Origin of the sequence: Herbidospora yilanensis, from assembly GCF_001570565.1 — a bacterium.
Taxonomy (GTDB): domain Bacteria; phylum Actinomycetota; class Actinomycetes; order Streptosporangiales; family Streptosporangiaceae; genus Herbidospora; species Herbidospora yilanensis.
Genome location: NZ_BBXE01000051.1, coordinates 1 through 56,842, shown reverse-complemented (window position 1 = coordinate 56,842; position 56,842 = coordinate 1). Strand labels below are relative to the sequence as shown.

53 protein-coding genes (1 of these 53 cut by a window edge) are annotated in these 56,842 nt (G+C 71.2%); 30 read left to right on the top strand and 23 right to left on the bottom strand.

Features of this window, described 5'->3' with window-relative positions; all coding sequences use genetic code 11:
- Positions 1–76, top strand: partial view of an alcohol dehydrogenase catalytic domain-containing protein gene (locus tag AW273_RS34730; RefSeq protein WP_062357778.1) — the final stretch only. It extends 986 nt beyond the left edge of the window; the window shows 76 of its 1,062 coding nt (coding positions 987–1,062); its start codon lies beyond the left edge, outside the window; the stop codon is at positions 74–76.
- Here the strand turns inward: AW273_RS34730 and AW273_RS34725 are convergent.
- Positions 30–872, bottom strand: a complete 843-nt coding sequence (locus AW273_RS34725) for a helix-turn-helix domain-containing protein (RefSeq protein ID WP_083950285.1) — start codon at positions 870–872, stop codon at positions 30–32. The two genes, AW273_RS34730 and AW273_RS34725, sit on opposite strands and share 47 nt — an antisense overlap.
- Positions 873–959: 87 nt before the next feature.
- On the opposite strand from AW273_RS34725, the gene AW273_RS34720 reads away from it, so the two are divergent.
- The 5 genes from AW273_RS34720 to AW273_RS34705 all read left to right on the top strand — a co-directional run bounded on the left by AW273_RS34720 (position 960) and on the right by AW273_RS34705 (position 4,031).
- Positions 960–1,358 (top strand): nuclear transport factor 2 family protein, encoded by a 399-nt coding sequence (locus AW273_RS34720; protein ID WP_232327740.1) that lies wholly within the window; start codon positions 960–962, stop codon positions 1,356–1,358.
- Positions 1,359–1,404: 46 nt separating this feature from the next.
- Positions 1,405–1,740, top strand: coding sequence for a hypothetical protein (locus AW273_RS34715; RefSeq protein WP_062357775.1), 336 nt, complete (start codon positions 1,405–1,407; stop codon positions 1,738–1,740).
- The gene (locus tag AW273_RS34710) at positions 1,737–2,183 is read left to right on the top strand and encodes a MerR family transcriptional regulator (RefSeq protein WP_062357772.1); all 447 of its coding nucleotides are present in this window, start codon (positions 1,737–1,739) and stop codon (positions 2,181–2,183) included. Before AW273_RS34715 ends, AW273_RS34710 begins: the two co-directional genes overlap by 4 nt.
- A complete protein-coding gene (locus AW273_RS37675; RefSeq protein WP_157556460.1) occupies positions 2,180–2,434 on the top strand; it encodes a hypothetical protein in 255 nt (84 codons plus the stop codon). Before AW273_RS34710 ends, AW273_RS37675 begins: the two co-directional genes overlap by 4 nt.
- A 247-nt stretch (positions 2,435–2,681) precedes the next feature.
- The gene (locus AW273_RS34705) at positions 2,682–4,031 is read left to right on the top strand and encodes an extracellular catalytic domain type 1 short-chain-length polyhydroxyalkanoate depolymerase (RefSeq protein WP_062357770.1); all 1,350 of its coding nucleotides are present in this window, start codon (positions 2,682–2,684) and stop codon (positions 4,029–4,031) included.
- A gap of 6 nt (positions 4,032–4,037) precedes the next feature.
- On the opposite strand, the gene AW273_RS34700 is transcribed toward AW273_RS34705, so the two are convergent.
- Complete coding sequence (locus AW273_RS34700) at positions 4,038–4,958, bottom strand: SDR family NAD(P)-dependent oxidoreductase (RefSeq protein WP_062357767.1); 921 nt, start codon at positions 4,956–4,958, stop codon at positions 4,038–4,040.
- 104 nt (positions 4,959–5,062) lie between these two features.
- On the opposite strand from AW273_RS34700, the gene AW273_RS34695 reads away from it, so the two are divergent.
- Positions 5,063–5,728, top strand: coding sequence for a TetR/AcrR family transcriptional regulator (locus AW273_RS34695; RefSeq protein WP_062357765.1), 666 nt, complete (start codon positions 5,063–5,065; stop codon positions 5,726–5,728).
- On the opposite strand, the gene AW273_RS34690 is transcribed toward AW273_RS34695, so the two are convergent.
- The 5 genes from AW273_RS34690 to AW273_RS34675 all read right to left on the bottom strand — a co-directional run bounded on the left by AW273_RS34690 (position 5,714) and on the right by AW273_RS34675 (position 11,127).
- Positions 5,714–6,808, bottom strand: a complete 1,095-nt coding sequence (locus tag AW273_RS34690) for a thiopeptide maturation pyridine synthase (RefSeq protein WP_062357762.1) — start codon at positions 6,806–6,808, stop codon at positions 5,714–5,716. The genes AW273_RS34695 and AW273_RS34690 overlap by 15 nt on opposite strands.
- Positions 6,805–7,629, bottom strand: coding sequence for a lantibiotic dehydratase C-terminal domain-containing protein (locus AW273_RS34685; RefSeq protein ID WP_062357760.1), 825 nt, complete (start codon positions 7,627–7,629; stop codon positions 6,805–6,807). The genes AW273_RS34690 and AW273_RS34685 overlap by 4 nt, the downstream gene beginning before the upstream one ends.
- Positions 7,622–10,015, bottom strand: a complete 2,394-nt coding sequence (locus AW273_RS34680) for a lantibiotic dehydratase family protein (RefSeq protein ID WP_062357752.1) — start codon at positions 10,013–10,015, stop codon at positions 7,622–7,624. The genes AW273_RS34685 and AW273_RS34680 overlap by 8 nt, the downstream gene beginning before the upstream one ends.
- A gap of 11 nt (positions 10,016–10,026) precedes the next feature.
- Positions 10,027–10,224 (bottom strand): hypothetical protein, encoded by a 198-nt coding sequence (locus tag AW273_RS37670; RefSeq protein WP_157556456.1) that lies wholly within the window; start codon positions 10,222–10,224, stop codon positions 10,027–10,029.
- Positions 10,225–10,431: 207 nt separating this feature from the next.
- On the bottom strand, positions 10,432–11,127 hold the full coding sequence (locus tag AW273_RS34675) for a hypothetical protein (protein ID WP_062357750.1): 696 nt from the start codon (positions 11,125–11,127) through the stop codon (positions 10,432–10,434).
- A 212-nt stretch (positions 11,128–11,339) separates the two neighbouring features.
- Between AW273_RS34675 and AW273_RS34670 the strand changes: the two genes are divergently transcribed.
- On the top strand, positions 11,340–11,675 hold the full coding sequence (locus tag AW273_RS34670; protein ID WP_062357748.1) for a helix-turn-helix domain-containing protein: 336 nt from the start codon (positions 11,340–11,342) through the stop codon (positions 11,673–11,675).
- 54 nt (positions 11,676–11,729) lie between these two features.
- Here AW273_RS34670 and AW273_RS34665 read toward each other — a convergent pair whose 3' ends face one another.
- On the bottom strand, positions 11,730–12,335 hold the full coding sequence (locus tag AW273_RS34665; protein WP_062357746.1) for a ClpP family protease: 606 nt from the start codon (positions 12,333–12,335) through the stop codon (positions 11,730–11,732).
- The gene (locus AW273_RS34660; protein WP_062357743.1) at positions 12,332–12,958 is read right to left on the bottom strand and encodes a ClpP family protease; all 627 of its coding nucleotides are present in this window, start codon (positions 12,956–12,958) and stop codon (positions 12,332–12,334) included. The genes AW273_RS34665 and AW273_RS34660 overlap by 4 nt, the downstream gene beginning before the upstream one ends.
- A gap of 148 nt (positions 12,959–13,106) precedes the next feature.
- Here AW273_RS34660 and AW273_RS34655 point away from each other — a divergent pair, with 148 nt between their 5' ends.
- The gene (locus tag AW273_RS34655; protein ID WP_062357741.1) at positions 13,107–17,138 is read left to right on the top strand and encodes an SGNH/GDSL hydrolase family protein; all 4,032 of its coding nucleotides are present in this window, start codon (positions 13,107–13,109) and stop codon (positions 17,136–17,138) included.
- Between the two features lie 88 nt (positions 17,139–17,226).
- Here AW273_RS34655 and AW273_RS34650 read toward each other — a convergent pair whose 3' ends face one another.
- Positions 17,227–18,588, bottom strand: coding sequence for a ricin-type beta-trefoil lectin domain protein (locus tag AW273_RS34650; protein ID WP_157556454.1), 1,362 nt, complete (start codon positions 18,586–18,588; stop codon positions 17,227–17,229).
- 270 nt (positions 18,589–18,858) lie between these two features.
- Complete coding sequence (locus AW273_RS34645; protein ID WP_062357739.1) at positions 18,859–19,788, bottom strand: AraC family transcriptional regulator; 930 nt, start codon at positions 19,786–19,788, stop codon at positions 18,859–18,861.
- A gap of 114 nt (positions 19,789–19,902) precedes the next feature.
- Here AW273_RS34645 and AW273_RS34640 point away from each other — a divergent pair, with 114 nt between their 5' ends.
- The 4 genes from AW273_RS34640 (at position 19,903) to AW273_RS34625 (ending at position 23,678) form a co-directional block, all read left to right on the top strand.
- Positions 19,903–20,475 carry an NADPH-dependent FMN reductase gene (locus AW273_RS34640; RefSeq protein WP_062357737.1) on the top strand — a complete coding sequence of 191 codons (573 nt, stop codon included), beginning with the start codon at positions 19,903–19,905 and terminating at the stop codon, positions 20,473–20,475.
- 37 nt (positions 20,476–20,512) lie between these two features.
- Positions 20,513–20,881 (top strand): TetR family transcriptional regulator C-terminal domain-containing protein, encoded by a 369-nt coding sequence (locus AW273_RS34635; RefSeq protein ID WP_062357735.1) that lies wholly within the window; start codon positions 20,513–20,515, stop codon positions 20,879–20,881.
- Between the two features lie 86 nt (positions 20,882–20,967).
- Positions 20,968–22,962: a WD40 repeat domain-containing serine/threonine protein kinase gene (locus AW273_RS34630; protein WP_062357733.1), complete on the top strand. Its 1,995-nt coding sequence runs from the start codon at positions 20,968–20,970 to the stop codon at positions 22,960–22,962.
- A 74-nt stretch (positions 22,963–23,036) separates the two neighbouring features.
- Positions 23,037–23,678, top strand: coding sequence for a dihydrofolate reductase family protein (locus tag AW273_RS34625; RefSeq protein ID WP_062357731.1), 642 nt, complete (start codon positions 23,037–23,039; stop codon positions 23,676–23,678).
- Here the strand turns inward: AW273_RS34625 and AW273_RS34620 are convergent.
- Genes AW273_RS34620 through AW273_RS34605 form a run of 4 tightly spaced genes read right to left on the bottom strand, consistent with a single transcriptional unit; the run spans position 23,675 to position 28,181 of the window.
- Positions 23,675–24,052: a Zn-ribbon domain-containing OB-fold protein gene (locus AW273_RS34620; protein WP_062357728.1), complete on the bottom strand. Its 378-nt coding sequence runs from the start codon at positions 24,050–24,052 to the stop codon at positions 23,675–23,677. The two genes, AW273_RS34625 and AW273_RS34620, sit on opposite strands and share 4 nt — an antisense overlap.
- 10 nt (positions 24,053–24,062) lie before the next feature.
- Positions 24,063–25,196 (bottom strand): thiolase family protein, encoded by a 1,134-nt coding sequence (locus tag AW273_RS34615; protein ID WP_062357726.1) that lies wholly within the window; start codon positions 25,194–25,196, stop codon positions 24,063–24,065.
- The gene (locus AW273_RS34610; protein WP_062357724.1) at positions 25,193–25,975 is read right to left on the bottom strand and encodes a crotonase/enoyl-CoA hydratase family protein; all 783 of its coding nucleotides are present in this window, start codon (positions 25,973–25,975) and stop codon (positions 25,193–25,195) included. Before AW273_RS34610 ends, AW273_RS34615 begins: the two co-directional genes overlap by 4 nt.
- Positions 25,968–28,181: a CaiB/BaiF CoA transferase family protein gene (locus tag AW273_RS34605; protein ID WP_062357721.1), complete on the bottom strand. Its 2,214-nt coding sequence runs from the start codon at positions 28,179–28,181 to the stop codon at positions 25,968–25,970. The genes AW273_RS34610 and AW273_RS34605 overlap by 8 nt, the downstream gene beginning before the upstream one ends.
- A gap of 148 nt (positions 28,182–28,329) precedes the next feature.
- On the opposite strand from AW273_RS34605, the gene AW273_RS34600 reads away from it, so the two are divergent.
- Together AW273_RS34600 and AW273_RS34595 are read left to right on the top strand one after the other, a co-directional pair.
- The gene (locus AW273_RS34600) at positions 28,330–29,244 is read left to right on the top strand and encodes a LysR family transcriptional regulator (RefSeq protein ID WP_062357720.1); all 915 of its coding nucleotides are present in this window, start codon (positions 28,330–28,332) and stop codon (positions 29,242–29,244) included.
- Between the two features lie 114 nt (positions 29,245–29,358).
- A complete protein-coding gene (locus AW273_RS34595) occupies positions 29,359–30,723 on the top strand; it encodes an MFS transporter (RefSeq protein WP_062357719.1) in 1,365 nt (454 codons plus the stop codon).
- 36 nt (positions 30,724–30,759) lie between these two features.
- On the opposite strand, the gene AW273_RS34590 is transcribed toward AW273_RS34595, so the two are convergent.
- The gene (locus AW273_RS34590) at positions 30,760–31,677 is read right to left on the bottom strand and encodes an NADP-dependent oxidoreductase (RefSeq protein WP_062357718.1); all 918 of its coding nucleotides are present in this window, start codon (positions 31,675–31,677) and stop codon (positions 30,760–30,762) included.
- A gap of 105 nt (positions 31,678–31,782) precedes the next feature.
- Here AW273_RS34590 and AW273_RS34585 point away from each other — a divergent pair, with 105 nt between their 5' ends.
- Complete coding sequence (locus AW273_RS34585; RefSeq protein WP_062357716.1) at positions 31,783–32,460, top strand: TetR/AcrR family transcriptional regulator; 678 nt, start codon at positions 31,783–31,785, stop codon at positions 32,458–32,460.
- Here the strand turns inward: AW273_RS34585 and AW273_RS34580 are convergent, their stop codons facing one another.
- On the bottom strand, positions 32,461–33,669 hold the full coding sequence (locus AW273_RS34580; RefSeq protein WP_062357714.1) for a cysteine desulfurase-like protein: 1,209 nt from the start codon (positions 33,667–33,669) through the stop codon (positions 32,461–32,463).
- 100 nt (positions 33,670–33,769) lie between these two features.
- On the opposite strand from AW273_RS34580, the gene AW273_RS34575 reads away from it, so the two are divergent.
- The 5 genes from AW273_RS34575 to AW273_RS34555 all read left to right on the top strand — a co-directional run bounded on the left by AW273_RS34575 (position 33,770) and on the right by AW273_RS34555 (position 38,278).
- The gene (locus AW273_RS34575) at positions 33,770–34,642 is read left to right on the top strand and encodes a BtpA/SgcQ family protein (RefSeq protein ID WP_063910209.1); all 873 of its coding nucleotides are present in this window, start codon (positions 33,770–33,772) and stop codon (positions 34,640–34,642) included.
- A gap of 432 nt (positions 34,643–35,074) precedes the next feature.
- On the top strand, positions 35,075–36,322 hold the full coding sequence (locus AW273_RS34570) for a cytochrome P450 (protein WP_062357711.1): 1,248 nt from the start codon (positions 35,075–35,077) through the stop codon (positions 36,320–36,322).
- A gap of 16 nt (positions 36,323–36,338) precedes the next feature.
- Entirely contained in the window at positions 36,339–37,325 is a 987-nt protein-coding gene (locus AW273_RS34565; protein ID WP_062357709.1) for an aminotransferase class IV, read from the top strand.
- Positions 37,322–37,909: a GTP cyclohydrolase II gene (locus AW273_RS34560; protein WP_083950281.1), complete on the top strand. Its 588-nt coding sequence runs from the start codon at positions 37,322–37,324 to the stop codon at positions 37,907–37,909. The genes AW273_RS34565 and AW273_RS34560 overlap by 4 nt, the downstream gene beginning before the upstream one ends.
- 9 nt (positions 37,910–37,918) lie before the next feature.
- Complete coding sequence (locus AW273_RS34555) at positions 37,919–38,278, top strand: non-heme iron oxygenase ferredoxin subunit (RefSeq protein ID WP_030457102.1); 360 nt, start codon at positions 37,919–37,921, stop codon at positions 38,276–38,278.
- Here the strand turns inward: AW273_RS34555 and AW273_RS34550 are convergent.
- Positions 38,262–39,443, bottom strand: coding sequence for a benzoate/H(+) symporter BenE family transporter (locus AW273_RS34550; RefSeq protein ID WP_232327739.1), 1,182 nt, complete (start codon positions 39,441–39,443; stop codon positions 38,262–38,264). The genes AW273_RS34555 and AW273_RS34550 overlap by 17 nt on opposite strands.
- Before the next feature lie 167 nt (positions 39,444–39,610).
- Between AW273_RS34550 and AW273_RS34545 the strand changes: the two genes are divergently transcribed.
- The 6 genes from AW273_RS34545 to AW273_RS34520 all read left to right on the top strand — a co-directional run bounded on the left by AW273_RS34545 (position 39,611) and on the right by AW273_RS34520 (position 45,901).
- The gene (locus tag AW273_RS34545) at positions 39,611–41,077 is read left to right on the top strand and encodes a sugar ABC transporter ATP-binding protein (RefSeq protein ID WP_198168515.1); all 1,467 of its coding nucleotides are present in this window, start codon (positions 39,611–39,613) and stop codon (positions 41,075–41,077) included.
- Positions 41,074–42,024: an ABC transporter permease gene (locus tag AW273_RS34540; protein ID WP_062357704.1), complete on the top strand. Its 951-nt coding sequence runs from the start codon at positions 41,074–41,076 to the stop codon at positions 42,022–42,024. Before AW273_RS34545 ends, AW273_RS34540 begins: the two co-directional genes overlap by 4 nt.
- Positions 42,021–43,457, top strand: coding sequence for an FGGY family carbohydrate kinase (locus AW273_RS34535; protein ID WP_062357702.1), 1,437 nt, complete (start codon positions 42,021–42,023; stop codon positions 43,455–43,457). The genes AW273_RS34540 and AW273_RS34535 overlap by 4 nt, the downstream gene beginning before the upstream one ends.
- On the top strand, positions 43,454–44,356 hold the full coding sequence (locus tag AW273_RS34530; protein WP_062357699.1) for a sugar ABC transporter substrate-binding protein: 903 nt from the start codon (positions 43,454–43,456) through the stop codon (positions 44,354–44,356). The genes AW273_RS34535 and AW273_RS34530 overlap by 4 nt, the downstream gene beginning before the upstream one ends.
- 61 nt (positions 44,357–44,417) lie before the next feature.
- A complete protein-coding gene (locus AW273_RS34525; RefSeq protein WP_062357697.1) occupies positions 44,418–45,239 on the top strand; it encodes a helix-turn-helix domain-containing protein in 822 nt (273 codons plus the stop codon).
- A gap of 65 nt (positions 45,240–45,304) precedes the next feature.
- The gene (locus tag AW273_RS34520; protein WP_062357694.1) at positions 45,305–45,901 is read left to right on the top strand and encodes a dihydrofolate reductase family protein; all 597 of its coding nucleotides are present in this window, start codon (positions 45,305–45,307) and stop codon (positions 45,899–45,901) included.
- Here AW273_RS34520 and AW273_RS34515 read toward each other — a convergent pair.
- Genes AW273_RS34515 through AW273_RS34495 form a run of 5 tightly spaced genes read right to left on the bottom strand, consistent with a single transcriptional unit; the run spans position 45,891 to position 51,618 of the window.
- Positions 45,891–46,733, bottom strand: a complete 843-nt coding sequence (locus AW273_RS34515) for a carbohydrate ABC transporter permease (RefSeq protein WP_062357692.1) — start codon at positions 46,731–46,733, stop codon at positions 45,891–45,893. The genes AW273_RS34520 and AW273_RS34515 overlap by 11 nt on opposite strands.
- Complete coding sequence (locus tag AW273_RS34510) at positions 46,723–47,628, bottom strand: carbohydrate ABC transporter permease (protein WP_062357690.1); 906 nt, start codon at positions 47,626–47,628, stop codon at positions 46,723–46,725. The genes AW273_RS34515 and AW273_RS34510 overlap by 11 nt, the downstream gene beginning before the upstream one ends.
- A 1-nt stretch (position 47,629) precedes the next feature.
- Entirely contained in the window at positions 47,630–48,913 is a 1,284-nt protein-coding gene (locus AW273_RS34505; protein ID WP_062357688.1) for an ABC transporter substrate-binding protein, read from the bottom strand.
- Positions 48,914–48,950: 37 nt separating this feature from the next.
- Positions 48,951–50,591, bottom strand: coding sequence for an FAD-dependent oxidoreductase (locus AW273_RS34500; protein ID WP_232327738.1), 1,641 nt, complete (start codon positions 50,589–50,591; stop codon positions 48,951–48,953).
- 7 nt (positions 50,592–50,598) lie between these two features.
- Positions 50,599–51,618, bottom strand: coding sequence for a LacI family DNA-binding transcriptional regulator (locus tag AW273_RS34495; RefSeq protein WP_198168514.1), 1,020 nt, complete (start codon positions 51,616–51,618; stop codon positions 50,599–50,601).
- A 232-nt stretch (positions 51,619–51,850) separates the two neighbouring features.
- Between AW273_RS34495 and AW273_RS34490 the strand changes: the two genes are divergently transcribed.
- The 3 genes from AW273_RS34490 to AW273_RS34480 form a co-directional block, all read left to right on the top strand.
- On the top strand, positions 51,851–52,843 hold the full coding sequence (locus AW273_RS34490; protein ID WP_062357685.1) for a glycoside hydrolase family protein: 993 nt from the start codon (positions 51,851–51,853) through the stop codon (positions 52,841–52,843).
- Between the two features lie 130 nt (positions 52,844–52,973).
- A complete protein-coding gene (locus tag AW273_RS34485; protein WP_062357683.1) occupies positions 52,974–55,943 on the top strand; it encodes an AfsR/SARP family transcriptional regulator in 2,970 nt (989 codons plus the stop codon).
- Positions 55,944–56,045: 102 nt separating this feature from the next.
- The coding region (locus AW273_RS34480) for a hypothetical protein (protein WP_198168513.1) at positions 56,046–56,842 on the top strand (797 nt) is incomplete at its 3' end.

Sequence of the window (56,842 nt, the reverse complement as noted above, 5' to 3'; positions counted from 1 at the left end):
GTTCACCGACGCCGCGTCCACCGGAGCTCTCAAGATCGCCGCGTTCCGTGACGGCGGAGTGCCGAGCTTCCGGTGACGGGTGTGAACGGCCGGTGTTCGGCGAAGCCGACGTCGGGAGTGGTGAAGTAGGCCGCGCTCTCGGCGTCCGTCGGGTAGTACGACTCGATCGCGATCTCGTCCAGGGTGATGTCCATCGGAGTGCCGAACGTGGTCGTCGTCGAGAACAGCCGCAGCTCCCGGCCGCCGAAGCGGAAGATCATCGGGACGGCGACCTCGGACTCGGCCGGTTGACTCGCGTCCTCCGAATGAGGGGCCAGGAGTTCCTCGTAGAGCGCGGCGAGCCCGGGGTCGGGAGCCGTGGCGAGCTGCCGTGCGATCCGGATGCGCAGCAGCGCACGCACCTGCGCCAGGTTGACGATGCGCGGAGCCAGCCCGCGCGGGTCCAGCCCCAGCCGCACCATGTTGATCGGCGGGACCAGCAGGTCGGGGGCGACGCCGACGAGGAACGGGTCGAGGGCGCGATTGCTCATCACGATGTCCCACCGGCGATCGACGGCCAGCGCCGGATACGGCTCGTGCGCGCGCAGCACCCGTTCGATCGCGTCCCGGGCCGCCGACAGCGCCTCCTGACCGAGCGTCCGCTCGGCATAGCGGGGCGCGAAGCCGGCAGCCAGCAGCAGCCGGTTGCGCTCTCGCAACGGCACGTCGAGCTGCTCGGCCAGTCGCAGGATCATCCCGGCGCTCGGGTGGGACTTGCCGGTCTCCACCAGGCTGACGTGGCGAGCCGACACATCGGCGGCGATCGCGAGATCCAGCTGGCTGAGCCGGCGGCGGTGCCGCCACTGCCGCAGCAGTTCGCCGACCGTGTACATGGACGACGATGCTACTCATCGAGCAGCCGGACGCCATGACATGCGATTTCATCGACAACATCCCGGACGCTGGAAACACTGCTGCCCGTGACCACGCAGAACATGACCCACGACAACAAGAGCATCGTCCAGCGGGCGCTGACCGCACTGGTCGCGACCGGCGACGTCGACGCGCTCGCACCATTGCTGAGCGACGACTTCCGCCACCACCGTCCGGACGCGAGCTCCAAGACGAAGTCGGAATGGCTGGCCGCCGTGGGCGCCGCGCTCGTCCCGCTCGCCGGCATGCAGGTCGAGATCCAGCACGTGCTGGCCGACGGCGATCGCGTCGTGATGCATTCGCGGCGCCGGCTGCCCGGTGCCGGGCCGGAGATCGTGGTCGTCGACATCTGGCGGCTCGACGACGGTCTGATCGCCGAGGCATGGGAGATCATCGAGCCGGTGTCCCAGGCGGCCGCCAACCTGACGTGGTGGGAGACCCGCTGATCGCCGCCTTGCATCCGGTACCGGGGTACAGGTTTACCGTCGACGTATGAGCGACCAAATCGTGTGGGCGCCGTCGGCGTGCACGTTGCCGACCGCTGAGCGGCCGCTGCGGGTGGCCGAGTTCGACGCCCTCTTCGCCGAGACCCTCCAGGCCGTGCGGCGTAAGAGCGCCACCCGGCTGCGGCTGGAGCTCGTCTCCGCCCCCGAGCACGCGGCGCGGGCGGCCGAGCTGGCGGCGCGGGAGACCGGCTGCTGCTCGTTCTTCACCTTCACGGTGACCGTCGCCGGGGGCGGCCTGGCGCTGGAGGTGGCGGTCCCGGCCGAGCACACCTCAGTGTTGGAGGCGCTGCGGGCGCGCGCCGAGGCCGCGATCACGTCATGAGGCAGGACGTGCACGTCTCCGACCGGCACGGGCCGTATCTGCGCAGCGGGCAGGTGGCCGAACGCGCCGGGGTCAACCCGCAGACGTTGCGTTACTACGAACGGCGCGGCCTGATCGCCGAACCGGTTCGCAGCCCCGGCGGCCACCGGGCCTATCCGCCCGAGACGGTGACGCTGCTGACGGTGATCAAGGCGGCGCAGCGGCTCGGGTTCACCCTCCAGGAGGTCGCCGAGCTCATCGACCCCGGCCGTCGCGGGCACCCGACGCCGGACCTGCGCGCCCGCGCCCAGGCGAAGATCGCCGAGGTGGAGGCGAAGATCGCCGACCTGACCACCGTCCACGCGGCGCTGACCGCCGTGGTGGCGGCCGGGTGCGACAGCCTGACCGGGTGCAACTGCCCCGACTGCCCGCTGCCGTCCCCCTCAGGAGAACCGGCCAGATGAGCCGATGCGGACCACCCCGGCGGAGCCGGGTCGCCGCGACGTTGGCCGTGGTGGCGTGCGGGGCCTGCTGCGCGCTGCCGGTGATGATCGGGGCCGGGCTCCTCACCGGGGCGGGCGCCGCATTCGCCGAGCAGACGCTCCTGACGGTCGCGGGCACGTGGTGGCGGCACCGTCGCAGGAGCACGGCGCACACCTGTGGCGGGTCGGGTGGCGGGTCGGGCCGCGGCTGCTCCCGTCCCGGCACCGCGTGAAATTTTCACCTCCGCGCGCGTGCGCCGTTCCCGTCGGCGGCGCCTCGCCGCGAGAGCCGTACCGGAAAGCCCTCCCGGTCTGCCTGTCGAAACGCCGGAGCCGCCGCCGCCCTCCCCGGCACGGGCCGCGGCAAGCACGAAAACCGGCTCCTTGACAGCCGGAAAGCGGCTCTTAACCTGAGGTCCGCACGGGATCGAATCGATACGACAGGAGACCGCGTTGCTCCCCGCCGAACACGTGAAACGTATGAGCAGGGCGGTGCTGGCGGCTCTCGTCCTGTGCCTGACCTGGGCCGGAACCCTCGTCGGATTGCCGTCGGCCGCCGCCGCGGCCCTGACCCAGGTGACGAACTTCGGCGCCAACCCGACGAACCTCAAGATGTACATATACGTGCCGGACAACGTCGCGGCCCAGCCCGCGCTCCTGGTGCTCACCCACTACTGCGGCGGGTCGGCCGGGGCCATCTTCAACGGCAACGGGCGCGACTACGTGACCGCGGCCGACAGGTACGGGTATGTCATCGTCATCCCGGAGGTCACCCGTACCGAGAAGTGCTTCGACGTGTCCACCTCCGCCGCGCTGCGGCGCGACGGCGGCGGCGACTCCACCGGTGTCATGGCGATGGTCGCGTGGGCGCGCCAGCGCCACAACGTCGATCCGGCGCGGATCGTGGTCAGCGGGTTCTCCTCGGGGGCGATGATGACCAACGTGCTGGCCGCCCAGTATCCCGACGTGTTCGCAGCGGGTTCGGCGTTCTCCGGAGTTCCCGCGGGGTGTTTCGCGACCACGAACGGGTCGTTGTGGAACAGCCAGTGCTCCGGCGGGCAACTGATCAAGACGGCGCAGCAGTGGGGCGACCAGGCCCGGGCGATGTATCCCGGATACACCGGCCGCCGGCCCCGCATGCAGCTCTGGCACGGCACCACGGACACGACGCTCCACTACAACAACTTCGGCGAAGAGATCAAGCAGTGGACCAACCTGCACGGGTTGAGCCAGACTCCCTCGTTCACCGACCAGCCGCAGTCGAACTGGACCCGGACCAGGTACGGCACCACCTCGGCGCAGGCCACGGTCGAGGGCATCAGCATCAGCGGGGTCGGCCACCAGCTCCCCATGAGCGGCCAGCTCGCCTATGCCATCACCTTCCTCGGCCTCGACGGCGGCGGCACCCCCTCTCCGTCCCCGTCCCCGTCGCCGTCCACCGGCACGGGCGGCGCCCTGAAGGGCGTCGGATCGGGACGCTGCCTGGACGTGAGCGGCGCCTCGCAGGCCAACGGCGCGCAGGTGCAGATCTGGGACTGCAACGGGCGTCCGAACCAGCAGTGGACCACCACGACCTCAAGTGAGCTGCGGGTGTACGGCGGCAAGTGCCTGGACGTGAACGGCGCGGGCACCGCCGACGGCAGCGGGGTGATCATCTGGGACTGCAACGGCCAGAACAACCAGAAGTGGCGCCTCAACTCCGACGGCACCATCACCGCGGTCGGGGCCGGAAAGTGCCTGGACGTATCCGGCTACGGCACCGCCAACGGCACCAGGCTGCACATCTGGACCTGCCACGGCGGCACCAACCAGAAATGGACCCGGGCCTGACTCCGCCTACCTGACGGCACGCGCCACGTCGAGGGGGAACCGCACCCCGGTGAGGTCTTCGGAGACGGCCCAGAGCCGCTGCTGGACGGCCGCCTCGTACGACTCCCGGCTGGAGGTGACCAGCCGGGGGTGGCCCATGACCTCGTTGCGCCCGCCGGGACCGTAGTACTGGCCGCCGAGCGCGGCGGGGTCGGTGGCGGCGCGCAGGGTCGGCAGCGCGCCCATCGCCGGAGTCTGGGTGATCAGCGGCGCGAGCCAGGTGAGCGGTAGCCGGAGGGCCGGGGGGACGTTGCGGGCGAGCTCGGTGCCGGACATGCCGGGGTGCGCGGCCAGCGCGACGGTGGTGCCGTGCGCGGCGAGCCGGCGCTGCAGCTCGTAGGTGAACATCAGGTTGGCCAGCTTCGACTGGCCGTAGGCGGCGACCCGGCTGTACGACCGCTCCCACTGCAGGTCGTCGAAGTGGATCGCGGCCCGGATGCGGTGGCCGGTGCTGCTGACCGTCACCACGCGCGAGCCGGGCACCGGCAGCATCAGGTCCAGCAGCAACCCGGTGAGCGCGAAGTGGCCGAGGTGGTTGGTGCCGAACTGCATCTCGAAGCCGTCGCGGGTGGTCTGCTTCGGGGTGTACATCACGCCGGCGTTGTTGACCAGCAGATCGAGCCGGTCGAACCGGGACCGCAGCGCCGCCGCCGCGGCCCGGACGGAGTCGAGCGAGGTCAGGTCGAGCGCCTGCACGCTCACGTCACCGGTCAGGCGGGCCGCGGCCCGCTCGCCCTTCTCGACGTCGCGCACGGCGAGCACCACGGACGCCCCGCGCTCGGCGAGCGCCCTGGCGGTCTCGTGTCCCAGCCCGGTGTTGGCCCCGGTCACCACGGCCACCCGGCCGCTCTGGTCAGGAATGTTGGCCGTCGTCCACTTCTCGCTCATGCCGGGCTCCCCAATAACGTACCGAAGGTATCTTGTGCTGGCGACATTAAGATACCTGCGGTACGTTGTCAACGTACCGCAGGTATCTAAGTAAGCTGGCGATCGTGACCTTCCAGCGGGCCCGGACCGAAGAGCAGCGCGAGATCCGCCGACGGGCGATCCTCGACGAGGCGTCGGCGATGCTCGACGAGATGCCCGTGGCCGCGGTCACCCTGAACGAGCTCAGCCGCCGGGTGGGCCTGGCCAAGCCGAACGTGCTGCGCTACTTCGAGTCCCGCGAGGCGGTGCTGCTGGAACTGCTCGACCGCTTCCTGCACGACTGGCTGACGGAACTGGCGGGGGAGCTGGCCGACGGCGTCGACGAGCACCTCCCCATGGCCGGGCGAGCGGCGGCGGTGGCCGAGATCCTCAGCCGCTCGCTCTCCAGCCGGGTGGTGTTGTGCGACCTTTTCGGCGCGCAGGGCGGCGTCCTGGAACACAACGTGTCCGTCGAGGTCGTGGCCCGCTACAAGCGGGCCTCATTGGGCCGCCTGACGACCATGACGGCCCTGCTCCGGAAGTACCTGCCGGAGCTGGGCGAGAACGCGACGTTGTTCAGCCTCCAGACCATGGTCATGGCGGGGGCGCTGTCGGCGTACGGCACACCTCCGCCCAGCCTGCGGGCGGCCTACGAGGCCGAGCCCGACCTGGCCCGCTTCCACTTGGATCTGAAGGACTCCCTGAAGCTGGCCCTGACCGCGACCCTCCTGGGCGTGCTACCCCGCCGCTGATCCCGGTGCGGGCACGACAGTGTAGTCGCGGGCCTTCTCCAGCGGAGAGACGCCATACTCCTCCTCCACCGCCGACGCGACGAGATGGCAGAGCAGGTGCCGCTGGAGCGGGGTGACACCGAGCCGGGCCAGATGCGCGTACAGCATGTTGACCACCAGACGGTGGGCGCGGAACCAGTCCGAGCCCAGCACCTCGGTGCGGTAGCGGTCGGTGGACAGGAGCACGTCGAAATAGTCGACCGGATGACGCCGGTCCACCCGCCGGTCCGAGGCGTCCAGGTCGATCTTCCCGGCGGCCAGCAGCGGGAGGGCGAGCTCCTTCTGGCGGCGGGTGAAGGCGATCCAGTCCTGTACGTGCGCCGCGGGCTCGCCGCCGTCGACCGACTCCACCACGCCGACCACCGCGGCGCGCAGAGCCGGGGCGTTCGCTCTGTACCGGGCCTCGAAGGCGGCCGTGACCGCGTCCCGGTTCTCGAAGTCCGCGGTGGCCGCCGCCACGTGCGAGCGGTAGGACATGTAGCCGCGCGCGATAGGCGGGACGCTGACGTGCGCCACGGCGACCATGAGATCGATGGCGACCTCGAACAGCGTGAGCTCACCCCGGCGGATCCGGTCGAGCGTGCCGAAGGTCAGGCGGGTGCTCTCCGCGGCGGCGGCGTCGACCAGGTCGGCGAGAGCCGTGCCGCCGAAGATGTGCAGACGGTCGTCGTAGGGCTCGGTCTGAAGGGAGTTGTCCGGATACCAGGGCTGCAACGGCCCGGTCTCGTCTTCCCGCGCGGCCAGCAGCCGGTGGGCCGCCAGATGGTCGCGTTCGTCGAGCCGCGCGGTGGAGGGATGGTCGCGCAGATAACCGGTGATCGTCTCCGTCGCGACGGGAAGGATCTCCCGATCCCAGTCCCGCGCGGTCGCGCGGAGGTTCAGCCGCAGGTGCGGCCCCCGGCGCCAGTGCCGCACGATGTACGGCCGCCCGATCAGGCCGTCGAGACGCTCGACGAGCGGGCGGACGCAGTCGAGGATCAGATCGTCCTTGGCCTGCTCGTAGTAGCGGATCTGGACGGCACGCCAGCCGACGTCGTTCACCCGGTTCCCTCCCTGGTGGCGGCGGTCAGGTAACGCACATGGGCCTCCTCCGCGATCGACAACCCGAGCCGGTTGCAGAACAGGTGCGCGCACCGGTCCAGCACGTCCGCCCGCACTCCGGCCCGGCGCAGGGCGTCGATCGACCGCCACCACACACCGGGCGGACCGTCGTCGTCGGCGCCCTCGGCGATGTGCCGGCAACGTTCCGCCTGCGCGGTGAGGGCCTCCCGCTGGCTGACGAACAACGCGGCCTGCCGCGCGGACGCCGGGAGCCGATCCCGGCGGCGGAGGTCTGGCGCGGCCAGGCGGGTGAGCGTCAGCGCTGTGAAGGCGTGACCCAGCCGGCGTCGCCGGTCGGGCTCGCCCCGCAGCACCGCCAGCGCGATCCGGCTGGAGTCGGCGAAATGCCGCTCGACGGCGGCGACCGCCTCGGGGCCGCCGAACGTGACGTATTCGGGCCGGTAGGGGATCGCCTCCACGTGGTCGTCGGGCCGCAGCCGCCGGTCGTAGGCGGCCAGGCCCTCCCGCCGTGCCCATTCCCCGGCGAGCAGCGTGTACCGCTCACGGTCCCACGGGCCCGTCGTCGGATGGGCCGCCAGATGCTTCTCCAGCGCGGCCGTGGCGTGCTTCTCGATCGCCGCCGCGTCGCCGGGGATCCGGGGCAGCAGGCGCAACCGCAGGTGAGGGCCGCCCTCCCAGTACCGGAGGAAGAAGTACCCGCCGAGCTCCAGTTCCCCGACCAGGCGGTGGACGGCCGTGGTGAGCAGCAGATCGGTGTCGGACCGGTGGAAGACGTGCAGCGAGATCCAGCCGTCAGGCACGGCCCACCTCCACCACGTATTCGCTCACGTGACGGCCCCCTCCACCGACGTCGACGGCCGCGTCGAAGTCCGGGAGCGGCTCGTGGAAGACGACCATCGGACCGCTCGTGTCCAGCCCCCGGTCGAACAGCGCCACCAGGGCGGGGTCGGCGAGATCGAGATAGGTCGGCTTGGCCAGCCGCGACGTTCGCAACCGCTCATGGACCGGCGCACCGGGAACGCGCGAGGACACGAAACACCGCTCCGGCAGCCCGTGCCCGGCGAACCAGGCGGCCAGCGCGAGCAGATGCGCCGCCGCCGAACCGCCTCCCCGGCGCGGGATCTCACCCGCCGGGACGTACCAGGCGGCACGGGCCACGGTGACCAGCCCCACCGACACCCGTTCCGTCCGCACGATCCGGTCCGGAACGACCTCGGGCGGCCGGGAGAAGATCTCCGCGAGCTCCATCACCGGACTGGGGACGTCTCCGAAGAACTGCAGCAGAAGCCGCGCCGTACGCGGCAACAGCAGAGGCGCCACCATCCCCGTGTAGACCGGCCGAATGCGGACGCCGTCTCCGGCCCGCACCAGGACGAGACCGTCCGGGCCGTGCCGCACGGCCAGTTCTCCCAGGCCGACGACGTCCCCGCGCGGAACCACACCCGGATAGCCGAATTCCAGCGACGCCACCGGCGACCGCAGATTGACGTTGTTGCCGAACAACCCGCTGATCTCCACCGGCAGTCCGTGCTCCACCCCGAGCGGCCGGTTCTCGCCGACGCGAACCCCCGCGACCCTCAGCAGGCGGTGCACCCGGCTGCGCATCGCCCCATGCCCCGGGCCGAAGCCGTTGAGCACCAGCCGTACCGGCGTCTCGTCCGGCGGCCCGATCGTCTGCACGAAACACGACACCGATCCCACGGCTCGGCCGGTGGCCAGACCGGCCGGCACCGCCGGATCGATCACGCCGGACGGCAACGCGCGCAACGCCGCGAGCTGCGCGTCCCGCAGCACGGCGGGCGTCTGCCACGGATGCGTCAAAGCCCGCAGTTCGGCCGACGACCCGAGCATTCGGTGGAACCGGCCGAACGGCACCTGCGCGCCCGCGCCGATCCGCTCCGCGAACAGGTCGGCCGCGAGCGCCCGCGCGTACCGGTCGCGGTCGAAGACCGCCGCGAAGTCGGCGACCGTCCGCAGGTCGTCCAGCGCGGGCCGCCAGGCGTCCAGGCCCAGCCGGGGACCCGGCGAACCGACCACGGCGTTCTCGTGGAAGAGATTACGGTCCGGCAGATCCGCGCCCAGCGTGGACAAGGCGGCCCGCACCTGCCCGCCCAGCGCCGCCCGTTCGTCCACCCCGACCGCTCGCGGGTACCGGGCCAGCACGTCCCGCACGACGGCCAGCGCCTTGCCCGCCGGATGCGTCCCAAGGCGATCGACCAGATCGGTCAGGTGGGAATCGGCCTGGTCGGCGACCGGGGGCAGCAGCTCCAGCACCCCCAGCTCGACCAGGCCGGCCCGCTCGCGCGGATCGCCGAAAGGCGGGCGCAGCCGCCGCCGCAGCGCCGCCGACACGGCGACACCGGTGAACGCGTCCTCCCGGCCGGTCAGGAACCACAGGCGGCCGTCGTCCTCGGCGAGGCTCGGATTGGCCCTGACCTCGAACAGCGCGGCCAGCTCATCGTCGGTCCGGGCCAGATCGGAGAGCAGCCGCAGCAGCAGCGGCACGTTCGGCTCGACCGCGCTGCGCCACCCCCACGCCCCCTCCCACCGGACCGGCACATCGTCGTCGCCCCACCGCCCGAGCGTCGTCATCATGAAGGTCGAGTGAGGGCTGGTCTTCGCGACCACCCGCGCCAGATACCGGGCGAGCCGCAACACGAGCCGGCGCGACGGCACGCCACCGGGCGGCTCGGCCAGCCACCGGCGCAACGCGTCGGACATCGCCGGTCCCGCCTGAAGCACCCCATAACCGAAGACATCGGTCGCGACCCACCGGCGCAGCACCTCGACGGCCCCGCGGGACTCCCGGTCGAGCAGTTCCGGCAACCCCCGGACCAGCTCGTCATGCCGATCGAGATCCTCGAACCAGGCCGCGATACGCCGGCCCAGGCCGGCCACCTCCACCGGACGGCCCCGTCTCGTGTTGTACAACGCCCGCCGCAGCGCCACCAGCGCCGCCCGCTCGGGCCCGGCCTCCGCCGCCCCGATCACCGGCTCCAACTCGACGGCGAGCCGCCGCCCCTCCACCGCCAGCCGTTCACGAAGGGCCAGAATCTCCTGTACGCGTCCCCACGAGGCCGCGCACCTCGACTCCGCCAGGGCCGCCACCGGCAGCGCGGCCACCCTCACGACCACGGCCGCGTCGATCTCGACGCGTCCCTGCGGACCCCGACGCGCCGAGACCATGCCGGGAAGACCTAGATCAACCAGCTCGTACGCCCGATGCCGGAAGCTCCGACTTCGGTGTTGCCCAGCCCCATGCCCAGGGCTTCGACGAGATCCTCGCCCGGAAGCTCGACCGTCGTCACGTCGAGCGAATTCAGATCAAGGTGGAGCGGTTCGTCATTCGCCATCTGCTCTCCCGTTTCTCGCGCGATTTCGGGGACGATCGTCACGATAAGCAGACCGGTTGATCACGTCCAGTTCGGCGACAAACGAGCGGTCGGCGACAATAAGTAATGTCCACCTCTGGGACCTGCGACGATAACGGCCCGTAAGATTTCCGAACCGGCGAATTCCAGGATGGTGAGAGATTACTTCTCTTCATCGCATTCGCCGGACGGCGCGCACCATGGCCTCGCGCCGTGTGGGCCCCGAGCGGGTCAGAGCAGCGTCGGCAATTCCGCCTTCGTGAACGTCAACTGGGAGACCCTCGCCTTCGGTTCCTTGAGAAAGTCGACGTACGCCGCCAGATGGAAGGGATCGTTCACCACGAGATTCTTGACATGATCCGTGCCCGGAGGAGTACGCCGATGACGGGCGAACCAGGGATCGACGACGAAACACAGGTCTCCCCACTCGTCGACCTTGTCGGCATTTCCCGTGCGGTTGCGATCGACGACCGCGAACCCGTGGCCCGCACCCGAATCGACGTGCGCGAACAACTCCACCACGGCGTCATCGGGGAGCGATTCGGCGTTCTCGGCCACCCATCCGATGGCGGCGCAGGTGAACATCGTGCAGACACCGCCCTTCATGGTCTTCAGCAACTCCCGGCCGTAGGTGACGTACGCCTTCTTGGCCCGCACCCGTAACTCCTCGACCACTTCCGAGGTCATCTGGGCCCAGTTCGCCTCACTGTCGATGAGGCCGGCCTTCTTCGCGAGCAGGACCAGGTTCTGCTTCTGCGTACCCGGAGCGGCGAAGGTGACCTTGTCGGCGACGAACTCGGGCACCCCGACCAACCCCGGGCTGCCCGAGAAGGAGGGGGTCATCGGCTCGGTGATCGACTTCGACGGATTCCAGACCTTCGCCGTCGCGAGCGGGGTGAGCAGCAGCCCCTCATTGATCGCCGCCATGGCACTGATCTTGGCTTGCGCCGGAGTCGTCACGAATCCTCCATCTACGCCGGGGAAATGCCTGCGCAGCTTCTCACCCGGACGGGGACACGACAAGGACCGTTCCATCCCCCGGGGGCATGACCCATCAGTCTCCAATGGCGACGGCAGATCTGGTTGTGCTGTGCGCGAAGCCGCCGCGACGGCGGCGCGGTGACTGTTTATGGTGAGGCATGGCCTCCTCTGTTACGCCGCTGCGGCGGGTGAGCGACCGAAGCGAGCCGGAGCCCGCGCGCGAGCCGCTGTGGCGGGAGGCGCTCGGTGAGTGCCTGCGGGAGATCCGCCACGAGCGTGGTGAGAAGCTGGCGGAGACCGCGCGCCGCGCCGGGGTCTCGCCGCAGTACCTCTCCGAGATGGAACGCGGCGTCAAAGAGCCGTCGAGCGAGATGATCGCCGCGGTCGCCGGGGCACTCGACGTCACCCTGGTCGAGCTGACCTCCGCCGTGACCGAGAACCTGCGGGCGGCGCAGGGCGGCATGTCGGCGGGGGCCACCCTGCTGGCCGCCTAGCGTGACACCTACGGCGCAGGGTGGCATGTCGGCGGGCGCCGCCCGGCCGGCCGCCTAGCGAGACCGGGTGCGCGAGTGCTCGTCGATGATCTGGTCGAGGAGCCCGTATTCCATCGCCGCCGGCGCGGTGAAGACCCGGTCGCGGTCGGTGTCGGCGCGCAGTGTCTCGACGGTCTGGCCCGTGTGACGCGACAGGATGCGCTCGATGTCGGCCCGGACACGCACGACCTCGTCGGCCTGCAGGATGAGATCGGGGATCGCGCCGCGCCCCTGGGCGGCCGGCTGGTGCAGGACCACCCGTGCGTGCGGCAGGGCGGCCCGTTTCCCTTCCGCGCCCGCCGCGAGAAGCACCGCGCCCACCGCGATGGCCTGGCCGACGCAGGTCGTGGCGACCTTCGGGCGGATGTAGCGCATCGTGTCGTAGATCGCGAGCATCGCGCTCGGGTCGCCGCCCTCGCAGTTGATGTAGAACTGGATCTCGGCATCGGGATTGTCGGATTCCAGGAAAATCAACTGCGCGATGAGCGCGTTCGCGACACCCGCGTCGATCGCCGTGCCCAGGTAGACGATTCGCTCGGTGAGCAGATGTGAATAGACGTCGAGAATACGCTCGCCCCGCGAATTGCGGGCGATGACGTTGGGGATCGTGTACGTGCTCATCGGGCCGCTCCTTCGGTGACGCCGAAACCGAGCCGATGGTGGGCGAGCGGCGCGATCTCGCCGAAATCGCTGACGATCGAATCGATGAAGCCGTAGTCGAGCGCCTCCCGGGCCGTATACCAGCGGTCGTGCAGGGAGTCGTCGAAGATGCGCTCCACGGGCTGGCCGGTGTCTTCGGCGATGAGGCCGAGCACCGTGTCACGGGTGTGGCGCAGGTCGCTGGCCTGCAGTTCGATGTCGACGGCGGTGCCGCCGATGCCGGCCGACCCCTGGTGCATCAGCACCCGCGCATGGGGGAGGGCACGGCGTTTCCCCCGTGCGCCCGAGGAGAGCAGGAACTGACCGGCGCTGTAGGCGATGCCCAGCACCAGCGTCGACACGTCACACGGGATCAGCCGCATGACGTCACGGATCGCCAGCATCGACGGCACGGAACCACCCGGCGAATGGATCCACAACGCGATGTCGGCAGAGGGGTCCTCCATGGCGAGGGTTATCAGCTGCGTGGTGAGAAGGGTGCCGTTGTCGTCGTCGAGTGGTCCGTCGAGAACGAGCGTTCGCTGCTCGTAGAGCCGACGCCGCAAATGCACGTCGAACAGAGGGGCTTTCGAATCTTCGCTCATGCGTCCAGCATGTGGGGCCGCCCGGTGCGATATCGACCCGATCCGCCTGCGGCGGATCCGCTCAGAGCAGCGCGCGGAACGTGGCCGCCCCGTGCCGCGACGCCACATGGCAAGGCCGTGTCAAGACGGCCTGCCGATGCTCCCGGCTATGAGACACCCCCGGCGGCTGCTCCTCATCGGCGCCACGATCGCCGCCAGTCTGCTCACCTCCACGGCCCCCGCGCTGGCCGAGCCGCCCGCGCCCACTCCGGCCCCGTCGCCGCAGCACCTCGACCTGTCGTCCGTCCAGCCGGAGTTGCGTGACCGCGTGCTCGGTGCGAACTGGCAGAAGTCGACCGACCTCGCCGTCACCACGGCCGGTGACGCGACCGGGTTCCACGTGTTCACGGCGACGGCCGCCTCGGGCTACCGGTGGCGGACCGTCGCCACGCTCACCGAGCCGGGCATGGACACCGACCAGTGGATCGGCAACGCCTGCCTTACCGGATCCGGCACCAGGATCGTGGCCGTCTACGCGCCGCGCCACTTCACCAACCGCGACTGGTTGTTCAGCCGGGGCGCGTTCGCCGCGATCATCGACGCCAAGACGGGAGCCGTCACCAAGCTCCGCGACCAGGTGACCCTCGCCTACTTCAACCCGGGCTGCGGCGCCGGTGACACGGTCGCGCTCACCCAGGGTGTCAGCGAGCGGCACGGCACCACCCGCCTCCTCACGGTCGACACCGCCGCCAAGCGCGTGACCAGGGCCGTCGTGACCGCCGGTCAGCTCACCTCGGCCGTCCCCGTGGGGGACACGGTGGTCGCGGCCGACGGCGCCCGGCTCGTCGAGGTCCGGGCGGGTGGCGAGCTCGTGCGACTCGCCGCGACCGAATCGGTGCCCTTCGACCTGCGCGCGACCGCCGACGGCGGCGTGGCCTTCGCCACCCGCGACGGCGCGTCGGTCAGGGTCCGTCACCATCTGGGCGGGACCACCCGCGAGCTGGCGTCGGGCCGCCTGGGCGAGCTGACGGTCCAGTCGGGCACGAACGGCCGTGTCTTCCTCGTCGGCCGGGCCGACCGGCAGGCCGCCCTGCCGCAGGGCGTGTCGCTCCTGGACGCCCCGGCCTCCGCCGACGTCTCCTCCGAGGGCGGCCTGGCGGTCACCGGCGCGGCGATGCGCGGGCTGCGCGCGGGCCCCGGCGGCCCGCCCGCCGGACCGCCGGACGCGACGGCGCTGGGCGACGACACACCCGGCGTCAGCCCCGAGGTGCCCGACGCCGAGCCCGTCGACATCACCGCACAGGTCGTACCGACCAAGGCCGACGTCGGCTTCGAGGTGCAGCCGGGCGCGGACCTGCTCCCGGCGGCGGCCTCCGGCCGCGCAGTCAACCCGAAGCCGGCGCCGGCCCTCAGGGTGGTGGGCCCCGCCGTGACCACCTCGGTCGCCGGGACCGTCGACACCGGCTACCGGTGCGCGATCCCGCGCAACGACCCGGCGATCCAGGTCTACCAGCCGCACTGGCGGCAGGTGGAGTGGGCCGTCGACCAGCTCGTCTTCAAGAACCGGCTGAACGTGACCCGCCCGAACGGTTGGAAGGGCTCGGGCCTGCCAGGGTGGAACCCGCAGACCGAGTTCCCCGTGCCGGACCTCCAGGGCGGCGGCCGGATCCCGGTGTCGATCATGTTCGGCATCCTGGCGCAGGAGTCGAACCTGTGGCAGGCCCAGCGCAGCGTGCTGGAGGGCGAGACCGGCAACCCGCTGGTCGGCAACTTCTACGGCGTCAACGTCTACGACGACAACCCGGCCAACGACTGGGACGTCGACTTCACCAAGGCCGACTGCGGCTACGGCATCTCCCAGCAGACCGACAACATGCGCGGCGACGTGTCCCAGTGGAGCCCCAACACGCAGAAGCGGGTGGCGCTCGACTACGTCACCAACATCGCGGCGGGCATGTCGACCCTGGCCCAGAAGTGGAACCAGATCTGGACCGACACCGACGGCCAGGCGAAGGTCCACGACGGTGACCCGTCGAAGATCGAGAACTGGTACCTGGCGGTGTGGGCGTACAACTCCGGCTGGCACGCCAAGGCCGACGCCTGGAAGATCGACAACTACGGCACCCCGAACAACGGCGCGTGGGGCGTGGGCTGGACGAACAATCCCGCCAACTCGACCTACCGGCCGGACCGCCGCCCGTTCCTCGACGACAACAACTACGCCGACGCGGCGCATCCGCAGGACTGGCCCTACCAGGAGAAGGTCCTGGGCTGGGCGGCGTGGCCGATCACCAAGACCTACTGGGACCCGGCCCAGAACAAGACCGTCGCCGAAGGCGGCTACAACTACGCCTGGTGGACCACCCCGGGTTACCGCACCATGATCGTGCCGACGATCTCCAACACGGGAATCGTCGACAACAACGTCTTCTGCGCGCCGGGCAACGAGTGCCAGCCGCCGCCGACGGGGAACGGGCACGGCACCTGCCAGCGCTCCGACTTCAAGTGCTGGTGGCACTTCTCCCAGGAGTGGAAGGACTGCACGTCGGCGTGCGGGCACGAGGCGTCTCTCCGGTACGACTCCACCTGGGCCTCGACCGAACGCGTCGAACCCACCGACCAGTGGACGATGTGCCGGACCCCCGGGCTGCCCTCCGTCGGCGGCGACACGACGAAGGTCCTGATCGTCGACGACACCACCGTCCCGGCGGTACGCGGCGGCTGCGACAACAGCGGCTGGACCAACAGCGGCACCCTGACGTTCGACTTCGCCCAGGACTCCGCCGGCCGGGTGCCCGCCCGTGCCGACTTCCAGCAACTCGGCAACGGGTTCGGCGGCCACGAGTGGTTCGCGTACACCCGCACCAGCGCCGGGAACGGCGACGTCATGCGGGTGACCGGCACCTGGAAGCCGAACCAGGACATCAACGGGTGGGCCCGGGTGCTGGTCCACATCCCGAAACGGCGGGCGGAGACCCAGCAGGCCCCGTACACGATCCATCTGGGCAACAACGTGCGGGAGACCCGTTACCTCAGCCAGAGCCGGGAGCAGAACGCGTGGTACAACCTGGGCGTCTTCCAGTTCGCCGGGCGGCCGGAGGTGTCGCTCACCAACCTGAACCCGGAGGGCGACGGCTCGGCCGCCGTCTCCTGGGACGCGGTCGCCTTCCAGGTGCTGAAGAACCGGCCCAAGCACTTCGTCGTCGCCATGGGCGACTCCGTCACCTCGGGTGAGGGCGTCGGGAACTACTACGCCGAGACCGACTTCGGCTACCAGACGCCGCGCTGGAACGCCTGCCGCCGCAGCTCGGACGCCTGGATCCGGCAGACCGTCCTCCCGGGCGAGACCCAGACCGTCGGCCAGCTCGCCGACTCCTTCGATCCGAGGCTGGACTTCGCGTTCGTGGCCTGCTCGGGCGCCGACGCGCGGGACGTGTTCGTGGACCAGTACGCGTACATGGATCAGCCGATGGGCGCCTGGTCGGACTATCGCGGGAAGGCGGAAGGACGGTTCCGGGAGGCGGCCCAGCTCGAAAGCGGCTTCCTGACCAAGAACACGACCCTGGTCGCGCTGACACTCGGAGCCAACGACGCCGACTGGTCCGACGTCCTGGCCGGCTGCTACCTGATCAACTGCAAAGCCGGCGGCAGCCCCTACGAGGACCAGCTCAGGGCCCGCATCACCGACGTCCTGAACACCAAGATGGAGTTCGGCCTCCCCGCCAACGTGGCCGACATCCTCCGGCAGATCGAGAACAAGACGGACAACAAGAACGGCAACCGGGGGAAGAAGGCGAAGATCGTCCTCATGGGCTACCCGAACGTGCTCGGCGGCACCATCTGCCAGCGCTTCGACCAGGACGAGATCGGAATGTTGCAACGGCTCGGCGGCCACTTCGTCACCGAGGCGAAGAACACGGTGCAGGGACTGCGGGCCACCGGTAACGAGGTGTCCTTCGCGGACTCCCTCCCGGCCTTCACCGGTCACGGGGCGTGTGACGCCGACCCGTGGATCAACAAAGTGATCTTCACCAAGACCGGTCCCGGCGACTTCACCGACATCTGGGACGGCTGCCTCGCCGACGGCGGCCGGTGCGCGAGCCGCTCCGCCCTGCACCCCACCAGGAGAGGCGCCCAGGAGTTCGCCACCGTGTTCGGGAACCACCTCCGCAGCTCCGAGGTGAACTACACCGGCTGGTAGCGGCGCCGCGCGGACCCCGGTTGACGCCCGTGCGCCGGGTCCAGGCGACTTCGCCTGGACCCGGCGTCCCTCCTCGGTGGTCAGGCGGTCAGGCCCTGGTCCATCTCTGGGTGGCCTGGCCGTTGCACGTGGCGACGGTCACGGCGGAGGTGTTGCCGGTGCCGGTGACGTTGAGGCAGAGGTTGTTGGCGCCGCTGGTCACGGTGCCGTTGGAGTTGAAGGTCCACTGCTGGTTGTTGTTGGTGTGGCAGTCCCACAACTGCACGCGGGTGCCCGAGCCGGCGTTCGTGGGGGAGTCCAGGCACTTGCCGAGGGTCTGGAGTCTGCCGGAACCGTAGCTGAAGAGCTGGTTGGCGTTGGTGTGGCAGTCGTAGATCTGCAACTGGGTGCCGTTGGCGCTGGCGCTGTTGGGGGAGTCGACGCAACGCCCGGCGGCCTCGTTGCGCAGGCGGAAGCTGGTCGCGGGCGTCGGGGTGGGCGTCGGGCCGGCGCTCGGGCTCGGGGTGGGAGTGGGCGACGGATCGGGGTTGGAGGTGCTCTGGAACTGGGAGATGAACTTCCACACCTCGTTCTTGGTCCAGGTCTGGGCGCCGTTCTCGGTGTAGGTCCCGTCCACGGGGGCGGGTGTGTGACCGTTGTCGTACGCGGCCCAGACGACGGGATATCCGGCCCGGCACCCCGAGTAGGCGGTGACGACGTGCGCCCGGCTGCCGGAGGCCGGCTCAGGCGGGTTCTGGGACGTGCAGCCGTTGTTGCGGACGAACCTGTCCCGCAGCGTCCGTCCCTGCGAGATGTTGAGGACGTTGTCGGTGATGCCGTGCAGTCCCATGTAGGCGATGGGCTCGGTGCCGCCGTTGCATCCGCTGAGCTGCGCGCCGGCGAACACCGCGACCGCGCGGAAGACCGTCGCGCGGCTGCACGCGAGGGAGAAGCTCATGCCGCCGCCGTAGCTGAAGCCCATCGCGAAACGCAGCGAGGGGTCGACGCAGAGATCCGACTCCACCCGCTGCATGATGTCGTCGAAGAGGGTGACGTCCTCGCCGTTGGAGTTGGCCCAGCCGTTGTTGAGCCCCTGCGGCGCGATGAAGATCGCGGTGTTGTTCGAGAGCTGCCGCTGTCCGTAATAGGACCAGGAGGCCCCGCTGCCGCCGCCGGAGTCGACGTCGTTCATGGTGCCGTTCAGCCAGTGGATGCCGAAGATCAGCCGGTAGGGATTGTTGTTGTTGTAGTTCGAGGGAATTCGCAGAATGAAGCTGCGATTCTTGCCGCTGGACTGAATGGTGTGCGTTCCGCTGGTCAGCGTCGGGGTCTTCCCGCATCCCGAGGTTCCCGCGAGCGCGGCGGCCGATGCTCCCGCGCTGCCGCCGCTGCTCATCGCCGCGTGCCCGGTGGCCAGGACGAGTGCCGCCGCCAGCGCCACGGTCCCGAAGACGGATCTACGCTTCCACATTCGCGCTGCCCTCCGGCTGCCGGGGCCGGACCGACGTTGAAGACATGTTCTGCGTTCCTCTCCTTCAGGTCCCATCGCTCACACGCTGTAGGGGATGACGCAGCGGAGCACATACGACCCGGTCGGGGATGTCAAGCAACTTGATATACGACCCCGGAGGCGCGCCTGGGCAGCATGCCGGCCTGGGAAGACGCGTTTCCGCTCCCGGCGCACAGGATGAAACTTTCGTTTGTGAAGAGGCCGGCGGGACCGCGCCGCCGGGGCTCCGGCTCAGGCGGCTCCGCGGGCGGCTCGGTGCCGGAACCGGCCGGGCGCGACGCCGAACTCGCGCTTGAAAGCGTTGCCGAAGGCGAACTCCGACCCGTAGCCCACCCGCTCGGCCACCTCCGCCACCGACGCCTCCGACTCGCGCAACATGCGCGCCGCGGTCACCAGGCGCCACCAGGTCAGGTAGGCCAGCGGCGGTTGCCCGACCAGCCCCGTGAACCGGCGGGCGAAACCGGCCCGCGACATGCCCGCGTGGACGCCGAGCGACTCGACCGTCCAGCGGTGGGCGGGGGTGCGGTGGATGGCGTCGAGCGCGCGGCCGATGGCGGGATCGGCGAGTGCGGCGGCCCATCCGGTCATCGCGCAGGGCTCCTCCTGGGTCTCGAAGTAGGCCCGCAGGACGTAGAGCTGCAGCATGTCGAGCAGCGACGACACGACGGTGTCGCTGCCGGGGCGCGGGTCGTCGATCTCGGCGGCCAGCAGTTCGACGGCGGCCCGCAGCTCCGGGTGGCTGCCCAGCGTCGCGGGCAGGTGGATCACCCCGGGCAGCGCGTTGAGTATCGGGTGGGTCCGGTCGGGGTCGATCTGGTAACTGCAGGCCAGGGTCACCGTCTCGGTTCCGTCGCCGGTCTGGCCGGCCGAGGCGAACAGGTCCGAATGCGGCGCGCAGTCCGACTCGACCAGCGGCCTCGCCGGATCGTCGGCCAGCCCGAACGGGCCGCTGTGCGGCAGGAACACCACGTCTCCCACGCTCAGCGGAACGGGCTCACCGCCGGGGGGAATGAGCCAGCACGACCCGCGCAGCACGACATGGAACCCCGCCGACCCGGGCGCCACGCGGAACGACACCCCCCAGGGCGCCCGCCACGAGACGCGGACGGAGGCGGGGCGGCCGCCTCGCATGAAGGCCACCACGTCGCTGAGCATGTCCATGCGCGGAGTCTAGAGCACGAGACGATCGCGTATAAATGTTGGACAGCAGCGCATTCACTATCTCAGAAGCCCTCCCTACGTTGGTTCCCGTAACCGACTGAGGAGGCATTCCGCATGCTGAGGACAGGCATCATCCTGGGCAGCACCCGTCCCGGCCGCAACGGCGAGGCGGTGGCACACTGGGTCCACGATCTGGCGGTCAAACGAGGCGACGCCGAGTACGAACTCATCGATCTGAAGGACTACGGCCTGGGCAACCTCGACGAACCCGAGCACCCCGCCATGGGCCGCTATCAGCACGAGCACACCAAACGCTGGTCGGCCACGATCTCGCCCCTGGACGCGTTCGTGATCGTGACCCCCGAGTACAACAACTCCTATCCCGGCGCGCTCAAGAACGCCCTCGACTTCCTGTACGCCGAATGGGCGAACAAGGCGGCCGGTTTCGTCGGCTACGGCGTGGACGGCGCACCCCGGGCGATCTCCCACCTGCGCCACGTCCTGGGCCTGCTCAGCGTGGCCACCGTGTCGAACCAGGTGGGCCTGTCGATCCACACCGACTTCGCCGACGGCTTCAAGCCCGCCGCCGTCCACGAGGACCGGCTGAACCTCGTGCTCGACCAGGTCCTGGCCTGGGGCTCGGCCCTGCGCGCGCTCAGGACAGGAAGCGCAGAACCCGCGCGTTGACTTCGGCGGCGCACTGGCCCGCGATCGAGTGGGTGGCGTGCGGCCAGAGTTCGACCTGGCCGCCCGGGATGAGCGCGCGGGCCCGCGCCACCACCTGCGGGCCCTGCTGGTGGCCCTGCTGCGGGTCGACCCGGTCAGCAGGATGGAGACGCTGGTGGGCTCGGCCCTGTTCGCCCGCGCGCTCAGGAACCCGGTCTTGGCCGTACGCTACCGGCAGGGCCGGGCCGCGCTCACCGACGTGGTCGCCGGTCAACTGGCGGCGGCCGGAGTGGAGGGCGACACGAGGGCCGCGGCCGACACGACGCTGGCGCTGATCGACGGGCTGGCGTCCGACATCCTGCTGGGCCACCACACCCCCGAAGCGGCGCTCGTCCTGCTCGACGGGCAACTGAGATCGGCCCGATGAGGAATGTGATCTCGAAACCGAGACCCGGCATCACGAGAACGCGTCGTATCGTGTAGATCGCCCGAGTGAACCGACAAAGGAGCGGGATGCCGGACGTTCACCCGCTCCGACCCGGAGACCCCGAACGGATCGGCGCCTACCGGCTGGTCGGCGTGCTCGGCACCGGCGGTCAGGGAGTGGTCTACCAGGGGATCGACGAGGCCGGGCGCAAGGTCGCCGTCAAGCTGCTGCACCCTCCCCTGAACCGCGACAGGCACGCAGCGAAGGGTTTCCTGCGTGAGGTCGAGGCGGTGCGACGGGTGGCCGCGTTCTGCACGGCGGCCGTGCTCGACGTCGGGCTCCTGGACCAGCAGCCGTACATCGTGAGCGAGTACATCGCCGGGGACACCCTCCAAACGCTCGTCCGCTCCGCCGGCCCGCGGACGGGTGGCGCGCTGGACCGGCTCGCGATCTCCACCCTGACGGCGCTCGCCGCCATCCACGAAGCCGGAATCGTGCACCGCGACTTCAAGCCGGCCAACGTGCTGGTCGGGCCGGAGGGGCCCATCGTGATCGACTTCGGCATCGCCAAGGCGCTCGACTCGACCACACTGGCGTCGGGGCCGATCGGCACGCCGGCCTACATGTCGCCCGAGCAGTTCAGGGGCGAGCGCGTGACACCCGCGTCCGACGTCTTCAGCTGGGCGGGCACGATGGTCTTCGCCGCGACCGGCCGTCAGCCGTTCGCGGGGCAGACCGTTCCCGCCCTCGTGAACGCCGTCCTCAGCAGGGAACCCGACCTCTCCGGAGTGCCCGCTCACCTGGGGGACTCCCTCAGGTCGTGCCTCGCCAAGGACCCCGCGCTACGCCCGCCGGCGGCCGATCTGCTGCGACGGTTGATCAGGCCGGCGGAGCCGATCCCGTCGCCGGTGAACACCGAGCCCGCGCGCGTACCGGTGAACGACGCGCCGACCCGCCCGCACCAGGCCGGGAAGATGAGCCGCCGCGTGCTGATCGGCGGTGCGGCCGCCGTGGGCGCGGCGGCGATCTCCGCCCTCGCCGTCTTCCGCGACAGAGAACTCACGCCGTCCCCCTCCACCACTCCGTCGGCCACCCGTGAGGGTTCGCCCGCCCCCGTCGCGGCGGCCCGGCCCTTCGGCGCGGAGGTCAGGGGGCCGATCGCCCTGCCCGGGGGAGACGGTGTCCCGACGTCCGTCGCCGCCGCCGGGGCCACCGTCGTCTGCGGCACGTCCGAGGGCGTCACGTTCGTCTGGGACGCCGACACCACCACGCTCACCCGGCTCGGCGATCGAGGCGCCGCGGTGACCTCGGCGGCGATCGGCACCCGTGGCGGCACGCCGGTCGTGACCACCGGACACACCGACGGCACGCTACGGTTGTGGAGCCCGACGGGCGCGGAGCTCGCCACGCACCGGGCCGGCGACCCCGTCATCGGGGTCTCGGCCGGTCGGCGGGCGGTGGCCGTCACCCAGAAGTACGACAGCCTGAGCGACCTGCACAGTGTCGTCCGCCTCATCGACATCGCCACCGGCAGGCAGATCGGCGCCACGATCACCGACCACTTCCAGGGCGTCAGCGGCCTGGCGTTCGGCCGGCTCGGCGACGACGACGTGCTCGTCACCGGTGACGGGGAGGAACGAATCCGGGTCTGGAGCCTCGCCACCGGAAAACTCCGGCATTCCTTCGGCACCGGCGACGTCGGCGGCATCGAACTGCTCGCCTGCGGCGAGTCCGGCGGCAGGCCCATCCTGGTCTCCACCCACCTGGACGCCACCCTCCGCGTCCACGACCTGGCCACCGGCGAAAGCCGGCAGAAGTGGCCGTTCAGCGACCGCAGCCCCGACGACCGCGGCGCCGCCGCCCTCGCCGCCGGGCGACTCGGCGACGTGCCCATCGCGGTGGTCGCCCACAACCCGGCCGGCGACGAGATCACCGTACGGATCTGGAACCTCGACACCGGCGAAGTCGTCGGCGAACTCGGCTCCGCCCCCACCGTGGCCCTGGCCGAACTCGCCGGCCGATCCGTCATCGTGGGCGCGACCCGGGACCGCACACTCCGCGCCTGGAGCCTCGGCCCCTGAACCCGCGGAGGCATGTAGAGAACGGGCCGCCGGCTCCGACTCATCGGTGAGAGCCCGACCAAAGGAGCCCGCTCATGTCCGCGGTACGCGTCCACAATCTCTCGATCTCGCTTGACGGTTTCGCCACCGGCGACGGCCAGGCCCTCGACGCGCCGTTCGGGCACGCCGGGGAACGGCTGCACGAGTGGATGTTCGCCACCCGGTTCTGGCACGAGACGCAAGGTGGCGACGGCGGCGCCGGGGGCGCCGACCACGTGTTCGCGGCACGGCACGGTCACGGCATCGGCGCCGAGATCATGGGCGCCGGCAAGTTCGGCCCGCCCGGCTGGCAGGACGACCCGGCCTGGCGGGGCTGGTGGGGGGACATCCCGCCGTTCCGGACGCCCGTCTTCGTGCTCACCCACCGGCCGAGGCCGTCGATCGAGATGGCCGGCGGCACCACCTTCCACTTCCTGGACGCCTCACCCGCCGAGGCGCTCACCCGGGCCCGTGCGGCCGCCGACGGCCTGGACGTGCGCGTCGGCGGCGGGCCCACGGTCGTTCGCGACTTCCTCGCCGCCGGGCTGATCGATCATCTGCACCTGGTGCAGGTGCCGATCCTGCTCGGCCGCGGGGTCCGGCTCTGGGACGGGCTGGAGGCGCTGGAGGAGACGTACACGATCGAAGCGGTTTCGGCTCCCTCAGGTGTCACGCACCTGACCTTCACCCGGCTCTAGCCGGCGGCGCCGAAGACGGGGACGGCCTCGCCGCCCTGGGGTTGTTCGAAGGCGACCCGGACCCGGAGATCCCGCAGATCATCGGGCAGGTCGCCGACGAGCTGGGTCTGCATCCAGGGGCCCTCGTCCAGGCGGACGATGGCGACCGTCACCGGCGGCAGCTTCCGGTTGTGGACGATCGACCACGTCTCGACGGTCCCGGTCCCGGCGGCGGCGGCCCAGGCCGTCAGCTCGCACCCGCACGCGGGGCAGGTGCGGGCCTGGGGAGCCGCGAACGCGCCACACGCGCAGGATCGGATCAGGAGTTCTCCCCGGGCGGTGCCGTCGAAGAACTCGGTGGTGGCGGCGTCGCGCCGGACGATTCCCACGGGCATGTCGGTCTCCTTACCGCGCGCTGAGGATGAGCGTCGAGTGGTGGTCGAGCAGGCCGCCGTTGCCGCTGACCAGCACGAGGTCGTTGCGGGGCGCCTGCCGGTCGCCGCCCTGGCCGCGGGCCTGGACGACGGCCTCCGACAGCGGGGTCATGCCCCACATGTAATAGGAGGAAAGCTGGCCGCCGCCCGTGTTGACGGCCAGCGACCCGCCCGGCCCCAGGGCGCCGCTCGCGGCGAACGGGCCGCCTTCGCCCTTGGCGCAGAAGCCGTAGTCCTCCAGCGAGAGCAGCGCGGTGAAGGTGTAGCAGTCGTAGAGTTCGGCGACGTCGATGTCCGCGATGGTCGCCCCGGCCATCTTCAGGGCGGCCGGGCCGGAGATCGCGGCGCCGCTGACCAGGCCGAGCTGTTCGTCGTTCCCGGGATGGGTCTGGGCCCAGCCGAGGATGCGGACCGGCGGCTGGTTCAGGTCGGCGGCGCGGTCGGCGGTGGTGACGATGACGGCGACGCCGCCGTTGCTGACCAGGCAGCAGTCGAGCAGGTGGAACGGTTCGGCGATCCAGCGGGAGCTCTGGTGGTCGGCCAGGGTGATCGGGTCGCGCATCTGGGCCAGCGGGTTGAGCGCGGCCCACGCCCGCTGGGCGACCGCGATGTGACCGAGTTGTTCGCTGGTGGTGCCGTAAGTGCGCATGTGGCGGCGGGCGGCCAGGGCGTACATGGTGTTGGCGCTGTAGATGCCCGACGCCGCCGCCAGCCCCCGCCAGCCGGTGGTGGTCAGGCCCGCGTAGGCGGCGCCCGCTCCGGCACCGGGCTCCTTCAGCGGCGCGTCGGCGAAGACGCAGGCCACGACCGATGCCATGCCGGACATGACCGCCATCGCGGCGTACTGCACCATCGCGCCGGCCGACGACCCGTAGGCCTGCACCTCCGACAGCAGCCGCAGGTCACGCAGCCCGAGGTCGCGTTGCAGGCCGAGTCCGACGTCGCCGGTGATGCCGGTGTTGGTCAGCAGGCCGTCGACGTCGGCCAGGGCCAGCCCGGCGTCGTCGACGGCGAGGCGGACCGCGTCGGCGGCGAACTCCGGCGCGGTCCGGCCGTAGACCTTGCCCATCTCGGTGATGCCGAGCCCGGCGATCACGGCGTTCATCGGCCCTCCCACACCGGCGCGCGCTTCTCGGCGAAGGCGCGCGGGCCCTCTTTCGCGTCGGCGGACTCCATCACGGCCCTCGTCTCGGCCGAGGTCCGGTTCCACGACTCGGTCTCGCTCAGCCCCCGGGCGATCCGCTTGCTCGCCTGTACGGCCAGCGGCGCGTTGCCGGCGATCGACTCCGCCAGCTCGACCGCCGCCGAGACCACCTCGTCGAGCGGCACCACCCGGTTGACCAGCCCCAACCGGTGCATCTCGTCGGCGGGTACGTGCCGCCCGGTCAGCAGGATCTCCATCGCCACCTTCAACGGCAACTGCTCGACGATCCGGAACGCGCCCCCGGCCCCGGCGATGATGCCGCGCCGCACCTCGGGCAGCCCGAAGACGGCGGTGTCGGCGGCCACGACCAGATCGGCCCACAACGCGATCTCGGTGCCGCCGCCCAGCGCGAAGCCGTTCACCGCCGCGATCACGGGCTTGCTGATCGGATGGGTCACACATCCGGCGAATCCCCAATGGGGTTTCACGCCGTCGCCGTCGAACTCACCCCGGGCCACGGCCTTCAGGTCGGCCCCGGCGCAGAACGCCCGGTCGCCCGCTCCGGTGACCACGACGGCCCGCACCGCGGGATCGTCGGCCGCCTCGTCGAGCGCTTCCCCCACCGCGCGGGTGAGCGCGCCGTCGACGGCGTTGCGCACCTCCGGGCGGTTGAACGTGATCACCATGACATGGCCGCGGCGCTCCACCAGCGCGGCGGGCTCACTCCGTGTCTCATTCACCGTCGGGTCCTTCCAGTGCTCCGGCCTCGATCAAGGCCTCGATCTCGGATTCGGTCAGGCCGAGCAGCCGCGCGGCCACCTGCCGGGTGTGCTCACCGGCGAGCGGCGCGGGACGCAGGTCCGGGTCGGCGACCCGGGTGAAGGTGGCGGGCCCGTTCTCGGTCAGCACCACATGGTCGATGTACGTCTGGCGCATCTCCCGCAGGAACCCGCGTGCGGCCAGTTGGGGGTCGTCGGGGTACTCGGTGACCCGCTGCATCATCCCGGCGGGCACCCCGGCCGCCTGGAGCAGCGCCATCGCCTCCCTGGGCGGGAACCGTGAGGTCCAGGCGGCGACGTCGGGGCCGGTGAGCTCGTGCAGGGAACGCTCCTGCTCATCGGTCTGCGGGTCGGCGATGATCCATTCGTCGTCTCCGGCGCACGGGTACAGCCGCTCGAACGGGCCGGTGGGGAAGGAGCCCTCCAGGAACTCGGTGGAGAACTGGGTGATGATGGTCTCGGCCTGGGCGACGCTGACGGTGCCGCCCTTCCCGGTGCGCCGCCGCGCGATCAGCGAGGCGATGACGCCGACCGCGCCGACGCGGGCCGCGATGTGGTCGGGATAGATGGTGATCGCGTCGCAGAACCCGTCTTCGACGCCGTGGTCGCGCCAGAGCATGGTCAGCCCGGTCGAGGCGCGGACGAGCGGCCCGTAGCCCATCCGCCTGCTCCACGGCCCGGTCGAACCGAGCGCGCTGCTGTCGGCCATGACGACGCGCGGGTTGAGCGCGCTGATGACGTCGTAGCCGAGGCCGAGCGATTCGAGGGTGCCGGGCTTGAAGTTCGAGAGGATCACGTCGGACTCGGCGGCCAGCTTCTTGAACAGCTCCAGCCCCTCGGGGGAGCGCAGGTTGATCCCGGCGCTCAACTTGTTGCGGTGCCCCCAGGCGAAGCTGACGCTGATCTTCTCCCCGGTGAGCGACTGACGGCTCCCGTCGGGGTAGGCCCGGCTCTCGATCTTGATGACCTCGGCGCCCTGGTCGGCCAGGAGCCGGCCGAGCTCGGCGCCGACCACGATCACGCCCAGGTCGAGCACCCGCAGCCCCTCCAGGGGCCGGCGTCCGGCCGTCTCGCCGCGCACGGCCGGTGGCGTGGGCCTGGTCTCGGCGAACACCTCGTCGTTGTGCCGGCCGGGTTCCGGCGCCGGGCCCCGGAATCCCGCCCGCACGCCGTTGATCTCCAGATAGCCCGACGGCATCCCGTCGGTGAACGTGCCCCGCGCGCCGAAGTGGGGACTGTCCAGCACCTCGCGCGGGTCGAGCAGCGCCGCGATCGGCACGCCGCGTTCCTGGCCCTGCGCGACCAGTTCGTCCCGGGTCCGGTCGCGGAACAGGTCGCCGATGAGCTCGTGCAGTCGCGCGGAGGCGCCGAACCGGGCGCCCAGGGTGTCGTACTTGGGGTCGGCGAACTCGGCGGGCTCGCCGAGCCAGCCGAACATGCCCCGCCACTGCCGCTTGGCCAGCACGCAGATGCGCACGTAGCCGTCGGCGCAGCGGAAGATCGGATACAGGTTCCCGGCCTCGGGACGCCCCCGCGGCAACTCGGTCGCCGGCACGCCGCCGGTCGCCGATCCGCCGATCCCGTAACCGGGGTCCAGGACCTGCGCGGTCATCTCGTACACCGAGCAGTCGACATGGTCGCCCTGCCCGGTGTCGAGCCGGGCCAGGTAGGCCAGCAGGCCCGCCCACGCCGCCTGCACCGCGGCCGACTCGTAGGCCAGCGGACCGGGCGGCAACACCGGCGCGCGGCCGGGCACGCCCGAGCGGGAGAGCACCCCGCCCAGGGCGAGGTGGGTGGCGTTGGTCGCCAGCCAGTCGCGGTAGGGGCCGCTCTGGCCGAAGTCGGTGATCGAGACGACCACCAGGGCCGGGTTGCGGGCCATCAGCGCGGCGACGTCGAGCGTGCCCGGCCGTCCGGTCTCGATCAGCAGGTCGGCGCCCTCGGCCAGGTCGAGCAGCCGGGGATCGCCCGGCGTCAGGGTCACCCCGCGTTTGCCGGCGTTGTGGGAGGCGAAGTAGTGCGCCCGCTTCCGGGTCGGGGAGCCGCCGGGCGGCTCGACCCGGATGACGTCGGCCCCCAGGTCGGCGAGGAACCGGCCGCACATCTCGGCCTTGCCGTCGGCCAGGTCGACGACCCGGACCCCGTCCAGGGGACGGCCACTGGGCATGGTTGATCACCTCAAATCTCGCAGGTGGATGGCGTGAGGATGGCACGCGGCACTCCGGTGGGTAAACGTCCGAATCCGCAAGGTGACACGTTGCCGAATCCGCAACGTGCCGGTTGACGTGCCGTGACGCGCGAACCAGACTCCCGGCATGGACGTGCAGCAGCTCCGGTGTTTCCTGGCGGTGGCCCAGGAACTCCACTTCGGCCGGGCGGCCGAGCGGCTGCACCTGACCCCCTCACCCGTCAGCCGGGCTGTCCGCGATCTGGAGCGCGAACTCGGCGTCGCGCTGTTCGTCCGGCGCTACCACCAGGTCGAGCTGACCCCCGACGGGCAGGCGCTGGTCGATCCGGTGCGTGACGTCCTGACCCGGGTCGACGGGCTGAAGGCGCTGGTCAATGCCGCGCCGTCGGGCAAGGCCGTGGTTCGGGTCGCGGGCACCCACCTGTCGCCGCCCGTCGTCATGGACCGGCTGCTGGCCGTCACCGAGCAGGGCTTCCCCGGCCACGAGATCGAGGTCACCACCGCGCCGTCGGCCGAGCTGCTGCCGGGGCTGGAGCGCGGGGAGCTCGACCTGGCGCTCGTCCATCTTCCGCTCGACCGGCCCGGACTCGACAGCCTGGTGGTGGCCCGCTACACCTTCTGCGTGGTCGTCCGTGCCGACGACCCGCTGGCCTCCCGTCCCGACCTGTCCCTGTGCGACCTCACCCACCGGACCATGACGATCGGGCCCGTGACCGTGCAGCCGACCGCGATGAACCAGTTCCACCGCAGGCTGCGCGAGGCGGGCATCACCTCGCTGCACCGCATGCCCGACCACGACTCGGTGATGCTGGCCGCCCACATCCGCCGCAGCCACGGCGTCACGCTGACCCTGCACCCCCGCCACGGCGGCAGCTCCCACATCTTCGCCGACCCGGCGTTCGCGCTCATCCCGCTCCGCGACGATGTGGAGTTCCTGCTCGGCGTGGCCTGGTTGCGGAGCCGCGCCCAGCACGACGAGGTCGTCTCCGGGCTGGTCCGCGCGGCCCGCCGGGAGTGGGCCGGACACCCGCTGACGCTCTGACACGTTGCGTTTTCGCGCACGGGCACGTGCGCCGATCGGCGATGGCCACCCTTCGAAACGCCCGCCTATCGTCGGCGCACCACGTCCACCTGAACCTTGTGAGGTCGACACGTGATGTCCGCCACCCCCCAGCCGGCCGTGTCCGCGGCCGGTGTCAACGCCCGCATCGACGCGATGCCGAAGGTCGGGCTCAGCCGCGCGGCCTGGTTCGCGTTGATGCTCTGCTTCTTCTTCGCCAATTACGACATCTCCGTCCTCACCATCACGCTGCCCGCGATGCGCGACGCGTTCGGGCTCACCGGGGCCGAACTCGGCTACCCGATCACCTGGAACCTGGTCGGCTACTGCGTCGGCGCCTACGCCTTCGGGCACATCGCCGACCGGCACGGCCGCCAGCGCGGCCTGTTCCTGACGATCTCCGCGCTCGGCGTCGGCGGGCTGCTGACCGCCTTCTCCTGGGACGTCTGGTCGCTGACCTTCTTCCGGTTCCTCACCGGCTGCGGCATGGGCGCGGTGCTGGCGTTGTGCTCCGCCTACATCGGGGAGCTGGCGCCCAAGCACCAGCGCGGCGGTTACCTGTCGCGCCTCTACACGGTCGGGACCGTGGGGCTGCTCGTCACCGGGTTCGCCTCGCTGCCGGTGCTGAAGTTCGAGGGCGGCTGGCGCTGGCTGCTCGGGTTCGGCGCCCTCGTGCTGCTGGTGCTGCCGCTGGTCAACCGGCGGGCGCTGACCGAGTCGCCGCGCTGGCTCGTCACCGTCGGCCGGACGGCGGAGGCCGACGCGATCGTGCGGGACATGGAGGCCAGGGTCGGCGGGCCCGCGCCCGTCCTCGACCTGGCCGCCGAGGAACAGGCCACCACCTCCGAGGAGGAACGGGTGCCCGCGCGGGCGCTGTTCAAGGCGCCCTACCTGTCGCGCATGATGATCGTGCTCGGCTTCTGGTTCGTCTTCTACATCGCCATGTACGGCTACGCCAGCTACCTGCCCCTCATCCTCGAAGGCATCGGCATCTCCACCTCGGACGCGGTCCTGGTCAGCGTGCTGACGCGGGCGATGCCGCTGATCTCGGCGGTGGCCGCGATGCTGCTGGTCGAGCGGATGGAACGGCGGACGATGGTGGTCATCGGCACCCTGGTGTTCGCGGCCTCGCTGCTGCTCATCTCCCTCAACCTGGGGGAGGCGGCGGCCACCGCCGGGGCCCTGTTCAGCTCGTTCGGCATCGCGTTCATGGCCACGCCCGCCTACACGTACACGGCGGAGATCTTCCCGACGCGCGCCCGGGGCACCGCCTCGGCGATCGCCGACGGGGTCGGGCACCTCGGCGGTGCGGTCACGCCGTTCGTGGTGCTGCCGATTCTGACCCAATACGGCGCCCGTCCGGCGTCGTTCGCGATGGTGGCGCTGCTGCTGGTCGCGGCGGGGATCATCCGGCTCGGGGTGCGGACCCGCGACCGGGCGCTGTCGGACATCGCCGCCTGAGACCGGCCCGGCCTCCGGGGGAGGCCGGGAACGAGGTCAGGGGCGCACCCGGATGACGGTCTTGCCCTTGCGCCGCTCGGCCGGGTTGAGCGCGGGGATGGCGTCGCCGAGGGGCGCGACGGTTCCGATGTGGGCGCGAAGGCGCCCGTCCCGCACCCGGTCGACGATCTCCACCAACTGATTCGGGACGGACTCGACGACGAAGTCGACCGCCAGCCCGTCGGCAGGGCGGGCCTCGACGGGCCCGACCACCGACACCAGCGTCCCGCCCGGCCGGATGATGCTCGCCGAACGCCGTTGGACGTCACCGCCGATGACGTCGAAGACCAGGTCGACCCCGCCGATGTCGCCGAGATCCTCGTGGTCGAGGTCGAGGAACTCGTTCGCGCCGAAGTCGAGCGCCGCCTGGCGGTCCGCCGCCCGGCCGGTGCCGATCACGTAGGCGCCGGACTCCCGCGCGAGCTGCGTCACCACGGATCCGACCGCGCCGGCGGCGCCGTGTGCCAGGACGCTCTGCCCCGCCCGGAGACGACCGTGCCGGAACAGGCCCTGCCAGGCGGTCAGGCCGGAGATCGGCAGACCCGCGGCCACCGTGAAGTCGACGTCACCCGGCAGCGGCGCGAGGTTGCGCGCCTCCACGGCCGCGTACTCGGCCAGCGTTCCGTCGCGGTGCCAGTCCGTGATGCCGAAGACCCGCTGTCCCAGCGAGAGTCCCGTCGTGCCGTAGCCGAGGGAGGAGACCACTCCGGCGAACTCGTGGCCGATGATCGCCGGGGCGCGATCGTGACCGGAGCGATCGACCCACGTCGAGGGCCACTCCCACTCCGCGGGGACGAAGCCCGACGCGTGGACTTCGACGACGACGTCGTTGATCGCCGGCGTCGGCTCGGGCCGCTCCGCGAGTGTGATCCCGGCCGCTTCCGCGGCCTGGTCCATCGCGACGATCGCCTTCATGGGTGCCTCCCTGTACGCCGTTTTTTGGGCTTTCCAGCCCACTAACGCCAGCCAACACGACGCAACTATGGGCTGTCAAGCCCAATCTGGGTTATCGTGCGTGTCATGGAAGCCACCACGGAAGCTCCCGTGCCGCAGAGACTCACGAACAAGGGGCAGGCGACCCGGGCCCGCATCCTTGAGCACGCCGCCGAGCTGATCTACACCAAGGGCGTGCACGCGACCAACAACGAGCAGCTCCGGCGCGCGGCAGGCATCAGCGGTTCACAGCTCAACCACTACTTCCCGACCAAAGAGAGCCTTGTCCTCGCGGTCATCGAGTGGCAGGCCGAGCGCGTCCTCGCCTTCCACCGCAGTGAGCGGTTCACCCACTTCGAAAGCCTCGACTCGCTGCGGGAATGGGCGGGCTTCTACGTCGCCTACGAGCGCTCCTACCAGGAAGGCTGCACCCTCGGCTCGCTCGCCGCCGAGATCATCAAGACCGATCTTGACGTTCGCGCGGAACTCGCGAACGCGTTCGAGCAGTGGAGGAACATCTTCCGAGACGGACTCGAACGGATGCGGACCCTCGGCCGCCTCGACGCCGAGGCGGATCCCACCCGGCTGGCCTGTCTCCTGCTCGCCGCCTTTCAGGGCGGCATGCTCCTCGCCCAGGTCGCCCGTGACATCACCCCGCTGAAGGAAGCCCTGCGGGCAGCCATCGACTACGTGCAGACATTCGCGGTGCCGCCCGCCGCGGGCGCACTCGACGATGCGAGCGGGCGTGAGCCGGGCCCGGTGTGATCATCCGCTGGTCAGGTCTTCCAGTGCGTTGAGCAGGCGGTCCACGTCCGATCTGTCGTTGTAGTGCACCAGCCCGGCCCGTACGCCGGACCCGGCGTCGCGGATGCCGAAGGCCTGGGTCAGCTCCCAGGCGTAGCAGTGCCCGTCCCACACGTTGATCGCGCGGGCGGCCAGATATTCGGCCACCTGGTGGGGGGTGTGCCCGGCGACGGTGAAGTACGCGGTGGCCGTGCGCCGCCGGGGCGAGCCGACCAGGCCCACGCCGGGCAGCGCCGACAGGCCCTTGAGCAGGTGGGCGAGCTCGGCCTGCTCGTGGGCCTCGACCGCCGCCATCGAGGCGAGCAGCCGTTCCCGCCGGGTGCCGGTCGCGTCCGGGTCGAGCCCGGCCAGATGGTCGACCGCGGCGGCCACCCCCGCCAGGTCGGCGAAGGGCAACGTGCCCGTTTCGAACCGGTCCGGCACCTCCGCGGGCGAGGAGGCGAGTTTGTCGGGCGAGAGCCGTTCGAGCAGTTCGGGGCGGGCGGCGACGGCGCCGATGTGCGGCCCGGACCACTTGTAGGAGCTGGTCGCGTAGAAGTCCGCGCCGAGGGCGACCATGTCGATCGGGCTGTGCGGGGTGGCGTGCACGCCGTCGACGTAGGTCAGCGCGCCGACGGCGTGGGCCCGCTCGGTGATCCGCCGGACGTCGGGCATGGTGCCCAGGATGTTGCTGGCCGCGGTGACGGCGACCAGTCTCGTGCGGTCGGTCACCAGTTCGTCGTACTGCCCGGCCGGCAGTTCCCCGCTCGGCACCTCGACGGCCGCCCACCGGATCCGGGCCCCGGCCCTGGTGGCGGCCTGCACCCAGGGCCGCACGTTCGCGTCATGGTCGAGCCGGGAGACCACGATCTCGTCGTCCGGCCCCCAGTCCTTCGCCAGCGTGTAGGCGAACCGGTAGGTCAAAGTGGTCATGTTCGGGCCGAACACCACGCCGCCCGCGTCACCGCCGACCAGGTCCGCCACGGCCTGACGCGCCCGCGCGACGATCTCGTCCGACCGTGCGCCGGCCGGGAAGGCGCCGTGCGCGTTGCCGATGCCCTCGGCGTAGGCGGCGGCGACGGCCTCGATCACCGGCCGGGGCACCTGGGTGCCGGCAGCGGCGTCCAGCCAGGCGTATCCGTCGGAGAGGGCGGGATAAAGCGCGCGAATCCGCGCGACGTCGAGGCTCATGCCACCACAGTCTCCCGGGTCGTTCCGCCGTACGGTAAGAGGGCGACCTCCCATGGCCGCTGGCGATTCCCTCATGCCCGGGTTAACCTGACCGGGAATCATGGCGGATATCGGCACCACCTCGACTGATCGCGCCGGCGACGCGGAGCGGCGCGGTGACCTTGAGCGGCTGTTCGGGCGGCGTTTCGCGCTGATCGGGATGATCCATCTGCTGCCGCTTCCCGGCTCGCCGCGGTTCACCCCGGAACAGGGGATGGAAGCGGTCGTCCGGCGGGCGGTCGAGGAGGCGCGGGTCCTCGTCGACGCCGGCTTCGACGGGCTGATCGTCGAGAACGGCTGGGACATCCCCTTCCTCAAGCCCGACGACATCGGTCCGGAGACCCCGGCGGCCATGGCCGTCGTCACGGCCGAGGTCGCCCGGGCGGTGCGGGTTCCGCTGGGCGTCAACTGCCTGGCGAACGCGGTCGACCGCTCGCTCGCCGTGGCCGTGGCCGCGGGGGCCCGGTTCGTGCGCTCCAATCAGTGGGTCAACGCCTACGTCGCCAACGAGGGCCTGGTCGAGGGACGGGCCGGCCTGATGACGCGCTACCGGCGTGCCATCGGCGCCGACCACGTCACCGTGTGGGCCGACGTGCAGGTGAAGCTGGGATCACACGCGATCACGGCCGACCGCTCGCTCACCGAGCAGGCCAAGGACGCCGCCTGGTTCGACGCCGACGCCCTCATCGTCACCGGCAGCCGGCTCGGCGACGCACCCGCGGCCGATCATCTGCGGACGATCCGCGCGGCCACCGAGCTGCCTCTGGTCGCGGGGTCCGGGGTGCGGGTCGAGAACCTGGCCGAGATCGTGCCCCACACCGACGGGGCCATCGTCGGCAGCTCGATCAAGTCGGGCGGCGCCTGGCACGGTCGCATCGACCGGGAGGTCTGCGAGCGGATGTGCGCCGAGCGTGACGCCCTGGAAAATCTCTGAATTCCAGCTATACGTTTTCGCTATCACATGGTGATACGGCCGTTGCAATGTCGTAGCACGCCTCTTATATTTACGTGGTCGTGCGACATTGATCTCCTTGCCGCGAATTCTGCGGCAGGTGTTCCGGCGTCGATGGTGACGCGAGTACCAGGCAAACGTGGGGACTTCCCGAGCCGCTGACCAGGGCGAGCCGGCAAATTTGGGCTGCCCTAAAGTGTTAAAGGAGCAATCATGAGGCCATTTCGGTACGCCCCGGTTGCTGTCGTGGGCGCCGCCGCCCTCGCATTCGCCGCGAGAGCCGCGCGCACGGTTCTCGACCGCAGATTTTATGAGAGACAGGGCGTTCTGTTCACCAAGACCTACCCTTTCATCGGTTCCGAAACCGATGTTTCGGGGCTCATTGGCCGGAACAGAACACGTGACTATCTGTATTTGGACAAGCCGGCCGCCGACTTCGTCGGCAGTATTCGCGGCTTCGACATCCAGCTCTACGCGGTCAACAGGCAGACGACGGAGGTCCTGGTCAGCCCGGCGATAACCGGGAAGTACATCGACCGGGACACGCCCGCGCTCTATTCGTTCGGACAGTTGTCGCCCTCGGCGATGACGTTCCAGAAGATCACCACCCCGCATTTCGGCGACCGTAAACGCAATCTCGGCAAGGGCTTCGACCAGGAACGCGTCACCGACATCTCCCGCCGCCGGGCCGCCGAGATGTGCGCCGCCTTCGACGTGGCCACCCCGCTCGATCTGAAGCGCGTCGCGGGTGACTACACGCGCGAGGTCATGGGCGAGTTCGTCTGGGGGCGGGACGCGATGGCGCTCCGGGTGCCCTACAAGCACCCCGAGGGCCACGTGTCGAAGGTCCCCTTCATGTTCGCGCTCAACGAGACGTTCACGGGCCTGCGGTTCTACTCCAACCGTTTCTGGAACCGGGTCCACTTCCCGATCGCGACCTGGCCGGTCACCCGCGAGGCCCGGCGCCTGCAGCACAACATCAGATCACTGCAGAACCACCTGGCGAACGTGCTCAAGGGCAGTCCCGGGCCCGGCACGGTCTGGGAGCAGGTCGCCGCGGGCAACACCAAGCTCGGCATCCCCGTCGAGATCACCCGTGACGACCTGCTGACCGCCTCCATCGCCGGTCTGGACACGGTCCAGAACACCATCCTCGCCACCCTGTGGTACGTGTTGTCCCCCGAGAACCTGAAATGGCGTGAGGCCATCGCGACCAGTACCGGCGAGGCCAAGGACGAGGTCGTCGAGGCATGCGTCAGCGAGTCCCTCCGCCTCAGCCCGCCCGGATCGGTGATCAACAACATGGTCGTCGACGACCTCGACATGGAGGTGGAGGGGCGCAGGTACCTGCTCAAGCGGGGCACCCGCGTGATGCCCAACATCCACGCCCTGCACGCCGACTACGGCGCCGCCTGGGAACCGGAGCGTTTCCTGCACATCGAGAAGGGCGCCGAGCCCTACGTGATGCCCTTCGGCAAGGGCCGGCGCAGTTGCCCCGGCCGCAACCTCGGCATGGTGATGGCCAAGAACTTCGTCAGCGAGTTCGTCACCGCCCACCCCGAGGCCCAGATCGGCAACGCGCAGGACAAGGACATCATCTTCAACAACCTCTCCCAGGCCCAGTTCATCGCCGTGCTCGGCACCTGCCCCGTCCCGCACTAGAGAGGTGGTCACCCGCATGGCCGACCTGTGGCTGCCCACGGTCGCGGTGTCCCGGTTCGACGGCACCGGGTACGAGAGTCCGGCGCTGACCTCGAACCAGGTCGGGGGCCTCGCCGAGTTCGGCGCGGACGCGATCCAGTTCGGGTTCTCGGTCTTCGAGGGGATGCGCGCCTACGTCGCCGATCCGGACTTCCACGTCTTCAGAGCCCGCGACCACCACGAACGGCTGCGTGGTTCGTGCGCGGCGCTCGCCCTGCCCTGCCCTCGGTACGAGGTCTTCGCCGAGGCACTCGAACAGGCGGTGCGGGCCAACTGGGACGGCCGCGCGACCCGCCTCTACCTGCGGCCCGTCGTGTTCGCGGCGGGTGGTGACGTCATGCCGCTGCAGAGCGACAGATACGTCTTCGTGGTGCTCGTGAAGACGTTCGACCCGGCCCCGGCCGACCTCGGCGTGCTCGTCGAGGAGACCGTGCCGCGGACCCACCCGGCGTTCGCCGCCGTCAAGACCGCCGGCAACTACACGAGCTCCGGGCTGGCGATGCGCGGAGCCCGCGAGGCGGGCTGCGACACGATCCTGTGGCTCGACGGCGCCGGCAACCTGCAGGAGTGCACGACCATGAACGTCTTCGTGTGCCTCGGCGGCCGGATCATCACCCCGGAGACCGGCTCGCTGCTGCCCGGCATCACCCGCCGGACCGTCCTGGACCTGCTGGCCGCGATGGGGGAGCAGGTGGTCGAACGGGACATCCCGCTGTCGGAGGTGTCGGACGCGCTCGCCCGCAAGGAGGAGCTGAGCCTGTTCACCACCTCCACCGCGCTCGGGATCCGGAAGGTGGGGCGCCTGCGGCTGGGCTCCGCCGACCACGTGCTCGACGCGAAGGAACCGAGCGCGTGGACCCGCATGACCGAGCAGTACTCCCTGGTCACCGAGCGGTTCACCGAGGCGGCCGAAGACTTCCCGGCGATCATGTCGCGTTCCCACCGATGGATTGGATCCAAGTGATTGTTCTGCTGGCGCAAGGACCGTTGCACACGCGGTACGGCGACTTCACCGAATACCTCTTCTACGACGGCCGGAAGGAATCGATCGCGATCGTCAAGGGAGAGATCACCGGCAAGGAGGGAGTGCTCTGCCGGGTGCACTCACACTGCACGACCGGGCACGTCTTCAACGGCATCGAGTGTGACTGCCGTGAGCAGATGGCCATGGCGCAGGACAAGGTCGACCAGGACGGCACCGGCATCATCATCTGGCTCGACCAGGACGGCAAGGCCAACGGCCGGATGGCCGAACTGCTCACGGCCAAGCTGAGGGACGAGGGCGTCGCCCAGACCGAGGCGTACGCGCGGATCGGATTCCCCCGGGACGCGCGCTCGTTCGAGCCGGCGGCGGCGATCCTGCGCTACTTCGGCGTGGGCTCGGTCACGCTGATGACGAACAACCCCGGCAAGGTCGGCGGGCTGACCGAATGCGGCATCACGGTGGCCGGCACGCTGAATCTGGCGTACGTGCCGGAGGACAACCCGCTCCTGCGGAAGACGTACCAGGACAAGGTCCGCTACCAGCACCACACGATCGAGATCTGAGGAGGCGACATGTCCGCGGCCCCGATCAGGGTCTGCGCGGTGTCCGACCTGTCCGTCGACCAGGGTCACCGCGTCACGTCCGTGTCACCGCCCCTGGCGGTCTTCCTGACCTCCGACGGCACGGTCCACGTGCTCGACGACATGTGCACCCACCAGAACGCCGCGCTGACCGACGGATGGGTCGACGACTGCATCGTGGAGTGCCCCCTGCACATGTCGCGCTTCGACCTGCGCACCGGAGAGGTGGACGCCCGGCCGGCCGAACTGCCTGTCCGGGTGCACCGGGCCGAGGTCGTCGACGGCGAGGTCTGGGTGACGTTGTCGGAGCAGGCCCCCAACCTGCCGCCGGGGGTCAGGGCCCGCTCGTGACGGCCGGCCGGAGCAGCCGCCGCATCAGCAGGCCGGCGACCAGCGCCCAGAAGGCCGAGCTGACCCCCGCCAGCGTGGTGCCGGACGCGGCGACCAGGAAGGTGACGACCGAGGCCGTCTGCTCGCCCGGCGGGTGGGGACCGCCGGGTCCGGCGACCGCCGAGGTCAGCGCGTGGACCAGCGTCCCGAGCAGGCCCAGGCCCGCCACGGTGCCGATGACCTCGGCCGGGGCCACGGCGAGGAAACTGAGCAGCGCCGTGGTCCCGGCGGCGATGCCCAGATAGGTGACGCCGAAGGCCTGGGAGGAGAGCCAGCGCCGGGCGGGGTCGGGATGGGCCTGCGGGGAGGCGGGCAGCGCCGCGCTGATGGCGGCGAGGTTGACGGCGTGCCCGCCGAACGGCGCGGCGAGCATGCTGCCGAGCCCGGTGACGCCCATGGTCGCCCGCCACGGGACGTGGTAGCCGAACGAACTCATGATCGCCACACCGGGCACGTTCTGGGCGGCCATCGTGACGACGTACAAAGGAAGCGCGATCCCCGCGATCGCGGCCCAGCTCAGTTCGGGCGTCGTCAGGGTGAGGGAGGGCAGCCACGGCCCGTGCAGGCCGTCACCCCGGACGGCGAGCACGCAGACGACGACCACGGTCGCGCCGAAAGCGGCCGGGATCGCCCACCGAGGCGCGGTCACGGTCACGACGACCCAGGTGAGGAGGATCGGGGCGACCTGCCAGGGGTGGGAGGCCAGCCCTTTGACCGGCATCAGGCACAGGGCGAGCAGGACGCCGGCGAGCATCGCCTGCGCGATCGGCGCCGGGATCGACGCCACCAGGGCGCCCAGGCGCGGCCAGAGCCCGGTGAGGGCCACCAGGGCGCCCGCGAGGAGGAACCCGCCCACGGCGGCCGGCCATCCGCCCTCGACCACCCCCGCGCTCACCAGCACGGCGGCGCCCGGCGTCGACCAGGCGGCCGTGATCGGCATCCGGTAGCGCCGGCTCAGCACCAGGGAGACCAGCCCCAGCGAGGCGCAGAGGGCGACCAGCCCCGAGGTCGCCTCGGCCGGGGCGGCGCCCACCGCGCGCAGGCCCGCCAGGACGGCCGCGAAGGTGCTCGTATATCCGATGAAGGAAATCGCGATTCCGGTCACGACCGGCTGTCCCCGCTCCACTCGCGGAACGATAACCGATTGAGCCGAAATGGTCAGAGAAAGCCGACCCCTATTTCGGCAGAAACGCGTCCTTGACATGATCGGCGGCCGCGTTCACTGTATGGGCTGGCACCGCAGTGGACCGCCATGGGAGAACTGTGAAAGTTGCGAAGTCGCCCGCACTCCGGGTGACAGGTTTACGCCACGCCTATGGCCGCCATATCGTGCTCGACGGCGTCGACCTGGAGATACCGGAAGGCGAAGTCCACGCGTTGCTCGGCGAGAACGGCGCCGGCAAATCCACCCTCATCAAGATAGTGAGCGGCGCCCTGCGCCCCTCGGCCGGAAAGGTCGAGGTGCACGGCCGGGGCCTCGCGGGAGTCGCCGGGGCACGAGGCGCGGGAGTCGTCACCGTCCACCAGAACCTGGGACTGGTCGACGACCTCGACGCGATGGAGAACATGTACCTCGGCCGCCCCTATCCCCGGCGCGGCCTGTTCACCGATCGCGCGGCGGCCCGGCGGCACACCGCCGACGCACTGGCCGCGCTGGCCCCCTCGACCCCCCTCGACGTCCCGGTCCGGCTGCTGTCCCCGGTGCAGCGGACCGCGATCGCACTGGCGCGGGCCCTCGAACAGGAGCCGGCCGTGCTCATCCTCGACGAGCCGACCGCCTCCCTCACCGCCCACGAGACCGAGGTGCTCTTCGGCGTCGTGCGCGAACTTCGCGAACGCGGCACGGCGATCATCTACGTCACCCACCGCATGGCCGAGGTCTTCGAGTTGTGCGACCGCGTCGTCGTGCTGCGCGACCGGCGCGTGGTCGCGCGGGTGCGCCCGGCCGAGACCGATCCCGACGCCCTGGTCGCGCTGATGACGGCCACGGAGGCGGGCCAGGCCCCGCCTCGGCCGCCGCGCCCGGCGGGCGAGGTCGTGCTGGGCGTCGACGGGCTCACCGGGCACCGGGTCGGGCCGATCTCGTTCGAGGTGGCGCGCGGGCAGGTCGTCGGCGTCGCCGGGCTGGGCGGCAGCGGCCGGAGCGAGTTGCTGCGCCTGATCGGCGGGGTGCAGCGGTCACGCGCGGGTCAGGTGCGCTGCGGAGGGCGGGCCGTGCGGCCCGGTTCCACGCGGGCGGCGCTGACCGCCGGGATCGCCCTGGTCGGCGAAGACCGGCAGCGTCACTCGATCGTCGCGTCCGGCTCCGTCCGCGAGAACCTCTCTCTGGGGAGCCTGACCGCGCTCAGCGGCGGCGCCGGCCTCATGCGGCGCCGCCGGGAACTGGCCCTGTACGAGGAGATGACCACCCTGCTGCAGATCAGGGCCGCCGGCCCCGAGCAGCCGATCGGCGAGTTGTCCGGCGGCAACCAGCAGAAGGTCGTCCTGGGCCGGGTGCTCGCCACCCGGCCGCAGGTGCTGCTCCTCGACGAACCGACCGCGGGGGTCGACGTGGCGGCCAAGCAGGCGATCCGATCGCTGATCGGCGACCTGGCCGCCCGGGGCGCCGGCGTCGTGGTCGTCAGTTCCGACCTGGGCGAGTTGTTGTCGCTGGCCGACCGGATCCTGGTGCTCGTCGACGGCCGGTTGGCCGCCGACCTCGACCCCCGGGAGGCGGACGAGTACACCGTCCTTCGACGTTGTTACGGAGGGAGCGCATGACCACCGACGCCGGTGCACGGCCGGCGCTGCGCCGGCTTTCCGGTGCGCCGCTCGGCCTGCTGGCCCTGATCGCCCTCTTCACGATCCTGCGGCCCACCGTCTTCCCCGATCCGGGCAACCTCAGCAACCTGCTGGAGCACATCGCCGTCCTCGCCATCGTGGCCTGCGCGCAGACCGTGGTCATGGCGGTGGCCGACTTCGACCTGTCGGTCGGCGCGACGGCCTCGTTCAGCGGCGTGATCGCCGCCCAGCTTCTGATCGCCGGCTGGCCGACGATCGCCGCCGTCGCGGCGGCGATCGCGACCGGCGTCGTGATCGGCCTGGTCAACGGGTGGCTGGTGGCCTACCTGAACCTGTCGGCGTTCGTCGCCACGCTGGCGACGATGACCGCGCTGGCCGGAGGCTCGCTGCTGCTGACCGACGGCTCGACGATCTTCGGGCTGCCCGGCGACTTCCTCCTCCTCGGCCAGGGCAGGCCGCTGGGCGTCCCCGCCGTCGTGCTCATCGCGATCACCGTCGGGGCGGTCATCTGGTTCCTGCTGTCGCGCACCGCCCAGGGCCGCCGCTGGCACGCCGTCGGGGGGAACGCCGAAGCCGCCGCGTACGCGGGAATCGACGTCGGGCGGACCAGGCTCCTGGCCTTCGTCGTGTCGGGAGCCGGGGCGGCGCTGGCCGGGCTGCTGCTGGCCAGCAGGCTGGCCTCGGCCCATCCCACCGCCGGCGACCCGCTGATGCTGACCTCGATCGCCGCGGTGTTCATCGGCCTGACCGCCGCGCAGGCCGCCCGCCCCGGTGTCGTCGGCACGCTGCTGGGGGTGGTCGTCCTGGGCGTGCTCGACAACGGCCTGAACCTGCTCGACGTGAACCCCTACGTCCAGCAGATCCTCACCGGGCTGATCATCGTCGTCTCGGTGGGCCTGTCCCGCCGCCGAGGGCGGCGCTCGTGATCGCGGGCCTGGACGTCGGCACGAGCGCGGTCAAAGCGCTGATCACCGACGCCGAGGGGCGGATCGTCGCGCACGGCCAGGCGTGCCATCCCACCCACCGGCCGGGTCCCGGCCAGGTGGAGCAGGACCCGGACGACTGGTGGCGCGCGGCGGCCGAGGCGCTGGCCCGGTGCGGAGCCGCCCGGGACCGGGTCACGGTCCTGGCCGTCACCGGCCAGATGCAGGATCTGATCTGCACGGGCCGTCCCGCGATCCTCTACAGCGACACCCGGGCCGTCGCCGAACACGACGAGGCCGTGACCCTGCTGCCGGGCGAGTGGCCCCGCGTCGCCGACAACGAACCCGACGCGACCAGCCTCCCGGCCAAACTGCTGTGGTTGCGGCGGGCCGAACCCGCCGTCCTGGCCGCGACCGAGATCCTGCTGATGGGCGCGGCGGGCCACATCGTCCGCCGGGCCACCGGGATCGCCGCCTGCGACCTCACCACCGCCACGACGACCGGCCTCCTCGACGCCGGCCGCCGCACCTGGTGGGAGCCGGCCGTGACCCTGCTGGGCCTCGACGGGCTGCTGCCCCCGCTGGTCGACGGCCACACCGTCACGGGGGAACTGCGGAGCCGCGACCTCGGCCTCCCCACCGGCATCCCGGTCGTCCTGGCACCGGGCGACGCCGCCGCCACGACGATCGGCGTCGTCGGCGCCGACCCCGGCCGCGCCTACGCCTACCTGGGCACGAGCGGCTGGCTGGCCGTCGTCACCGACCGTCCGGACCGCCCGGACGCGACCCACCGCCTCGCCCTCCCCCAACCGGGGCACACGCTGCTGATCGGCGCCCTGCTGAACGCCGGATCCGCCGCCGATTGGGCCCGCGCGACCTTCCTGCCCGGCTGCGACCCCGCGGCGGCCGACACCTTGGCCGCCCGCCACGGTCACTCCGGACTCATCGCGCTCCCCTCGCTGGCCGGTGAACGCTACCCCGTCCGCGACCCCGACGCCCGCGGCGTCCTGATCGGCCTCACCCCCTCGACGACCCCCGCGCAGATGTACCGGGCCATGCTGGAAGGCGTCGCGCACGTGTTCGGCGCCCTCCTGGACGCCCTGCCCGTGGCGGCGGGACCACTGCCGGTGTGCGGCGGAGGCGCCGCCTCCGGCCTGTGGCTGCAGATCATGGCCGACGTCACCGGACGCCCGATCGTCGCCGTGGACGCCGCCTACTCCGCCGCGTTCGGCGCGGCGTCCTGCGGCCTGCGGGCGGTCACCGGCGCCCCGCTCCCCGCCCTCGCCGCGACCTCACCCGGCAAGCCGGTGGAACCGGGCCCCGACGCCCCCGCACACGCCCCGCTCCACCAGGTCCACCGGCGGCTCCACGCGGCGCTGGCCCCCGCGTTCGCCGCGCTCGCCCGCTCCAGCCGAGGAGGCACCCCATGCGAATGAGGCATCTGTTGACCGCGGCCGCCCTGGTGCTGGCCTCCTCCGGTTGCGGCGCCGGCGCCGGCCAGGCCCCGGACGGCCCCGCCGTCTCGGTCGTCACCCCCTACCTGGCCAACGCCGCGACCAAGGACGTCGTCGACAAGTTCACGGCCATCGGCGAGCAACGCGGCTGGAAGGTCACCGTGACCGACACCGCCGGCGACTTCAACATGCTCAACGACAAGATCCAGAGCGCCGCCGCCCGCGAACCCAGCGCCATCGTGCTGGCCATGGGCGACCCGACCCAGCTCAGCCTGGGCCTGAAGGCGGCCACCGACAACAAGGTCCCGGTCTTCGCCATCGACGCGGCCCAGGCCGACGGCATCGCGGCCAACGTCACCTCCGACAACGCCGACCTGGGCCGCAAGAGCGCGCAGGCGCTGCTGGAGGCGATCGGCGGAAGCGGCGAGATCGCGATGTTCGGCCACGACCCCCACCCCGGCGTCCGCGCCAGGGCCGCGGCGGCCCGCGCGGAGTTCGACAAGGCGGGCGTGACCGTGGTGACGGTCAAGCACGTCCCGGTCCCCGGCCCCGTCGAGGGCGCCAGAAAACTCACCACCGACCTCCTCGCCGTCACCCCCGGCCTCAAGGGCATCTGGGCCGCCTGGGACGAACCGGCGCTGGGCGCGACCCAGGCCATCACGCAGGCGGGCCGCACGGGGATCTCGGTCGTCGGCGTCGACGGGCAGGATTTCGCCCTGGCCGAGATCCAGAAGGCCGGGCCCTTCTACGCGACGGTTAAGCAGGACTGGGACTCGGTGGCGCGCAAGGTCGCCGACCTCATCACCGACCAGCTCGCGGGCAAGGCGCCGGCGCAGCGCGAGTTCGCCCTCCCGGGCACCACGGTCACCCGGACGACCTGACCGAAAAGGGCCCGGCGCGGCTGAAGGCGGCGATACTGCAGGCGTGGAGTATGTGTCCAGAGTGCCGCGACCCCCGCTGGACGGGCTGATCGACGACCTCTACTACCTGGAGGGCGCGTCGCCGTACGCCCGGCTGACGCTGCCGCCGGGGCCGTCGGCGTTGCTCGTCGTCAACCTCGGGGCGCCGTTCCGCATCCGCGCCGGCACCGACGTCGAGACGGCCGACTACGCCGACGGCTGCGTGGTCACCATGCCCACCCGCGCGTGGGAGTTCGGCTACCCGCTCCAGACCCGGTCCGTCGGCGTGCACTTCAAGCCGTGGGGGCTGGCGCCGTTCCTGCGGATGCCCGCGGCCGAGTTGTGTGACCGGCCCGTGACGGTGGAGCAGCTCTGGGGCCGGCCCGCCATCGCCGAGCTGCGAGACCGGCTGGCCACGGCGGACCGGCCGCACGAGATGCTGACGCTGCTGGAGCGGGAGCTGACGCGGCGGTTGTGCGAGACCGCCGGCCTGGGGCTGGTCCGCCATACGAGCGGCGTCATCGCGGCGGCCGGCGGGGCGGTGGCGATCGGCGGCCTGAGCGAGGCGGCCGGTGTCAGCGGCACTCATCTGGCACGGCGGTTCAAGGAGCTCATCGGCGTCACGCCGAAGCGGCTGGCCCGCACCTACCGCTTCGCCGCCACCGTGTTCGCGATCGACCCCGCAGGACCGGTCGACTGGGGCGACCTCGCCGGTGGCGCGGGCTACTTCGACCAGGCCCACTTCGGCCACGAGTTCCGGGCGTTCACCGGGCTCACGCCGACCCGGTACGTCGAGGTCCGGCGGCGGTTCCTGCGCGAACACCCCGGCCACGCGCTGGACGGCTGGCCGCTGCCGGCCGATTGATTTCTTACAAGAGCGACAGCCCACGACACGCTAACTTGGGGCACCCCAAAGCAGAGGAGCGCCCCGTGGGCAAGGTGGTCATGTACGGCTCGGTGTCGGTGGACGGCTTCGTCGCGGACGAGAACGACCAGCCCGGACCGCTGTTCGACTGGTTGTCCGGCGGCGACGTCCCGTTGGACGAGAGCGGCGGGCTGACGGTGTCGCGGACGTCCTACGACTACACCCGGCCGTACTGGGACCAGATCGCGGTCACGATCGTCGGCCGCCGCGTCTTCGACATGACGGACGGCTGGGACGGGAAGCCTCCGGGCGGCATCGACCACGTGGTCGTCGTGTCGCACCGGCCGGCGCCCGAGGGCTGGGACCCCGAGGCGCCGTTCCACTTCGTCGACGGCGTCGAGGCGGCCATGGCCAAGGCGCAGGAGCTCGCGGGTGACCGCGTGGTCGAGGTCGCCGCCGGGGACGTCGGCGGCCAGGTGCTCGCCGCGGGCCTGGTCGACGAGGTGCGCATGGACGTCGTGCCCGTCGTGTTCGGGTCCGGCAGGCGCTACTTCGGGCCGGTCCACGCGCAGCACCTGCTGGAGGATCCTGACGCGGTGATCCAGGGCGACCGGGTGCTGCACCTGCGCTATCGGGTGCGCCGCCGCCCGGTCAGCCCTTGACGCCGGTGTGGGCGAGGCCCTCGATGAACTGCCGTTGCGCGAGCACGAACACCACCAGCACCGGCAGGGCGGTCATCGAGGCGGCGGCGAGCTGGACGTTCCACATCGGGCCGCCGTAGGCGTCGACGAACTGGGTCAGCGCCTGGGGGAGGGTGAACTTCTCCGGTGAGGAGAGGTAGACGATGGGTTCGAGGTAGAGGTTCCAGCTGTGCAGGAAGGTGAAGATCGCCACCGCGCCGAGCGCGGGGCGGGCCAGGGGGAGCGCGACCCGGTAGAAGGTGCCGAACCTGCCGAGCCCGTCCATCCGGGCGGCCTCCTCCAGTTCGCCGGGCAGGCTGATGAAGAACTGCCGCATGATGAAGGTGGCCAGCACGCTGGGCGCGCCGAGGATCGGCACCACGATCAGCGGCCAGTGGGTGTCGGTCAGCCCGAGCCCGTGGAACATCTGGAAGAGCGGGACGATCGTGACCTCACTCGGGATGAGCAGCCCGAGCAGCACGACGACGAACAGGACGTTCTGGCCGGGGAAACGGATGCGCGCGAAGGCGTATCCCGCCATGGCGGCCACGGCCATCGTGCCGGCGGTGACGACCAGGGCGATGTAGAGGCTGTTGACGTACTGGCCAGCGAAGGGCTGCAGCTCGAAGACCTGCGCGTAGGCGGAGAAGGTCCAGTCCGCGGGCAGCAGCCTCGGCGGGAGGGCGAAGATCTCGGCGACCGGTTTGAGGGACGAGGTGATCATCCACCAGGTCGGGAAGACGAACGGCACGCACATCAGGCACAGCAGGCCGTACAGCAGGGTCTTCACCCGGACCGGAATGTCACGTCTCATGGAAGACCCACCTTCTGCGCATCCGCCACTGCACGAGCGTGAGCACGGCCACGATCACGAACAGCAGGACCGACAGCGTCGCGCCGTACCCGAAGTGATGGAACTGGAACGCCTGCTGGTACAGGTAGTAGACGAGGACGGTGGTCGAGACGCCGGGACCTCCCTGCGTGAGCACCGCGATCTGCGCGAACACCTGCAGCGACCCCACCACGGTGATGATCGAGGTGAGCAGGATGGTCGGGCTGATCAGGGGGACGGTGATGCGCAGGAAGCGGGTCCGCGCCCCGGCGCCGTCCAGTTCGGCGGCCTCGTAGAGCTGGGCCGGCACCCCTTGCAGGGCGGCCAGGAACAACACCATGTTGAGGCCGACGTTCTTGAGGACCTGGACGACGATCACCGAGAGCATCGCCGTGCCCTCGCCGCGCAACCAGTTGGGCCCCTCGGCCCCGGCGGCCGCGAGCAGGCCGTTGAGGCCGCCGTCGTCCTGCAGCAGGAACCGCCACACGATCGTCCAGGCGACCAGTGAGACCACAACGGGGGAGAAGAACACCGTGCGGAAGAAGGTGGTCCCGCGCAGCCGCTGGTTGAGCAGGACCGCCAGAAGCAGGGCCAGGGCGAGGTTGAGCACGACCAGGCCGACGGAGAACAGAGCGCTCGCCCCCAGCACCTGGGGCAGGTTGGCGTCGGCGAGCAGCCGGTCGTAGTTCTCCCCGCCGACGAACTCGAAGGTCCCGGCCAGCACGTTCCATTCGTGCAGGCTGTACCAGCCGACGAGCCCGAGCGGCAGGAGCACGAACAGCACGCTGCCCACGAGTTGCGGGGTGATGAGCAGGTAGCCGACCAGGTTGTCGCGGCGGCGCACCGTCCAGAAGGACCTGGGGTGTGACGTGGTCACGTCAGGTGCCCAGCATCGGCGCGACCTTGGCGCAGACGCCGCCCAGCACGGCCTTGACGTCGGCGCCGGGCTGCCAGAGCGGGTCGAGAGCGGCCCGGACGGTCTGCGACAGCTCCGCCTGACCGGTGTGGTTGGGCTTGACGACGCCCTTCTCGATGCCGCTGATCACGACCTTCTGCAACTGGTCGGGCTTGAGCAGCGGGTTGCTCTTGGCCAGGGTGTCGGCGGTGAGCTGGGAGGCCCGAGGCGGCGGGAAGTAGGCGGCGAGCTTGGCCGAGTTGGCGGGGTTGGTGAAGAACGCGAGGAAGTCGGTGGCCGCCGCGGCGTTGGGGGAGTTCTTGAAGACGCCCAGGCCCGCCTGGCCGATCACCGAGTATTCGCCCTTGGGCCCGGCGGGCAGCGGGACGAGGTCCCAGCCGAACGTCGCCTCCTGGAGGAGCGAGGCGCGGGAGATCTGGGTGATGGTCATCGCCGCGTCGCCCGCGAAGAAGTCGGCCGTGGTGCCGGGGCCGGGGAAGGCCTTGTCGGTGAAGATCGACTTGTGCAGGAACGTCATGGCCTCGACCATCTCGGGGCTGTCGAACCCGCAGGTCCTGCCGTCCTCGCTCCAGGCCTGGGCGCCCCACCCGCCCCACACGGTGGCGAGGTTGTCCCAGCCCTTGTAGTCGAAGTCGCGCACGACCATGCCGGCCTTGCCGGTCTCGGCCACGACGGCGGTGTTCTGGGCGGCGACCTTCTCCCACGTCCAGGCGCCGTCCTCGATCATCTCGGCGGGGGACTGCTGGCCCGCCTCCTTGAGCAGGTCGGTGTTGACGAACACCCCGAACGGCGAGGTGGAGAACGGGTAGGCGTACAGCTTGCCCTCGGCCTGCCAGAGCTTGACGGCCGAGGGGGTGAGGTCGTCGAACCCGTAGCCCGGGGCCTTGCGCAGCGTGTCGTCGAGCGGCGCCAGGGCGCCGGAGGAGACGAAGTCCGGCGCCGAGCTCTCCAGGATCCAGGCCAGGTCGGGGGCGTTGCCGCCGGCGATCTGGGTGGTCAGGGTGGTGGTGTAGCTCTCGAACGGGATGGGGTCGAACGTGATCTCGCCGACGCCGGGATGGGTCTTCCGGTATTCGGCGGCGATCTCGTCGAACAACTTCAGGTGGGCCTCGTTGGACGTCCAGATCGTCATGCGCAGCGGTTTCGGGCCCTGCGCGGCGGGGGCGTCCCCGCCTGCCGTGCCGCAGGCCGTCAGGGTGAGCAGCGCGGCCAGCGCGAGGGCCGCGGGCTTGACGAATGGTTTCACGGTCGATCTCCTTGCTGGAATCCCCCGGCGGTCATGGTCAGTAGCCGGCCACCTGCGGCCAGCGCAGTTCGACGCCGTCGCGGGTGAGCCGCCGCTGGAACTCGGTGAGCAGGCCCTCGTCCGCGCGCACGGCGTGCGGAGTGGTGGCGTTGTCCAGGCAGAAGGCGGCGAGGGCGCCCGCGGCCTCGCCGACGTTCCACTCCACCGGGTGCAGCCGGTAGGCCCCGTTGGTGATGTGGGTGGTGCCGATGTTCTTGGACGCGGGCAGCAGGTTGGTCATCCGCTGCGGCACGAGCGCGCCGAGGGGGATCTCGAACGGCGAACTCGCCACGTCGATGTAGTTGTCGCCCCCGGTGGAGGGGTGCAGGTCGATGCGGTACATGCCCACGCCGACGGAGTCGGGGTAGCTCACCGCGCCCTTGTCGCCGCGCACCGCGAGCGACAGGTCCTGCTCCGCCACGGTGTACAGGGCGCGGACGCGGCGCGACTCGCGGATGTAGGGGGCCTGGGCCAGCCCGTCGTCCCCGCCGCCGGTGACGTCGCCGCGCAGGCGCAAGCCGGGGAAGCCGGTCCCGCCGTCGGCGCGCGGCGCCTCGGTCTGCATCCAATAGAGCACCGAGCGGGACAGCTCCCGGGCGGCGGCCACGTGCGCGGCGGCGTCCGGTACGTCGATGACCGGCCCCTCCAGGTAGTCGATCATCGGCCAGTTGACCAGGGTGATGTCGCTGTCGTAGGCGCCGTCGGCGAAGTTGCGCCGCGCGGCGATTCTGCGGAACGTCCACAGGTTCGCGTCGCCGGGGCTGAGCCGCTGGTCGGCCTCCACCAGCAGCGGGTCGTCGTCCGGGTTGGGGGTGAAGGAGCGTTCGACGATCTCCAGGGTCCTGGGGTGCGGGCAGCGCCAGGAGAGCAGCCGGTCGCCCCAGAAATCGGGCTGGTAGCTCCTCCAGAACTCGTATGCGGCGGGTTTGTCGATGGTGTGGTCGCCCTCGACGTGGTCGATCGCGAAGCACACCGAGACCGCCTGCATGTTCATCGGCTGGGCTTCGGCCGGCGCGCTCGGTTCGCCGGTGTCGCCCTGCGACTCGAACCCCGTCACGTATTCGGTGCCGGTCAGCGGCAGCAGCTCGCCCGTCTCGGTGGCGTCCAGCACGTAGGGCGCGAGGGCCGTGACCTCCCCGCCCCCGCCGCGGTGCGCCAGGCGCACGGCCCGCACCCGGTCGCCGTCGACCTCCGCGCCGACCGGGCGGTACGGCTGCAGCACACGCAGCCGCCCCGAACCCCGATAGGGGGCGAGCATGGCCCCGATCACCGCGACCGCCACACGCGGCTCGTGGCACAGGCGGCTCACATGCCCCGCGCCCGGGTTGAGCTCCCGCCAGGCCCGCGAGCGCGCGGTCAGCGGGTAGTGGTCGCGGTAGTAGCCGCGGATGCCTTCGCGCAACGCCCGGTAGGAGGCCGTGACGCCGAACCGCTCCACCCACGAGTGCTCGTCCGGCGGCACGGCCTGGCTGGTGAGCTGCCCGCCGAGCCAGTCGTACTCCTCGGTCAGGATCACGGTGCGGCCGGCCCGCAACAGCGCCAGGGCGGCGGCCACGCCGCCCAGCCCTCCGCCGACGACCACCGCGTCCGCCGAAATCTCCACCACGTCGGGGGTCTCCTCCATCGTCGTCGTTCTCACTGTCCGATCAGCTCCGGGCCGGTGCGAGGGTGGATCCCTCGACCAGCTCGCAGGGCAGCAGTTCCTGCGGGGTCGCCTCTCCGCCCATCAGAAGCTCGACGGCCCTGCGGCCCATCTCCTGGCGGGGGATGCGGAACCCGGTGAGGTCGACGTCGACGTGGACGGGCCTGGTCGGCGCGCCCAGCGCGAGGATCGACAGGTCGCCGGGGATCGAGACACCCCGCTCGGCCGCGGCGTGCACGATCGCCACGGCGTCGGCCGGCTCCTCGACGAAGGCCGCGGTCACCCGTGCGGCCGACAACTCCCGCAGCAGGTCGTCGGGGGTCCTGCCGGTCACCCGCACGTGCGCTCCCTCGGCCCCCACCGCGGCGACCGCCTCGCGGAAGCCGCGCATGCGGTCGGCCGGCGACTCGGCGCCCGCCCCGGCGCCGACGTAGGCCAGCCTCCGGTGGCCGAGCGCCGCGGCCCGGTCGACCAGGGCGCGCACCGCGGGCGGGTAGTCGGCGCCCACGTAGGGCACGGGGGCGCCCGCGTCGTCACGCCGGCCGATGGAGATGAAGGGGATGCGCTCGGTCAGCAACCGGGTCAGGTCGTCGCGGTCGACGGTGCGCCCGAGGAGCACGCAGGCGTCGGCCAGCCGCACCCGGCTGTCCTCGTTGAAGATCCGGCGGCGCTCGCCTGCGGCCCCGGCGCTGGTGAAGAGCAGCAGGTCGCAGCCCATCTCCTCGGCGCACTCCTCGATGCCGAGCAGGAAGGGGTGGTAGAAGTCGGCGCTCGCGGTCGGGAAGACCGCCTCGTAGGTGAAGACGCCCAGGATCCGGTTGCGCCGTTCGGCGAGCCGCCGGGCGACCGGATCGGCGACGTATCCGGTCTCCCTGATCACCCTCATCACCCGCTCGCGCGTCTCGGGGGCGATGCGCACTTCGGCGTCGGTGCGGTTGTTGAGGACGAGCGACACCGTCGTCTGGCTCACCCCCGCCATGCGGGCGATGTCCTGCTGGGTGAGCCGACGGCCGGGGGAGGTCACGATCCGTAGTGTCCTGTCTGGTGGTAATGCGCATTAGCTGCGTTGGGACGTCATCCTGCGATCAGCCGGCGGATCCTGTCAAGAGGCTCGAAAAAAGGATCAAGGAACGAAAATTCGCCGATGATAATTCGCATTAGCACCTTGACGGACGCGCCCGGCTGACCGAACCTCGGCGATCAGAGAGATTTCCTCACCATCACTCACGGTGAAAGTTGTCGCGAAGGGACAGTCAATGCCTGAACCCCTCTTAGACCGCCGCGGACTCCTCCGCGCGGCGGTCGGCGCCGGCGTGGCCGGCGGTCTCGGGCTCGCCCTCCCCGGGCCTGCCGCGGCCGCGTCCGGACCGGCCGGGTTCCCCACCTACCGGTACATCGGCACGCCGTTCAACAAAACGAGTCTGCGCTACAACCCGACGAACGAGCTGATCTTCCCCTGCATCCGGGGCATGTACGACAAGATCGCGAACCCGCTGGGACGCTACCACCTCTACTACGCCCCGCACGACGCCCCCGGCGGCATCTGCCTGGCCTACGGCGACTCCCTCGGCGGCCCGTTCACCGAGTACCCGAACAACCCGATCATCTCCAGCACCTGGTCACCGCACTACTCGGTCAGCCACGTCTCCTCGCCGCACATCATCTGGAACGCCGCCAACCGGCAGTTCTACCTGTACTTCCACGGCGAGAACACCACCACCCGAATGGCCTGGTCGACCGACGGCGTGCACTTCACCTACCACGGCAGGGTGCTGCACACCGGGGTCATCCCCGGCGCGACGGAAACCTCCTACGCCCGGGTCTTCGAGCACGCCGTCCCCGGGCTCGGCAACAAATACGTCATGGTCTTCATGGGCGTCACCGCCGGCTCCCGCAAGATCTTCTGGGGCTGGTCGTCCAACGGCAAGGACTGGCGGTTCGACCCGACCCCGCTGGTCTCACCCGGACCGGACGGCCAGCGCGACATCTCCGGGCCCGCGCTGCTCAAGCGCGACGGCACCGCCTACGTCGTCTACCACGGCGACAGCGGGAACATGTTCCTCACCGAGGTGGGCAACGCCTTCGACCGTGAGATCCACCTGGGCGTCTTCCACCGGCCCCTGACCGGCGCTCCCGACAACGGCCGCAGCGCCGCGGCCTCCTTCGGCACCGACGGCGGCGTGCAGTACATGTTCTACGAGGCCGGCCCACGCACCGGGGCGACGATCGCCGTCGCCCGCGCCGTATAGGAACACATTCCCCCGCGCCGGTTCGGCCGGTGAGCGCTCCTGCGGGCAGCCGGCGCGGAAGGCCCGGCGTATTCGCTGGTCAGCGGCGGATATATACAACATCTATACCGAATGGCCGATAATCGGCGGCGTGGAGTTTCGGCTGCTCGGACCCATCGAAGTCATCGCCGCAAGCGGGCCGGTCCCGCTGGGCGGGACCAAACCACGGACGTTGCTCGCGGCGTTGCTGCTGGAGAACGGCCACGTCGTGCCGACCGCCCGGCTCATCGACGTGATCTGGCCCGACGACCCGCCCGACACCGCCAAGGCGGCCATCCAGACCTACGTCAAAACGCTCAGACAGGCCCTCGCCCGGCACGGCGCCGCCGACGTCATCCTCACCCGCGCCCCCGGCTACCTGGCCCAGGTCCCCGAGGACGCCCTCGACACGGCCCGCTGCCACGCCCTGGTCACCCGCGCCCGCGCGGCGGCCACCCCGCAGGATGGCGCCGACCTGCTCGACGCCGCCCTCGCGTTGTGGCGGGGACCGGCCCTGGCGGGACTGGAGGCCACCCGGCTCGCGGGGGAGGCGGTCCGGCTGGAGGAGCTGCGGCTGACCGCCACCGAGGAGCGGATGGCCGCCGGGCTCGCCCTCGGCCACCACGGCCGCCTGGTCTCCGAGCTGGCCGCCCTCGTCGGCCGCCACCCCGCCAACGAACGCCTGCGCGGCCAGTACATGACCGCCCTCTACCGCCTCGGCCGCCAGTCGGACGCCCTGGCCACCTTCCGCGAGGGCCGCCAGGTGCTCGTGGACGAACTCGGCCTCGACCCCGGCCCCGAGCTCGCCGCGCTCTACCACGCGATCCTGCGCGGCGACCCCCTGCTCCAGGGGCCGCCGTCCGGCCACGGCCCGAGGGTGGCCGCGCCCGCGCAGCTCCCGCCGCCGCCCGCCGACTTCACCGGGCGGCTCGCCGAGACCACCGCGCTCACCGGGGCGCTGGTGACCGGCACCGTACAGGTGGTCGCCGGGCGGGGCGGCAGCGGCAAGTCCGCGCTGGCCGCCCACGTCGCCCACCGGATCGCGGCGGCGTTCCCCGACGGCCAGCTCCACGCCGAGCTGCGCGGGATGAGCGAGACGCCCGCCGAACCCGGCGAGGTGCTGGGACTGTTCCTGAAGGCGCTGGGCGCCGACCCGGTTCCCGCCGGCACGACCGAACGGGCCGAGCTCTACCGGCGGCTGCTCACCGGGCGGCGGGTGCTGGTGCTGCTCGACGACGCCGCCGACGAACGGCAGGTCCGGCCGCTGCTGCCGGGCGGCGGTTGCGGAGTGCTGATCACGTCGCGGAACCGGCTCGGCGGGCTCAGCGGCGTGAGCCGTGCCGACCTGGACGTCCTGGACGCCGACGAGGCGCTGGAACTGCTCGAACGCATCGTCGGGGCCGAGCGGGTCAGGGCCGAGGAGCCGGTGGCGCGCGAGATCGCCGAACTGTGCGGACGGCTGCCGCTGGCGCTGCGCATCGCCGGGGCCCGGCTGGCCACCCGGCAGCGCTGGCCGCTTCGGCTGCTCGCGGGCCGCCTCGCCGACGAGCGCCGCCGCCTCGACGAGCTGGCCATCGCCGACCTGGAGGTCCGCGCCGGGTTCGAGCTGAGCTACCGCGCCCTCGACCCGGGCGCGCGGCGGGCCCTGCGCCGCCTCGGTCACCTGGGCGCGACCGAGTTCGCGGCCTGGATCGTCGCCTGGCTGACCGGCGAGCCCGCCGCCGAGGCCGAGGACACCGTCGAACGGCTCGTCGACGCCCAGCTCGTCGACTTCGCCCGGGTCGACGACCTCGGCACGCCGCGCTACCGCGTGCACGACCTGGTCCGCATCTACGGCCGCGAACGCGCCGAGGCCGAGGAGCCCGCCAAGGACCTCGCGGCGGCGGTCGGCCGGGTGCTCGGCGGCTGGCTCGCGCTCGCCGACCAGGTGAGCGCCGACGCCCCCTCCGACGAGATCGGCCGCCCCGATCCCGTCACGACGGGCGCGGAGGTCTCGCCCGACCTGGCCGCGCAGGTGCTCGCCGCACCCCACGACTGGTTCGACTTCGAGCAGCCCGCCCTCGTCGTCGGGCTCGAACGCGCGGCGGCGCTCGGCCTGCACGAACTCGTCTGCCGGTTCGCCTCCGCGCGCCTGGGCCCGTCGTTCCTGGGCGTCAACCGCTTCGCCTCCCGCGAGCGCATCACCCAGGCCGCCCTGGCCGCCGCCCGGCGTGCCGGCGACCCCCACGGCGTGGCGACCATGCTGGCCGAACTGGGCCGCCTCCGGTATGACCAGGACCGCTTCGCCGAGGGACGGCAGGTGCTCGATGAGGCGCTCAGCGCCTTCCGCGACCTCGGCGACGCCCGTGGGCAGGCGGTCGCGCTGGCCGCGCTCGGCGTGATCTGCCGCGAGACCGGCCGCCTCGCCGAGGCGCTGCACTTCCTCGACGGCGCGACCGCGCTGCTGGGCGACGACCCCGCCGTCCACTATCCGCAGCGGGTGGCCGCCTCGGTCCGGCTGGAACGCGGCGACTTCCCGGAGGCGTGGGCCGGGCTGGAGAGCTGCCTGCGCGGCTACCGCGCCGCCGGCAGCCGCCGGGGCGAAGGGCTGACCTTACGCACGATGAGCCTCTACCACCGCGCCACGGGCGCCTACGACCAGGCCGTCGAGGCGGCCGAGGCCGCGCGCGAGATCTTCACGCGGCTCGGCGACCCGCTGATGGAGGCGTACTCGATCCGGGCCCGCGCCAAGGCCGAGATCCGGCTCGGCCGGATCGGCGTCGCGTTGCCCGCCCTGGAGGAGGGGCTGTCGCTCTGCCAGGCAATGGGGGACCGGTGGGGGCTCGGCGTCACCCTGCGCACCCTCGGGGAACTGCACCTCGCGAGCGGTCAGCTCGACGACGCCGACGCCTGCCTGACCGCCTCGCTCCAGCTCTGGGAGGAGCTCGACGTGCTGCTGTGGCGGGCCCGCACCGAACGCGACCTCGCCCGCCTCCACGAGGCCAGGGGCGACCGCGAGGCCGCCGGACTCGCCCTCGACCGGGCGCTGAAGACCTTCCGCGACCAGGGCGCCCGCGAGTACGGCGAGCTGAAGAGGCGCTGAAAGAAGCGCTGAAACCGGCCCTCCGCGGAGTTTCACCGATCTTTCAGAGCACACGCGGAACCTTTCGGGTGTCAGCAGAAAACACCTGGAAGGACAGCAGAAATGCTCTCTCGCCTTGTCTCCGGTTCTCTCGGCGTCCTCTTCGCGACCACGGTGGGCCTCGCCGGTCTGACGACCGCGGCCACGCCCGCCTCGGCCGACTCCGCACCCGGCGGCGAGATCACCCGGTCGGAGGTGCTCGCCCGCGCCCAGAACTGGGTCAGCCGCCCGGTCAAGTACAACCTGACCCGCGCCTCCGGCACCCTCTACACCGACGTCGAGGGCGACAACCGGTACGGCCCCGACTGCTCCGGCCTGGTCTCCATGGCATGGCACATCACCGCCAACTCCGGCAAGGGCGGCAACAGCACCGACGACTTCGAGGTCTGGAGCCAGACCGAGTTCCTGCCGAGCCTGCACGACCTCAAGCCCGGCGACGCCATCCTCAAGAACGGCCACATGGAGCTGTTCGCCCGCTGGAAGAACCCCGCCAACCACACGCAGGGCGCCTGGACCTACTCGCTCAACGGCACCGGCGACCCCGACGGCAACGGCTGGCAGGAGGACTGGGCCAAGGGCCCCATCGCCAACTGGCGCGGCCAGGTGGGCGACGAGAGCTGGTCGAGCATGCAGAACTTCCGCCCGATCCGGTACAAGAAGATCGTCGACGATCCGGTCGAGACCCCCCGCCCGCTGGTCGACTCCCAGGGCACCCGGCTCACCGACTTCGACGGGGACGGGAAACCCGACATCCTCGGGCTGGGCGCGAGCGGCGACGACCTGTGGCTGATCCCGAACACCAGCTCCCCGGGCAGCCCGTCACGCGGTCAGAGCATTCAGATCTCCTCCGGCTGGCGGAG

Excerpts from the sequence above, each read along its gene's own strand:
- AW273_RS34725 (WP_083950285.1), bottom strand. The coding sequence starts at position 872 with ATGTACACGGTCGGCGAACTGCTGCGGCAGTGGCGGCACCGCCGCCGG.
- AW273_RS34715 (WP_062357775.1), top strand. The coding sequence starts at position 1,405 with ATGAGCGACCAAATCGTGTGGGCGCCGTCGGCGTGCACGTTGCCGACC.
- AW273_RS34710 (WP_062357772.1), top strand. The coding sequence starts at position 1,737 with ATGAGGCAGGACGTGCACGTCTCCGACCGGCACGGGCCGTATCTGCGC.
- AW273_RS37675 (WP_157556460.1), top strand. The coding sequence starts at position 2,180 with ATGAGCCGATGCGGACCACCCCGGCGGAGCCGGGTCGCCGCGACGTTG.
- AW273_RS34705 (WP_062357770.1), top strand. The coding sequence starts at position 2,682 with ATGAGCAGGGCGGTGCTGGCGGCTCTCGTCCTGTGCCTGACCTGGGCC.
- AW273_RS34700 (WP_062357767.1), bottom strand. The coding sequence starts at position 4,958 with ATGAGCGAGAAGTGGACGACGGCCAACATTCCTGACCAGAGCGGCCGG.
- AW273_RS34680 (WP_062357752.1), bottom strand. The coding sequence starts at position 10,015 with ATGGTCTCGGCGCGTCGGGGTCCGCAGGGACGCGTCGAGATCGACGCG.
- AW273_RS34675 (WP_062357750.1), bottom strand. The coding sequence starts at position 11,127 with ATGGCGGCGATCAATGAGGGGCTGCTGCTCACCCCGCTCGCGACGGCG.
- AW273_RS34670 (WP_062357748.1), top strand. The coding sequence starts at position 11,340 with ATGGCCTCCTCTGTTACGCCGCTGCGGCGGGTGAGCGACCGAAGCGAG.
- AW273_RS34665 (WP_062357746.1), bottom strand. The coding sequence starts at position 12,335 with ATGAGCACGTACACGATCCCCAACGTCATCGCCCGCAATTCGCGGGGC.
- AW273_RS34660 (WP_062357743.1), bottom strand. The coding sequence starts at position 12,958 with ATGAGCGAAGATTCGAAAGCCCCTCTGTTCGACGTGCATTTGCGGCGT.
- AW273_RS34655 (WP_062357741.1), top strand. The coding sequence starts at position 13,107 with ATGAGACACCCCCGGCGGCTGCTCCTCATCGGCGCCACGATCGCCGCC.
- AW273_RS34650 (WP_157556454.1), bottom strand. The coding sequence starts at position 18,588 with ATGTGGAAGCGTAGATCCGTCTTCGGGACCGTGGCGCTGGCGGCGGCA.
- AW273_RS34645 (WP_062357739.1), bottom strand. The coding sequence starts at position 19,788 with ATGGACATGCTCAGCGACGTGGTGGCCTTCATGCGAGGCGGCCGCCCC.
- AW273_RS34640 (WP_062357737.1), top strand. The coding sequence starts at position 19,903 with ATGCTGAGGACAGGCATCATCCTGGGCAGCACCCGTCCCGGCCGCAAC.
- AW273_RS34630 (WP_062357733.1), top strand. The coding sequence starts at position 20,968 with ATGCCGGACGTTCACCCGCTCCGACCCGGAGACCCCGAACGGATCGGC.
- AW273_RS34625 (WP_062357731.1), top strand. The coding sequence starts at position 23,037 with ATGTCCGCGGTACGCGTCCACAATCTCTCGATCTCGCTTGACGGTTTC.
- AW273_RS34620 (WP_062357728.1), bottom strand. The coding sequence starts at position 24,052 with ATGCCCGTGGGAATCGTCCGGCGCGACGCCGCCACCACCGAGTTCTTC.
- AW273_RS34615 (WP_062357726.1), bottom strand. The coding sequence starts at position 25,196 with ATGAACGCCGTGATCGCCGGGCTCGGCATCACCGAGATGGGCAAGGTC.
- AW273_RS34605 (WP_062357721.1), bottom strand. The coding sequence starts at position 28,181 with ATGCCCAGTGGCCGTCCCCTGGACGGGGTCCGGGTCGTCGACCTGGCC.
- AW273_RS34600 (WP_062357720.1), top strand. The coding sequence starts at position 28,330 with ATGGACGTGCAGCAGCTCCGGTGTTTCCTGGCGGTGGCCCAGGAACTC.
- AW273_RS34595 (WP_062357719.1), top strand. The coding sequence starts at position 29,359 with ATGTCCGCCACCCCCCAGCCGGCCGTGTCCGCGGCCGGTGTCAACGCC.
- AW273_RS34590 (WP_062357718.1), bottom strand. The coding sequence starts at position 31,677 with ATGAAGGCGATCGTCGCGATGGACCAGGCCGCGGAAGCGGCCGGGATC.
- AW273_RS34585 (WP_062357716.1), top strand. The coding sequence starts at position 31,783 with ATGGAAGCCACCACGGAAGCTCCCGTGCCGCAGAGACTCACGAACAAG.
- AW273_RS34580 (WP_062357714.1), bottom strand. The coding sequence starts at position 33,669 with ATGAGCCTCGACGTCGCGCGGATTCGCGCGCTTTATCCCGCCCTCTCC.
- AW273_RS34575 (WP_063910209.1), top strand. The coding sequence starts at position 33,770 with ATGGCGGATATCGGCACCACCTCGACTGATCGCGCCGGCGACGCGGAG.
- AW273_RS34565 (WP_062357709.1), top strand. The coding sequence starts at position 36,339 with ATGGCCGACCTGTGGCTGCCCACGGTCGCGGTGTCCCGGTTCGACGGC.
- AW273_RS34555 (WP_030457102.1), top strand. The coding sequence starts at position 37,919 with ATGTCCGCGGCCCCGATCAGGGTCTGCGCGGTGTCCGACCTGTCCGTC.
- AW273_RS34540 (WP_062357704.1), top strand. The coding sequence starts at position 41,074 with ATGACCACCGACGCCGGTGCACGGCCGGCGCTGCGCCGGCTTTCCGGT.
- AW273_RS34530 (WP_062357699.1), top strand. The coding sequence starts at position 43,454 with ATGAGGCATCTGTTGACCGCGGCCGCCCTGGTGCTGGCCTCCTCCGGT.
- AW273_RS34515 (WP_062357692.1), bottom strand. The coding sequence starts at position 46,733 with ATGAGACGTGACATTCCGGTCCGGGTGAAGACCCTGCTGTACGGCCTG.
- AW273_RS34490 (WP_062357685.1), top strand. The coding sequence starts at position 51,851 with ATGCCTGAACCCCTCTTAGACCGCCGCGGACTCCTCCGCGCGGCGGTC.